The organism is Lacticaseibacillus thailandensis DSM 22698 = JCM 13996 (genome assembly GCF_001312865.1).
Lineage (GTDB): Bacteria > Bacillota > Bacilli > Lactobacillales > Lactobacillaceae > Lacticaseibacillus > Lacticaseibacillus thailandensis.
Window position 1 is genome coordinate 1 of the sequence record NZ_BBER01000007.1, and the last position, 57671, is coordinate 57671.

At 54.6% G+C, this 57671-nt stretch carries 51 protein-coding genes and 12 pseudogenes (1 of these 63 running past the window's edge); 30 read left to right on the forward strand and 33 right to left on the reverse strand.

From position 1 onward, the window contains the following. Both JCM13996_RS08320 and JCM13996_RS08325 read right to left on the reverse strand, forming a co-directional pair. Positions 1 to 2010, reverse strand: a 2010-nt coding sequence (locus JCM13996_RS08320) for a KxYKxGKxW signal peptide domain-containing protein (RefSeq protein WP_173585376.1), incomplete at its 3' end; no start/stop codon positions are given. Positions 2011 to 2430: 420 nt separating this feature from the next. Then, entirely contained in the window at positions 2431 to 2739 is a 309-nt protein-coding gene (locus JCM13996_RS08325) for a hypothetical protein (protein ID WP_054750782.1), read from the reverse strand. A gap of 542 nt (positions 2740 to 3281) precedes the next feature. On the opposite strand from JCM13996_RS08325, the gene JCM13996_RS08330 reads away from it, so the two are divergent. After that, complete coding sequence (locus JCM13996_RS08330; RefSeq protein WP_054750783.1) at positions 3282 to 3959, forward strand: hypothetical protein; 678 nt, start codon at positions 3282 to 3284, stop codon at positions 3957 to 3959. Between the two features lie 407 nt (positions 3960 to 4366). Here JCM13996_RS08330 and JCM13996_RS08335 read toward each other — a convergent pair whose 3' ends face one another. From JCM13996_RS08335 to JCM13996_RS08350, 4 genes are all read right to left on the reverse strand, one after another. Then, complete coding sequence (locus JCM13996_RS08335) at positions 4367 to 4891, reverse strand: class B sortase (RefSeq protein WP_162205206.1); 525 nt, start codon at positions 4889 to 4891, stop codon at positions 4367 to 4369. Further along, entirely contained in the window at positions 4861 to 5160 is a 300-nt protein-coding gene (locus JCM13996_RS08340; RefSeq protein ID WP_054750785.1) for a hypothetical protein, read from the reverse strand. The genes JCM13996_RS08335 and JCM13996_RS08340 overlap by 31 nt, the downstream gene beginning before the upstream one ends. 129 nt (positions 5161 to 5289) lie before the next feature. Further along, entirely contained in the window at positions 5290 to 6207 is a 918-nt protein-coding gene (locus JCM13996_RS08345) for a DMT family transporter (RefSeq protein WP_054750786.1), read from the reverse strand. Between the two features lie 129 nt (positions 6208 to 6336). Further along, complete coding sequence (locus tag JCM13996_RS08350) at positions 6337 to 6597, reverse strand: hypothetical protein (protein ID WP_054750787.1); 261 nt, start codon at positions 6595 to 6597, stop codon at positions 6337 to 6339. 194 nt (positions 6598 to 6791) lie between these two features. Here JCM13996_RS08350 and JCM13996_RS08355 point away from each other — a divergent pair. After that, positions 6792 to 8273 (forward strand): annotated as a pseudogene (locus tag JCM13996_RS08355) (MFS transporter). 361 nt (positions 8274 to 8634) lie between these two features. Then, positions 8635 to 10082, forward strand: a pseudogene (locus tag JCM13996_RS08360) (amino acid permease). Between the two features lie 214 nt (positions 10083 to 10296). Here JCM13996_RS08360 and sufB read toward each other — a convergent pair. The 15 genes and pseudogenes from sufB to JCM13996_RS08435 form a co-directional block, all read right to left on the reverse strand. Then, the gene (sufB, locus tag JCM13996_RS08365; RefSeq protein ID WP_054750788.1) at positions 10297 to 11733 is read right to left on the reverse strand and encodes a Fe-S cluster assembly protein SufB; all 1437 of its coding nucleotides are present in this window, start codon (positions 11731 to 11733) and stop codon (positions 10297 to 10299) included. Beyond that, positions 11705 to 12184 carry a Fe-S cluster assembly sulfur transfer protein SufU gene (gene sufU / locus JCM13996_RS08370; RefSeq protein WP_056969508.1) on the reverse strand — a complete coding sequence of 160 codons (480 nt, stop codon included), beginning with the start codon at positions 12182 to 12184 and terminating at the stop codon, positions 11705 to 11707. Before sufU ends, sufB begins: the two co-directional genes overlap by 29 nt. Next, a complete protein-coding gene (locus JCM13996_RS08375; RefSeq protein ID WP_054750790.1) occupies positions 12171 to 13409 on the reverse strand; it encodes an aminotransferase class V-fold PLP-dependent enzyme in 1239 nt (412 codons plus the stop codon). The genes sufU and JCM13996_RS08375 overlap by 14 nt, the downstream gene beginning before the upstream one ends. Then, complete coding sequence (locus JCM13996_RS08380; RefSeq protein WP_054750791.1) at positions 13402 to 14421, reverse strand: SufD family Fe-S cluster assembly protein; 1020 nt, start codon at positions 14419 to 14421, stop codon at positions 13402 to 13404. Before JCM13996_RS08380 ends, JCM13996_RS08375 begins: the two co-directional genes overlap by 8 nt. Beyond that, a complete protein-coding gene (gene sufC / locus JCM13996_RS08385) occupies positions 14414 to 15178 on the reverse strand; it encodes a Fe-S cluster assembly ATPase SufC (protein ID WP_054750792.1) in 765 nt (254 codons plus the stop codon). The genes JCM13996_RS08380 and sufC overlap by 8 nt, the downstream gene beginning before the upstream one ends. A 150-nt stretch (positions 15179 to 15328) precedes the next feature. Then, positions 15329 to 15610, reverse strand: a complete 282-nt coding sequence (locus tag JCM13996_RS08390) for a metal-sulfur cluster assembly factor (RefSeq protein WP_054750793.1) — start codon at positions 15608 to 15610, stop codon at positions 15329 to 15331. A 13-nt stretch (positions 15611 to 15623) separates the two neighbouring features. Further along, entirely contained in the window at positions 15624 to 16232 is a 609-nt protein-coding gene (gene nrdG / locus JCM13996_RS08395) for an anaerobic ribonucleoside-triphosphate reductase activating protein (RefSeq protein ID WP_054750794.1), read from the reverse strand. Then, a pseudogene (gene nrdD / locus JCM13996_RS08400) lies at positions 16225 to 18375 on the reverse strand (anaerobic ribonucleoside-triphosphate reductase). The gene nrdG and the pseudogene nrdD overlap by 8 nt, the downstream one beginning before the upstream one ends. Positions 18376 to 18656: 281 nt before the next feature. Further along, positions 18657 to 19304: a DNA-3-methyladenine glycosylase family protein gene (locus JCM13996_RS08405; protein WP_054750795.1), complete on the reverse strand. Its 648-nt coding sequence runs from the start codon at positions 19302 to 19304 to the stop codon at positions 18657 to 18659. Positions 19305 to 19379: 75 nt separating this feature from the next. Then, positions 19380 to 20192, reverse strand: a complete 813-nt coding sequence (locus JCM13996_RS08410) for a transporter substrate-binding domain-containing protein (protein WP_054750796.1) — start codon at positions 20190 to 20192, stop codon at positions 19380 to 19382. A gap of 48 nt (positions 20193 to 20240) precedes the next feature. Continuing rightward, positions 20241 to 20986 (reverse strand): annotated as a pseudogene (locus tag JCM13996_RS08415) (amino acid ABC transporter ATP-binding protein). 12 nt (positions 20987 to 20998) lie between these two features. Then, positions 20999 to 21703 carry an amino acid ABC transporter permease gene (locus JCM13996_RS08420; RefSeq protein ID WP_054750797.1) on the reverse strand — a complete coding sequence of 235 codons (705 nt, stop codon included), beginning with the start codon at positions 21701 to 21703 and terminating at the stop codon, positions 20999 to 21001. Positions 21704 to 22146: 443 nt separating this feature from the next. Beyond that, positions 22147 to 22581 (reverse strand): universal stress protein, encoded by a 435-nt coding sequence (locus tag JCM13996_RS08425; protein WP_054750798.1) that lies wholly within the window; start codon positions 22579 to 22581, stop codon positions 22147 to 22149. Further along, positions 22581 to 24184 (reverse strand): annotated as a pseudogene (locus JCM13996_RS08430) (Nramp family divalent metal transporter). Before JCM13996_RS08430 ends, JCM13996_RS08425 begins: the two are co-directional and overlap by 1 nt. A gap of 371 nt (positions 24185 to 24555) precedes the next feature. Beyond that, positions 24556 to 25050 (reverse strand): hypothetical protein, encoded by a 495-nt coding sequence (locus JCM13996_RS08435; RefSeq protein WP_054750799.1) that lies wholly within the window; start codon positions 25048 to 25050, stop codon positions 24556 to 24558. Positions 25051 to 25535: 485 nt separating this feature from the next. On the opposite strand from JCM13996_RS08435, the gene JCM13996_RS08440 reads away from it, so the two are divergent. After that, positions 25536 to 26087 (forward strand): sigma-70 family RNA polymerase sigma factor, encoded by a 552-nt coding sequence (locus JCM13996_RS08440; RefSeq protein WP_054750800.1) that lies wholly within the window; start codon positions 25536 to 25538, stop codon positions 26085 to 26087. Between the two features lie 198 nt (positions 26088 to 26285). Further along, the gene (locus JCM13996_RS08445) at positions 26286 to 27326 is read left to right on the forward strand and encodes a zinc-binding dehydrogenase (protein ID WP_054750801.1); all 1041 of its coding nucleotides are present in this window, start codon (positions 26286 to 26288) and stop codon (positions 27324 to 27326) included. Positions 27327 to 27528: 202 nt separating this feature from the next. On the opposite strand, the pseudogene JCM13996_RS08450 reads toward JCM13996_RS08445, so the two are convergent. From JCM13996_RS08450 to JCM13996_RS12535, 9 genes and pseudogenes are all read right to left on the reverse strand, one after another. Next, positions 27529 to 28564, reverse strand: a pseudogene (locus tag JCM13996_RS08450) (zinc-dependent alcohol dehydrogenase family protein). A 49-nt stretch (positions 28565 to 28613) separates the two neighbouring features. Further along, complete coding sequence (locus tag JCM13996_RS08455) at positions 28614 to 29087, reverse strand: flavodoxin (RefSeq protein WP_054750802.1); 474 nt, start codon at positions 29085 to 29087, stop codon at positions 28614 to 28616. Positions 29088 to 29301: 214 nt separating this feature from the next. Next, on the reverse strand, positions 29302 to 30135 hold the full coding sequence (locus JCM13996_RS08460) for an aldo/keto reductase (RefSeq protein WP_054750803.1): 834 nt from the start codon (positions 30133 to 30135) through the stop codon (positions 29302 to 29304). A 217-nt stretch (positions 30136 to 30352) separates the two neighbouring features. After that, positions 30353 to 30998 (reverse strand): annotated as a pseudogene (locus tag JCM13996_RS08465) (NAD(P)H-binding protein). Positions 30999 to 31337: 339 nt separating this feature from the next. Continuing rightward, complete coding sequence (locus tag JCM13996_RS08470) at positions 31338 to 32396, reverse strand: hypothetical protein (RefSeq protein ID WP_054750804.1); 1059 nt, start codon at positions 32394 to 32396, stop codon at positions 31338 to 31340. A 245-nt stretch (positions 32397 to 32641) separates the two neighbouring features. Next, on the reverse strand, positions 32642 to 34165 hold the full coding sequence (locus tag JCM13996_RS08475; protein ID WP_054750805.1) for an ABC transporter permease/substrate-binding protein: 1524 nt from the start codon (positions 34163 to 34165) through the stop codon (positions 32642 to 32644). Then, positions 34158 to 35681 carry an ATP-binding cassette domain-containing protein gene (locus JCM13996_RS10555; protein ID WP_162205207.1) on the reverse strand — a complete coding sequence of 508 codons (1524 nt, stop codon included), beginning with the start codon at positions 35679 to 35681 and terminating at the stop codon, positions 34158 to 34160. The genes JCM13996_RS08475 and JCM13996_RS10555 overlap by 8 nt, the downstream gene beginning before the upstream one ends. A gap of 261 nt (positions 35682 to 35942) precedes the next feature. After that, on the reverse strand, positions 35943 to 36347 hold the full coding sequence (locus JCM13996_RS12970; RefSeq protein ID WP_369395709.1) for a DMT family transporter: 405 nt from the start codon (positions 36345 to 36347) through the stop codon (positions 35943 to 35945). A gap of 180 nt (positions 36348 to 36527) precedes the next feature. Continuing rightward, positions 36528 to 36889: pseudogene (locus JCM13996_RS12535) on the reverse strand (DMT family transporter); the annotation flags it as partial. A 417-nt stretch (positions 36890 to 37306) separates the two neighbouring features. Between JCM13996_RS12535 and JCM13996_RS13225 the strand changes: the two are divergent. From JCM13996_RS13225 to JCM13996_RS08535, 13 genes and pseudogenes are all read left to right on the forward strand, one after another. After that, entirely contained in the window at positions 37307 to 38212 is a 906-nt protein-coding gene (locus JCM13996_RS13225; RefSeq protein WP_225353559.1) for a thioester domain-containing protein, read from the forward strand. Then, positions 38179 to 39852: an MSCRAMM family protein gene (locus tag JCM13996_RS13230; RefSeq protein WP_225353560.1), complete on the forward strand. Its 1674-nt coding sequence runs from the start codon at positions 38179 to 38181 to the stop codon at positions 39850 to 39852. The genes JCM13996_RS13225 and JCM13996_RS13230 overlap by 34 nt, the downstream gene beginning before the upstream one ends. Positions 39853 to 39930: 78 nt before the next feature. Beyond that, on the forward strand, positions 39931 to 40614 hold the full coding sequence (locus JCM13996_RS13235; protein ID WP_225353551.1) for an MSCRAMM family protein: 684 nt from the start codon (positions 39931 to 39933) through the stop codon (positions 40612 to 40614). Further along, positions 40593 to 41111, forward strand: a complete 519-nt coding sequence (locus JCM13996_RS13240) for an MSCRAMM family protein (protein ID WP_225353552.1) — start codon at positions 40593 to 40595, stop codon at positions 41109 to 41111. Before JCM13996_RS13235 ends, JCM13996_RS13240 begins: the two co-directional genes overlap by 22 nt. A gap of 1 nt (position 41112) precedes the next feature. Continuing rightward, entirely contained in the window at positions 41113 to 41355 is a 243-nt protein-coding gene (locus JCM13996_RS08495) for a hypothetical protein (RefSeq protein WP_019864322.1), read from the forward strand. A 42-nt stretch (positions 41356 to 41397) separates the two neighbouring features. After that, positions 41398 to 41721: a DUF961 family protein gene (locus tag JCM13996_RS08500; RefSeq protein WP_003606404.1), complete on the forward strand. Its 324-nt coding sequence runs from the start codon at positions 41398 to 41400 to the stop codon at positions 41719 to 41721. 18 nt (positions 41722 to 41739) lie between these two features. Then, a pseudogene (locus tag JCM13996_RS08505) lies at positions 41740 to 42109 on the forward strand (YdcP family protein). Positions 42110 to 42186: 77 nt separating this feature from the next. Beyond that, positions 42187 to 42450 (forward strand): hypothetical protein, encoded by a 264-nt coding sequence (locus JCM13996_RS08510; protein ID WP_054750806.1) that lies wholly within the window; start codon positions 42187 to 42189, stop codon positions 42448 to 42450. A gap of 13 nt (positions 42451 to 42463) precedes the next feature. After that, positions 42464 to 42715 (forward strand): hypothetical protein, encoded by a 252-nt coding sequence (locus tag JCM13996_RS08515; RefSeq protein WP_054750823.1) that lies wholly within the window; start codon positions 42464 to 42466, stop codon positions 42713 to 42715. Continuing rightward, positions 42716 to 43045, forward strand: a complete 330-nt coding sequence (locus JCM13996_RS08520) for a hypothetical protein (RefSeq protein WP_054750807.1) — start codon at positions 42716 to 42718, stop codon at positions 43043 to 43045. It begins immediately after the preceding gene. Between the two features lie 12 nt (positions 43046 to 43057). After that, positions 43058 to 43600 (forward strand): hypothetical protein, encoded by a 543-nt coding sequence (locus JCM13996_RS08525; RefSeq protein WP_054750808.1) that lies wholly within the window; start codon positions 43058 to 43060, stop codon positions 43598 to 43600. Next, the gene (locus JCM13996_RS08530) at positions 43593 to 44990 is read left to right on the forward strand and encodes an FtsK/SpoIIIE domain-containing protein (protein ID WP_054750809.1); all 1398 of its coding nucleotides are present in this window, start codon (positions 43593 to 43595) and stop codon (positions 44988 to 44990) included. Before JCM13996_RS08525 ends, JCM13996_RS08530 begins: the two co-directional genes overlap by 8 nt. Beyond that, the gene (locus tag JCM13996_RS08535; protein ID WP_054750810.1) at positions 44980 to 45255 is read left to right on the forward strand and encodes a hypothetical protein; all 276 of its coding nucleotides are present in this window, start codon (positions 44980 to 44982) and stop codon (positions 45253 to 45255) included. The genes JCM13996_RS08530 and JCM13996_RS08535 overlap by 11 nt, the downstream gene beginning before the upstream one ends. A gap of 2 nt (positions 45256 to 45257) precedes the next feature. On the opposite strand, the gene JCM13996_RS08540 is transcribed toward JCM13996_RS08535, so the two are convergent. The 3 genes from JCM13996_RS08540 to JCM13996_RS08545 are packed head-to-tail and all read right to left on the reverse strand — an operon-like array spanning position 45258 to position 46700. Continuing rightward, positions 45258 to 45932, reverse strand: coding sequence for a nucleotidyl transferase AbiEii/AbiGii toxin family protein (locus JCM13996_RS08540; protein ID WP_225353553.1), 675 nt, complete (start codon positions 45930 to 45932; stop codon positions 45258 to 45260). After that, positions 45901 to 46116: a hypothetical protein gene (locus JCM13996_RS11980; protein WP_225353554.1), complete on the reverse strand. Its 216-nt coding sequence runs from the start codon at positions 46114 to 46116 to the stop codon at positions 45901 to 45903. The genes JCM13996_RS08540 and JCM13996_RS11980 overlap by 32 nt, the downstream gene beginning before the upstream one ends. After that, on the reverse strand, positions 46113 to 46700 hold the full coding sequence (locus tag JCM13996_RS08545) for a type IV toxin-antitoxin system AbiEi family antitoxin domain-containing protein (protein ID WP_082383902.1): 588 nt from the start codon (positions 46698 to 46700) through the stop codon (positions 46113 to 46115). The genes JCM13996_RS11980 and JCM13996_RS08545 overlap by 4 nt, the downstream gene beginning before the upstream one ends. 82 nt (positions 46701 to 46782) lie before the next feature. Here JCM13996_RS08545 and JCM13996_RS08550 point away from each other — a divergent pair, with 82 nt between their 5' ends. From JCM13996_RS08550 to JCM13996_RS08605, 12 genes and pseudogenes are all read left to right on the forward strand, one after another. Further along, complete coding sequence (locus tag JCM13996_RS08550) at positions 46783 to 47043, forward strand: hypothetical protein (RefSeq protein ID WP_054750812.1); 261 nt, start codon at positions 46783 to 46785, stop codon at positions 47041 to 47043. Between the two features lie 302 nt (positions 47044 to 47345). Then, positions 47346 to 48536, forward strand: a pseudogene (locus JCM13996_RS12980) (replication initiation factor domain-containing protein). Beyond that, complete coding sequence (locus JCM13996_RS08560) at positions 48526 to 48951, forward strand: hypothetical protein (RefSeq protein WP_225353556.1); 426 nt, start codon at positions 48526 to 48528, stop codon at positions 48949 to 48951. Before JCM13996_RS12980 ends, JCM13996_RS08560 begins: the two are co-directional and overlap by 11 nt. Before the next feature lie 19 nt (positions 48952 to 48970). After that, positions 48971 to 49717, forward strand: coding sequence for a DNA-methyltransferase (locus tag JCM13996_RS08565; protein ID WP_225353557.1), 747 nt, complete (start codon positions 48971 to 48973; stop codon positions 49715 to 49717). Positions 49718 to 49816: 99 nt separating this feature from the next. Beyond that, on the forward strand, positions 49817 to 50038 hold the full coding sequence (locus tag JCM13996_RS08570; protein WP_003606383.1) for a hypothetical protein: 222 nt from the start codon (positions 49817 to 49819) through the stop codon (positions 50036 to 50038). Between the two features lies 1 nt (position 50039). Beyond that, entirely contained in the window at positions 50040 to 50543 is a 504-nt protein-coding gene (locus JCM13996_RS08575) for an antirestriction protein ArdA (protein ID WP_054750814.1), read from the forward strand. 61 nt (positions 50544 to 50604) lie between these two features. Continuing rightward, on the forward strand, positions 50605 to 50997 hold the full coding sequence (locus tag JCM13996_RS08580) for a conjugal transfer protein (protein WP_054750815.1): 393 nt from the start codon (positions 50605 to 50607) through the stop codon (positions 50995 to 50997). Further along, positions 50981 to 53446 carry a conjugal transfer ATPase TcpF gene (gene tcpF / locus JCM13996_RS08585; RefSeq protein ID WP_054750816.1) on the forward strand — a complete coding sequence of 822 codons (2466 nt, stop codon included), beginning with the start codon at positions 50981 to 50983 and terminating at the stop codon, positions 53444 to 53446. The genes JCM13996_RS08580 and tcpF overlap by 17 nt, the downstream gene beginning before the upstream one ends. Continuing rightward, a pseudogene (locus JCM13996_RS08590) lies at positions 53433 to 55525 on the forward strand (CD3337/EF1877 family mobilome membrane protein). Before tcpF ends, JCM13996_RS08590 begins: the two are co-directional and overlap by 14 nt. Positions 55526 to 55570: 45 nt before the next feature. Next, positions 55571 to 56517, forward strand: a pseudogene (locus JCM13996_RS08595) (bifunctional lytic transglycosylase/C40 family peptidase). Between the two features lie 9 nt (positions 56518 to 56526). Beyond that, the gene (locus tag JCM13996_RS08600) at positions 56527 to 57060 is read left to right on the forward strand and encodes a hypothetical protein (RefSeq protein ID WP_054750817.1); all 534 of its coding nucleotides are present in this window, start codon (positions 56527 to 56529) and stop codon (positions 57058 to 57060) included. Then, positions 57057 to 57671 carry the 5' portion of a conjugal transfer protein gene (locus tag JCM13996_RS08605; RefSeq protein ID WP_054750818.1) on the forward strand. Its footprint extends 309 nt past the window's final position, so only the first 615 of its 924 coding nucleotides appear in the window; its start codon is at positions 57057 to 57059; its stop codon lies beyond the right edge, outside the window. Before JCM13996_RS08600 ends, JCM13996_RS08605 begins: the two co-directional genes overlap by 4 nt.

The window sequence follows — 57671 nt, forward strand, 5'->3', positions numbered from 1 at the left end:
CGCGTAATCATAGTAATCATCCGCATCAACACTCACGGCTGGTGGCAACTGTGTCCGCACTTGCGGATCACTGTCCGGCAGTACACCTGCGCGCGTGTAGTCATAGTAGTCTTCCGACTCAACACTCACGGCTGGCGGCACCTGCGTCCGCACTTGCGGGTCGGTGTCCGGCAGTACACCCGCCGGCGTGTAGTCGTAGTAATCGTCCGCATCAACGCTCACAGCTGATGGCACCTGTGTCCGTACTTGCGGGTCAGTATCCGGCAATACACCTTCACGCGTGTAGTCGTAGTAATCATCGGCGTTAACACTCAATGCTGGCGGCACCTGCGTCCGCACTTGCGGGTCGGTGTCCGGCAGTACACCCGGCTGTGTGTAGTCGTAGTAATCATCCGCATCAACACTCACCGCTGGTGGTACCTGTGTCCGTACTTGTGGATCAGTGTCTGGCAGCACACCCGCCCGCGTGTAGTCGTAGTAATCGTCTGCATCAACGCTCACCGCTGGCGGTACCTGCGTCCGTACTTGCGGGTCGGTGTCCGGCAGTACGCCTGCCCGCGTGTAATCGTAGTAATCATCCGCATCAACACTCACCGCTGGCGGTACCTGTGTCCGTACTTGTGGATCAGTGTCTGGCAATACGCCGGTCGGGAACGCTGCCTGGTACGTCTCCTGATCCACCCACAACCCCGGTTGATCTACCTGGGTGCGCACCTGCGGATCAGTGTCTGGCAATACACCTGCGCGCGTGTAGTCATAGTAATCATCAGCATCAACACTCACCGCTGGTGGTACCTGCGTCCGTACTTGCGGGTCAGTGTCTGGCAATACACCTTCACGCGTGTAGTTGTAGTAATCATCAGCATCAACACTCACCGCTGGCGGCACCTGTGTCCTTATTTGCGGGTCGGTGTCTGGCAATACGCCAGTAGGAAAGGCCGCCTGGTACGTCTCCTGGTCCACCCACAACCCCGGTTGATCTACCTGAGTGCGCACCTGCGGGTCACTGTTCGGCAATACACCCGCCCGTGTGTAATCATAGTAATCATTCGCGGTCACACTCACTGCTGGTGGCACCTGCGTCCGTACTTGCGGGTCAGTGTCTGGCAATACGCCCGGCCGTGTGTAGTCGTAGTAGTCCTCTGGCAACACCGCCGTCGCCGGCCCGGTCGCCGTGCGGGTGTGCGTGCCGTAGACTAAATCAAAGCGGCCATACATATCCGTCCACCAACCCTGGTAGCAGTACAAGTAGTTGTCCATATAGCTCAGCAACGTCGCCAAAGTCGCCCCGTCACCGAGTTGGTCAAGCCATACTGATAGTGTGTGGGTTGGCCCATTGCGTGTGAACCGGAGTGTGGACTGGGTGTAGTTCAAAGCCAGTCCAGACACTGTCACTGGTGGGGTCGCGATGCCCTCACCATCGGGTCCGACCGTCGTCCGGTCCGTGTCCATCCACCGTAATGTCCGCCCCTGTTCGTCCTCGTAGGTCGTCATAACCTGGTAATCCTCCGCTTGGCGGTGTTCCGTCGTACTGTCAGTCACCGCCAGCCGTTTTACGGGTGGCGTCACCGTTACGGTCGCCGACGCTTCCGGTGCGGCACTGCTCGCGGGTGCCGGTGCTGACGCGACCGTAGCCGCACTACTGGCTACCGCACTGTTATCCGCGCGCGCCGCGGTGCTGGTAGCCGCAGTGCTGGTAGTCGCGCTGACTGCCGTGCTAGAACTAACCGTGCCGATGGCCCCACTGGAACCAGCCAAAGTCTTGGCGTCACTGCCCACCATCGAGCCTGACGCACTAGAGCTTGGCTCCTCCGTTACCGTTGCGGTCACCGTCGCGGCCGTGGTCGGTGCGGTCGTCGCGGCATTGACGGCGACGTCACTCACCGCTACCCCGCCAACTATCGCCAAAGCCATGGCGCACCACCGACTACCGGCCTTAAATAATTTCACTCGTCGGATCACCCGTTGCCAGGTAGCGCGGACGCCGCGTTGCTGTTGCTGTCGTTTCATGTTCTCCCTCCATGATCGCCACCGTGCTTAGCGGTGGACTAAGGCTAATTACTCGACACCTTCAGCGTACTGGCAACGTTCAATGCCTGCCAACAGCAACCTGTGCGGTCTTGACACCCCCCCTGCTGGCAACCATTAAAAAAACTAATCTTCACACCACCCAATCGCTACACACCACCGATAAGGAGAACCCTCGCCGCAACGTGCAGTGATCGTGGCGGGGCTGGTACTGAGTGTGTTACTCATCACGTGTCCATCAATACATTTATATGTACCCACCGAAACTTTGATAGTGACAAAGTCAACATGTGCAAAAATTCACTGCGCTACCCAAAACGGCGCCGGTAGACAAAAAAAACGAGCCCACCAACAGCTGCACGTGCAGCGCTAGTGGACTCATTATCATTATTCAACTAATTATTAAGCAACCAGTTCGGGCTTGGCGTCCTTGACCGGAATCTCGCGGACTTCGTAAGCTGTTTCCGGTACGCCATCGTGACGGAGTACCGTCATGAACTTGCGGGCGTTAAACGACTTGCCGTCCGGGTCAATCAACATCAAGTGGTCGTGCTTATCGTTCCATTCCCACTCGCCCATGTCCTTCAGGTCGGGGTGGCTCGCTGGATCCAAGTCCACCGGGTCGAAGAATTCGATTCGTACAAACACTGCGTCGGGTTCGTCCGCCGCGTTGGCCAGGAATGCCTTTGCTGCCGTTTCGTCTTTTGCCATATTCATCAACCTCCACTGATTTTTCCAACCGTCCAATACCGTGGTAGGCAAAGCCGGCGCGAGTTGCTCAGTCAAAGCTGGGAGGTATGCTTGGTCGTCACTTCACCGCGGTGAAAGGACTTACAACTTTATGGTAGTCAGCGCCAGCGTGAAAGTCAATTGTGTTTTCAAACTGGGTCGGGCCCGGACATTTGCTCGCAACCACGGAGCTGTGGTCGCTACTTCAAGCGCAATTTTACATAAATGCAAAATCACACCAAGTTTTGGCCCAAAACTTGCTGCAATTTGCCGCGTTTGTTTGCCCAGGGACGATAATAACAGACGTACGGTTGCCCTGGCAAACGGCGTCATTGTGGACCGTGAAGGAGGTGAAACAGTAACAAACAAGTCTAAACATAATCGGGTTGTTCAACGGTAATTAACGCCGTGTATTCTGTCCATGATGGCCCATTATTCTGCGGTATTCATTGTCATTCCAATCTGAGCCCAACCGTGCCGTAATTTGTTAATTTTAAGCATGCGCAATAATGGGGGAATTTATTATGTCTGATAAAATTTTGAAGTCTAAGAAGTTTGTTTACACGTCACTGGCAGCTGTTGCCTTGATGGGTGTTGGTACTGCCGCTGCAGTCAATACGCACGCATTTGGTAATGACGCTGTTGCTACTGTTCACGCCGACGAATATGAAGCCATCGACCAAATTGGTGCTACTTGGAATGAGGGTGATGGTAGCGCACCATATGTCGATGGCATTGAAACTGATGGACCTGTTTATCTAATTCCTAATAAGGTGATTGCTATCAATGTTCCTAAGGCGGATGGATATACAGCAAATGAATCTGTTGTTCACATTAAGGTTAATTCAACCGGCGATGGGTTCGCTCCTGAATCTGACCTGATGAATTTGGTTTACACGAAGAATTTTGCTTCCTCAACTTCAACTTCCAGTTCGGCAGCATCATCTAGTCAGTCTGCTGCAAGTCAGAGTTCTTCAACAACTCCAGCAAAGACAACGAGTAGTTCTTCGGCTGCTTCATCTGCAAGTCAACCAGCTACTAAGGCAAGTTCCAGTTCGCAGGCGGCTTCCGCACCTTCGTCCTCTGCTACCAATAATGATAACGGCGGCACAAAGGCGACTACCGGCACAACCGCTACTGCAACAACACTTGCTACCCAAAAGGCTAACGCCAAGGCCACAATTAATGGGATAGTAAGTTAACGGCCACGGAGAAGGCTAATGCAATCAAGGCAATTGATGCCGCCACTACTCCCGCTGGTGTCGCAGCTGTCGTCAGTGCTGCCAAGCAGGGCACGAACGCCTCGACTGGTGCGGCTACTTCTGGTAGTGCGGCCAAGTCGGGCGATGTTCAAACCGGCGTAACTAACAACGCTTTTGCCGGCATCGCTGGCGGTGTAGCCACATTCCTTGGTACCCTGGGTCTGGCACTGCGCAAGTTAGTAGCTTAACGCTACCGTATTTATCCATGATCCATCTCTACTGGTTAATTTTGGGAGCCTTCCCCATCACGAAGCTTTTTTTGGTGGCAAAATAAAAAGCCTTCCCATTCCAGGAAGACTAACTCAACCGCATTCACTGTTGCTGTGTTGGAGAGGTAACTACCGCGCTTACTTGAGCGCAACACTGACGAAGGTGCGGGACTTTTCGACCGGCACGGTCTGTCCGGCATCGCCCGTAGTACTGTCATTGGCACAAGTCCACAAGGTAGCCATCTTTTTGATCGACTTTAACTTGACGTTAGTTTTGACCTTGCTCCGGGATTTCAGATAGCTCAGGTAGTTTGCAAACTTTTGGGCGCTGCTAAAGCGTAAAGTGTGCGCAATTGAAGGCCCACTGTTAGTTTGGACGGCAAAAACGGTCCCCACGTACCGCTTCTTGGGGGTGTATATGTATACGTGCCGGTGCCGGTTCAGAAATTCTTGCTTCAAAAAGTCGTTGAGCCCGGCGAACATCGAGCCATTGTACATGTTGTGCCCATACAGGAACGTATTCCGCGCCGTAAAGTTAGGTTTATCCCGGTAGTCGATAAAAATTTGCCCCGAGACCGAGGCCTGGTCGCGTTCGTCATGGTGGAGATAGTAGGTATTATTACTACCAGCCATCACCGCGTAGTTGATGCGCGTGCCGGGCACATAAATCCAGGCCTTGATTTTAGGTTAATTTGGTGGAGTTTCCGCCAGTTAACGCTAATATTACCCGCAGCCGGCATGGTGGTTTGGTTAGTGTGACGCTTCTTGGTCACCTGCTTCGTCAATCGTTGCGCAGCCGCACGCTCGTGGGCCACTTCATGTTGCTGGTACAGGTAACGCCCACCGAAAAATAGGCCAATAACAAGCACAACAATCAACGCTAAATCGATGATATGCGCTAGTCGCTGGTTACCCCTTCCCTTTTTCGACACGTCCCCCAACCTCCTTTGGATCAATTATCGCAATACTCGCTGAAGCCCATTGTATCACGCTTGCCCGGCAATTAACGTCAGTACCACAATGCCAAGCACCACACTTTTAACTGGGGTCGTCACAGACTGCTACCGTTCGACCCGGGTAGCGCGCCGGGCCGGTAACGCCTGCAGTACGGTCGTCAACAGGATCAGCAGGCCGCCAATAATCTCCGCGCCCGCGAGCCGGGTGCCCAGCAGCAGGACCGTCGTCACCGTGGCGGTTAGCGGCTCAAAGGCGCTCAGCATCCCCGTCGTGCTGGCGGGAATGTACGCCAAACTGTTCAGATAAAGCAGGTAGGCAAACAACGTCCCGAACAAGATGATGAAGGCAATGGCGGCCAAGCCGGCCATCCCCAAATGTGGCGCTGCGGTCGTACCAAGTACCGGCCAGAGGGGCACGCCGCCCAGTAACATGGCCCAGCCGACCACCTGCGTTTCGTCGTACTTACGCAGGAGCGGCCGCGGTAACAGCGTGTAGCTGGCCTGGCTGACCCCGGCGAGGACGCCCCACACCACGGCGGCCGGCGCCAACGCCAGTGACGTCAACCGGCCCTGCGTCACCAGCAGGTAGGTGCCGACCAACGCGACGACGATGGAAACCACGTCGATACGCCGCGGCCACTGCCGGCTGGCCAGCGCCAGGTAGATAATGATAAACAGTGGGCCGAGGAATTGGAGCACGGTGGCGGTGGCGGCGTTACCGTAACTAACGGCAAGAAAGTACGTCAGTTGGGACGGCATCATGCCCATGATGGCAAAAATAATTAGCAAAACGGCATCGCGCCGGTTGTGCCAGATACGGAACACGTCGCGGCCACCACGCAGGCCGGCAAATAGCAGTAGCAGCACGCCCGCGCCCAGCAACCGCACCGCGACCAGCCAGAGCGGTTGGACGTGTAAAGCCGTAAACAGGTACTGGGCGACGGCGCCCGAGAAGCCCCAAAACATCGTCCCGATAATGACATTAGCAAAGCCTTTGCCGCGCTGTCCTACCGTTTCTGCCATTTTTTTTCTACCCACTTTTCCGACGGCTACAACGTCGTCATGTAATTAGTCTCTAGTATACAAGAAAGTGGGCGCCACTGACGGCGGTTGGCGCGGTAAAATTGCAATTTTGTTGGTCCAATCGCGCCGTCATCCCCTAGATAAAGTCGCCCACAGAATCGACACGTTGCCCTCGTTCAGGTCGACGTGGTCGAGGTACGCCGTCTGGTTGTACACGTCCAGGGCAAAGCCGCCCTGGTAGGCGGTCACGATGGAGGTGGAGAGATTTTTCAATCCCAGCAGGTGCTCATTGCCCGCCAGCTCCTTGATTCCGAGCTGGTTGATCCCGCCGTGACCGAAGATCAGGTGGTGCCAATCTAGAGACAGTGGTGGGACTACAACATCATCCACTATACCCAGATTTACGTTCCACTATGAACACATTACCCAAAATTTGATGCGCGCGGATGGGCAATCAAGACGATTGGGTTTCAGCGCAATAACCAGGACACAAAATCAACAGCCAGAATAATCACGGTTGCTTATGGTGGGATTAGCGGTAACATATACAGGTATGACTTTTTTTCAGAAAGAGGCTAACTATCGTGTCCAAACGCAACGTGCTCATCGTTACCATCGCCCTACTCCTATCCAACGCCATGAGTGGCCTGGATTCTACCATTATTAACACCGCCCTTCCGTCGATCATCGCGGATCTGCACGGGATCGAGCTCATGGGCTGGATCGTCGCCATCTTCTTGTTGGGGACTGCCGTCAGCACGCTCGTTTGGAGTAAGCTCGGTGAACATATCGGCAATAAACGCAGCTACCAGCTGTCCGCGCTCTTCTTTGTGGTCGGCTCGTTTCTGCAAGGACTGTCCCCCAACATCATCTTTCTCATCGTTACCCGCGCCATCGCCGGCCTGGGTAACGGGGGGATGATCTCCCTGCCCTACATCATTTACGCCGAGCTGTACAAACAGCCGCGCAAACGGATGCAGGTCCTCGGCTTTGTGTCAGCCAGTTACAGCATGGCCACCATCGTCGGCCCGCTGGTTGGTGGCTACATCGTCGACGCCTTCAGCTGGCACTGGGTCTTCTACATCAACGTCCCGATTGGCCTGCTGTCGGCACTGCTGGTACAGGTGTTCTACAAATTGCCCAAGCCCAAAGCCAAGCCGCACGTACAGCTGGACTACCTGGGTGGTAGCCTTATGGCCCTGGGCATCATTGCCATGCTCGGAGGCATCGAAATGATCGGCGTCACCAGCTGGTGGCTAGTCGCCGTGGTCTGGGTCATCGCCGTGGCCGCCATTGCCACCCTGGTCCGCGTGGAAAACCGCGCCGCCGACCCGATCATTCCGAACCGCCTGTTCCGCAACCGCGCCCTGGTCACCGACTTTGCCTCTTCACCATCATCTGGGGTGCGTTCATGGCCTTCCTGACCTACAGCCCGATGTGGGCTCAGGGGATCATCGGCACCAGCGCCCTGATTGGGGGTGCCACGCAAATTCCGAGTTCGTTCACCGACTTTTTTTGGCTCCGAGTCCGTCGCACCCCTGCGGCGTTACTTGTCACCCCACCGCGTGATTGGCCTGGGCATCATCACCCTCACGTTGGCGTTTGTGCTGATGGTGCTGATGGGCGTCCACGCCCCGTACTGGCTGATTCTGGTCGCCGGGGCCTTTGAAGGCTTTGGCAACGGGGCTTGCTTCAATGAGCTCCAAGTCAAGGTCCAACAAGACGCTGAGCGCCAGGACGTACCGGCCGCGACCTCGTTTAGCTACCTGATCCGGATGCTCAGCCAAACGTTCACCGCCGCCATCTACGGAATCATTATGAACGCCGCCTTGCGGGCCGGTGTAGTCCACTCTGGCGGCTGCATCACCATGGCGATGCTTAACAAGCTTAGTGACGCTGCCAGCGTCGGCAGCTTGCCCCAGCACCTGTTGCCGGCGATGCGCATCATCCTCCACCACGGGCTGCACAACATCATGATTGTCGCCCTAGTCCTGATGCTGGTATCACTCGTCATTAACGTGTTCGCGGAACACCGCGAACGCCACCAGGCCGCCATCCACATTTAAGCAGCCGCCTTACCGATAATCAGTCAACACAGCAGTTGTTCCGCCGTCACGGCCGACAACTGCTTTTTTTGTACCTTCACGATGTGCACCGGGCCACCACCTACACAACACCACCGTTTATCCCCGCAACACGACAACATAATTCCCACATTTGGCCGGTTGTGTTCAAAGTTGCACAAGTAGTCAAGCCCGCAGCAATGGCTTTTCTATGCAAGAATGAGAATAAACCCATGAATTTTTCACCATATTGAAGTCGCTTTCACGCCGAAATAAGCGGTCGTCCCCGTATACTGAAATTAAAGCAATGTGGCCGCACGCCACCGTACATTATCAGCGTTCGCAGAAAGGATGGGTGATTACCATGGCGGATAAACAAAAGCAATTGCGTTGGTTCAACGTCGCCTCATCGCCTTTGTGGCCGTTTGGGGCTTCGGCAACGTCATTAACAACTACGCCCAGCAAGGATTATCAGTCGTTGTTTCCTGGATCCTCATTATGCTGCTCTACTTTGTCCCGTACGCCCTGATCGTCGGCCAACTCGGGTCGGCCTTCAAGGATGAAAACGGTGGGGTGTCCTCGTGGATCAAACGGACCTCGACCAAACGTCTGGCCTACTACGCCGCCTGGACTTACTGGGTCGTCCACGTCCCGTACTTAGCCCAAAAGCCGCAGGGAATTCTCATCTCCCTCTCCTGGCTCTTCCGGGGGAACGGTTCGTTCGTCAACACCGTCAGTTCCATGACGGTCGCCCTGATTTGCCTGGCCCTCTTCCTGGCCTTTCTATGGCTGTCCGCCCGCGGTTTGACCACGTTGAACCGCATCGGCTCGGTCGCCGGCATGGCGATGTTCATCATGTCGATTTTGTTCATCATTCTGGCGGTATCCGCGCCGTTCATGACCTCCGGGGCGCACATCGCCACCCCACGCATGGACCAGTTGAGCACGTACTTGCCCAAGTTCAACTTTAACTACTTCACTACCATCTCGATGCTGGTGTTCGCGGTCGGCGGGGCCGAAAAGATTTCCCCGTACGTGAACAACACCAAGCACGCCTCACGGGAATTTCCGCTGGGAATGCTGGTACTCGCCGGGATGGTGGCCATCTGTGCCATTCTCGGTTCGTTCGGGATGGGGATGCTGTTCAATTCCAACCACATTCCGCAAGACCTGATGGCTAACGGTGCTTACCAAGCGTTTGCCAAACTGGGTGGGTACTACCACGTTGGTAACATCTTCGTGATTCTCTACGCCCTCGCCCAGGCCATGGCGCAGATCTCCGCGCTGGCCTTCTCCATCGACGCACCGCTAAAGATCATGTTGGGTGATGCCGATCCTGAATTCATCCCCCGCAAGCTGGCAAAACTCAACCAGCGCGGCACCCCGATCAACGGTTACTACTTGACCGGGATTCTCGTTAGTATCATCATCGTGCTGCCCGCCTTCAACATGGGCAACATGAACCAACTGTATAACTGGTTGCTGAACCTGAACTCGGTGGTCATGCCACTGCGGTACCTGTGGGTATTCCTGGCCTTCATCTTTCTGAGCCACCACCTCGAACGGTACCAGTCGGATTACATGTTCATTAAGCATAAGACGACCGGCATGATCGTCGGTGGCTGGTGCTTCTTCTTCACCGCCTTTGCCTGCATCATGGGCATGGTACCGAAGATCAGCATGAGCGCCGACCCCGGCCAGTGGTGGTTCCAGCTGGCCCTGAACATCGCGACCCCACTGGTTCTGCTCGCGTTGGGCCTGATCCTGCCACTGATTGCCCGCCGGCACCAGCACGACCTCACGCAGGGGTAGTCACCATGACGTAACTGCCAATGAACCCAGACGCCCCGCCAACCATCACGGTCAGCGGGGCGTCTTTAGTGGGTCTACGCTTTCTATTGTGGTTTGCTATCAACACAGACAGTGTCAACCCGTTAATCATGCTCAGAGCCGAAGTTAAATAGCATCAAAATAGAGGCACCTGAGCGCAAACTCAGGTCCCTCTTACTTAAACGATCATGTCAGCTTACCCCACCGACCCGGCCATCGACATGCCAATCAGCCGGTTGAGCTCGACGGCGTATTCCATCGGCAACTCCTTGGCGAACGGTTCGACGAAACCCATGATGATCATCTCGGTCGCCTTCTGCTCGGTCAACCCGCGACTCATCAGGTAGTACAGCTGTGCCTCGGAAACCTTGCTGACTTTGGCCTCGTGCTCCATCGTCACGTCACTGGTGTGGATCTCGTTGATGGGGATGGTGTTGCTGCGGCTTTGCTCGTCCATCAAGATAGTGTCGCACTCAACGTGGGCAAAGGCGCCGCGTGCGTGCGGCCCAAAGCGGATGGTCCCGCGGTAATCGGTCGCACCGCCATCCTTGGCAATCGACTTGCTGATGATTGAGCTACTGGTGTTCGGCGCGTTGTGGATCATCCGCGCGCCGGAATCCAGTACCACCCCGTGGCCGGCGACCGCAATCGACAGCATCGTCCCCCGGGCGCCCTCACCGTTCAGATACACGGAGGGGTACTTCATTGTCACTTTGCTACCCAGGTTACCGTCGACCCACTCCATCGTCGCGCCAGCGGCGGCCGACGCGCGCTTAGTCTCCAGACTGTACACGTTGTTGCTCCAATTCTGGATGGTGGTGTAGCGGGCGTACGCGTCGTGCTTGACGAACACCTCGACCACGGCCGCGTGCAGACTATCACTCGAGTACGTGGGCGCGGTGCACCCCTCAACGTAATTCACGTGAGCACCAGGTTCAACGATGATCAACGTCCGCTCAAACTGGCCCATGTTTTCCGCGTTAATGCGGAAGAACGCCTGCAACGGGGTGTCGAGGTAGACCCCCGCCGGCACGTACAGGAAGGTACCCCCAGACCAAACAGCTGCGTTCAGGGCCGCGTACTTGTTGTCGTTCGGCGGCACCAACGTACCAAAGTATTGGTGCACGAGGTCCTCATGCTCGCGCAACGCCTGGTCCATCGAGGTAAACACGATGCCGAGGCGGTCGATCTCGTCTTTGAGGTGACCATAAACCACCTCGGACTCATACTGGGCGCTGGCCCCGGCCAGGTACTTGCGCTCAGCCTGGGGCACGCCCATCTGTTCAAAGGCGTCCTTGATGGCCGCGGGCACGTCCGCCCAGTCGCGTACCGGACGGTCGGTCGATTTCTCGTAGTAACGCATCCGGTCGAGGTCCAACCCCGACAGGTCAGGGCCAAAGCCCGGCTGTGCCATACGTTCATAAATATGGAAGGCGCGTAACCGCTGCGCCAACATCCACGCCGGTTCGTCCTTGGCGCGGGAAATCGCCCGCACAATGTCTTCCGTCAGCCCGCGGCCGGTCGAAAACAGCGGTGGGGTGTCTTCCACCTTAGTGGCCGTGGCGTCCTCATCGAGGAAGTTGACCTGGGCCGCCACCTGCTCGTTATTCTTGGTGTTCTTCGTCCGTGGCATCCTTGTCATCCCCCTTTGCTCCTGGTAATTGCCGTAACGCCGCATCCAGCGTCGTCCACGCTAACAGTGCACACTTGACCCGCGCCGGAAAGTCATGGACGCTCGCCAACGCCGCCGCATCGCCCAGCGACCGTGGTGCCGGTTGCCCGTCAACCACCATCGCTTGAAACGCCGCACTGAGCTGGTGCACCGTAGTCAATGGCGCGTCTGCGACCACCGTGGTCATCATGCTGGCACTAGCCCGGCTGATCGTACACCCGGCGGCCTGGGCGCTGATGCCGGTCACGCGCTGGCCGTCGGTGGTCAGCGCCAACGTGAGCGTGTCGCCGCAAGTCGGATTCTTGGCGGCCACCGTTGCCTGCGGGTGCGCCAATGCCACCGCGTGCCGTGGGTGGGCGGCGGCGTCCAACAGCACCTGCCGGTATAATTGTTGCAACCTACTTAGTCCCATCGAAAAACTCCTTTGCTGCCTGCACGCCGGCAATCAGCGCGGCCACGTCACCGTAACCGTTGTACACCCCAAAACTAGCGCGGGCGGTCCCGGTGATACCCAACGTCGCCATTAACGGCGCGGCGCAGTGGTGGCCAGCCCGCACTGCCACATCCTGTTCGTCCAGGAAGGTCGCCAGGTCGTGCGGGTGCACCCCGTCGAGGTTAAAACTGACGCAACCGTGGTTGGCGCGGTCGCCGTACAGGTGGACCCCATCAATCGCGTTAAGGTGCGTCCACGCCGCATCCCCAAGGGCGTCGACCCAGTCGTGCTTGGCCTCCGCGTCGGTGGTAATAAAGTCCAGCGCCGCGCCCAGACCGATGACGCCGACCGCGTTCTGACTGCCAGCTTCAAAGCGCGTCGGCGGGTCGGCCCACGTTGCCGTAGTCGGGGTGACCGTATCGATCATGCCGCCGCCGAGGTTGACCGGTGCCATCTGGACCAGGTAGTCCGCCCGACCATAGAGAATGCCAATGCCACTAGGGCCGTAAACTTTGTGGCCGGAGCAGGCGTAAAAGTCGCACCCCAACGCCTGCACGTCGACGTCCAGGTGGGCGGCGCCCTGCGCACCGTCCAGCACCAAGACGCCCCCGACCGCGTGAATTGCCGCCGCCAATTCGGCGGTGTCCGTCAGCGCGGCGCCGGTCACGTTGCTCATCTGACTAAGCGCGACGACGCGCGTGCGCGCATCAATATGTGCTAACACCCACGCCTGGTTGATTGCACCGGCCGCAGTCAGCGGGGCTACCTGGACCGTAGCACCAGTACGCTGGGCCAACGCCCGCCACGGCAGCACGTTACTGTGGTGTTCCAGTGCGCTGACGATGATGTTGTCGCCAGCGTGGACGGCGTGCGCCCCCCAACTTTGCGCCACCAGGTTTAAGCCGGCGGTCGCACCACTGGTAAAGACCACCTCGTCCGGCCGGGCCGCGTGCAACCAGCGGGCCACCTGCGCCCGGACGTCCTCAAAGCGGGTCGTCGCCGCGTAGGCCGTGCGGTACAGGCCGCGATGGAGCGGCGCATTTTCTTGCTCCATGTAGGTGGTCATCGCCGTCACCACGCTCTGCGGGTACTGGCTAGTGGCCCCGGCATCCAGGTAGTGGAGCTCCGGGTGTGCCGCGCAAAACGGGAACGCGCCCACCCACGGACTGGCTAACGCCGGTAAACTTGTCTGACTTTCAACCATTTAATTGCACCTCGATCAGTTGCTGAATCTCATCGCGCAGGGCCTTACTCATCGAGTCAGGTAGTAGCGCCAACAAAAAGCCACGAAGCACCAACCGCAGCGCTACCGGTCGGGCAACACCCCGGCTAAGGAAGTACCACAGCTGGTGCTCATCCACCGCCGCGACGGACGCGGCGTGGCCGGCCGTGACGTCATTTTCGTCAATCAGCAACAGCGGGTTAGCTTCCCCCAGTGCGTGGGGTGACAGCATCAGTACCCGGTTCTCTTGCTGGGCGTCACTCCCGCGGGCGCCCAACAGGATGTGCCCGATACCGTTCAAAATCAGTTGCGCGTGGTCGGTGATCACCCGTGCTGGTTGATCAACCTGCGTGTTCGTGGCCGCGTTAGTGACCGCGGTCGTGGCCGTCAGCCGGGCATGACCACCGGCCAACACGGCCATGTTGGCCTGGGCCTGCGCACCATCCCCGACCAGGTCAACAGCGTGGTACAGGATGCCGGCGTGGTGCCCAAAACTGGCCGACCGCCATGTCAGTTGGCTGTTGGCCCCACAGGTAACGCGTCGTTCTATGACCACCGCGGTGTCGCCGTACAAGTCGTACGTCTGGTAGTCCACCTGCGCGTCCGCGGCCAACGTTAGGCTAACCAACAACCGCGTTTGGCCACTCGCCTGCCCGCGCCAGGTTTCGGCGATATGGACCGTAGCGCCGGCGCCCACCTGGAGGTTGATCACCCCGCCTTGGGTTGCCGACCCGGTAATAGTGACCCGGCCATGCACGGTGTGGGCGGGCACGGTCACCGTCAGGCTCGGTCCGGCTTGGATCAGCTGCGCTGCCAAGCGGTCGTGCGGTGTCGGAGCCGTTCCGGCCGCCGCAACCTGGATGCCAGCTGTCACCGTGACGTGCGGCTGACCCGTCGCGGGCGCTGGCGCGGGCCGCAACGCGCGTTCCCAGTTGAACTTAGGCACCGCGGGCCAGAACGCCACCCCACGGGCTTGCCCCTCGCGCCTAGCCATTGTCCGCCTCCGACAACTGCTCGTAGCCGGTGTGTTCCAGGCTCTTGGCTAGCTCCGGGCCACCACTTTCGATAATGCGGCCGTCCTTCATCACGTGCACCACGTCGGGCACGATGTAGTTCAGCAGCCGCTGGTAGTGGGTGATGATCAGGCTGGCAAAGTTGGCGCTACGCATGCTGTTGACGCCGGCGGCCACGATCCGCAGGGCGTCAATGTCGAGCCCGGAATCGATCTCATCCAGGATTGCCAACGCCGGTTTGATCATCAGCAGTTGCAAAATCTCGTTCTTCTTCTTTTCCCCGCCTGAGAACCCGGCGTTGAGGTACCGGTCCGCCATATCCTCCGGCATCTTCAGTTTGGCCAGGTTGGCGTCTAGATCCTGTAAGAACTGGACGACGGGTACCTGGTCGTCATCCCCCCGCCGGCTGTTGACCGCCGCACGGATGAACTCAGCGTTGGTAATACCCGCGATGGCTGGCGGGTACTGCATCGCCAAAAACAGGCCGGCACGCGCCCGCTGGTCCACCGACCAGTCCAGGATGCTGGTGCCATCGAGGGTAATGTCGCCGGACCGCACCTCGTAGTTAGGATTGCCCATAATGGTTTCGGACAGCGTCGACTTCCCGGTCCCGTTTGGCCCCATGATGGCGTGCACCTCACCACTACGGATGGTCAGGTTCACGCCGCGTAAAATCTCTTTGTGCTCATCGTCACTATGTACCGCGACGTGTAGGTCGCGTACTGCCAAAGTTGTCATGTTCTATTTCTCCCCAATTTATGCGTCTGATTAGTGCAAAAAGTGACCCCGCCCACGACGGGGTCACTTGCTCACCGGTCTGCGCCGCTCTCTACACCCCTAGCGTCATCCGGGCCACCCGGCTCATTCGGTCCATTGTCCACGCCGGCGTCAGCCGGAACTGCACCCGCACCTGGCGTCCGGGGCGACCAACGCAATGGCGTGCTGGACCATCTTGTCCAGGTAATCCGTCAGCGGGCAGCCGATCTGTGTCAGCAACATCTGCACTTCGTAGTCACCGTTGTCCGTACGCCGAACGTGGTACACCAACCCGAGGTTAAGCATGTCGACCATCAATTCCGGGTCGACGGCCTGCACCAACGCGTCGGTCAACGCGGCGTCCGTAGTGGCATCAATATTCTCGGTGGTGGCGTGATAATCTGCTAACTGCATGCCCACGCCTCCTTTACCGGACCAGCCGGGACCAGATCACGACTTTGCCCGACTTGAGGGACGCCGGCACGTCAATGATCCGCTGGTTGGCACTCCCGCGAAACTGCAGGGTCAGGTCCATCTGCGCCTGCAGGAAGCGGCCATCAACCAGAATGTCCAGCAGGCGCAACAACTCCAGTTTGTCCTCCGTCTCCTGCATCAGTTCGTCCCACTTGTAGCCAGTCCAACTCCAAATGTCCTTGGTGTGTCCAAACTCCTTGCGGATCCGCCGGCAAATCTTCAGGCAGACCTGCGTATTCAAAAACGGTTCGCCGCCCAGTAGCGTCAGCCCCTGCACGTACGGTTGGGCCAGGTCCTTCATGATCCGGTCTTCCAACTCTTGCGTGTAGGGCTTCCCGTACCGGAAGTTCTGCGCCGCCAGGTTATAACAGCCTGGGCAAGCAAACATGCAACCCGATACATATAGTGAGCACCGCACACCCTCACCGTCGACAAAGTTGAACGGCTTGTAGCTCGCCACGTACTGGTGCGACAAATCTGCGGCGCGCCACTCGCCCGGTTTGGGGTTCTTCGGCAACGTCCGTGTACTTCTTCTTGCTGGATCTCGTTTTGGCTCAGCCATTGGTACCCCCAATCACGTCGAGCCCGAAGCTCATGTGCTTCTTCCGGCTGACGATTTCCTTGTGCCGACCGTGGACCATGGGCCGCTGGTTCGGGTTGCCCAGGTAGCCACAGGTCCGCTTGACCACGTCACAGGTCTGCGGGTCGGTGTTGCCACACTGTGGACATTTAAATCCGCGCGCGGTCGGCTTAAATTCACCTTTGAACCCACACTTAAAGCACTGGTCGATCGGGGTATTCGTCCCCAAGTAACCGATACGATCGTACGCGTAGTCCCAAACCGCCTCGAGGGCCTTTGGGTTTTGCTTCAGGTTCGGGTACTCACAGTAGTGAATAAACCCACCCGAGCAGTACTTCGGGTAATCCTTCTCAAAGTCGATCTTCTCAAACGGCGTCGGCTCTTGCGCACATCGTAATGGAAACTGTTCGTGTAGTATTCCTTATCGGTAATGTCCTTGATCCGGCCAAATTTACGGATGTCCGCCTGACAGAAGGTGTTGGTCAGGCTTTCCGCCGGGGTGGAGTAAACCGAGTAGTGGTAACCCTCGGCGGCCTCCCACTGCTTGCAGTGGTCGTAAAGGGCCTTGACCACGCTGATACTAAAGTTCTTGGCCTCCTGGTTGTGCTCCCATTCGGGGCCATAGAAGACGGTCCCCACTTCGTACAACCCAATGTAGCCCAGGCTGACCGTGGCGCGGCCGTTCTTAAACAGCTCGTCCACGTCGTCGTCTGGCCCTAGCCGCTTACCAAAGGCGCCGTTCATGTACAGCGTCGGGGCGTTCTTCGGCGTCGCCTGCTTGGCCCGCGCAATTTTGAACGCCAGGGCCTCGTGACAGACGTCCAGACGCGATTCCAACAGCGCCCAGAACTGGTCCTTGTTGCCACCAGATTCAAGCGCGATCCGCGGTAGGTTGACGGTCACCACGCCCAGGTTCATGCGCCCGGCGTTGACCTCCTTACCATTCTCGTCGTGCCAGCCTGCAGGAAGCTCCGGCACCCCATTGGCGCCTTGAAGCTCCCGGTCAACTCGACGATCTTGTCGTACATCAGCACGTCGGGGTACATCCGCTTAGTCGCGCACTCCACGGCCAGCTCCTTGATGTCATAGTTCGGGTCGCTAGGCCGCAGGTTAGTACCGCGCCGCAGGGTGAACACCAGCTTCGGGAAGATGGCGGTCCGCCGCTCGGTGCCCAGGCCCTTGATGCGCACCTTCAGGATGGCACGCTGAATTTCGCGCTCGATCCAGCTGGTACCGAGGCCAAAGCCGACGGTCGTAAACGGCGTCTGCCCTTGAGAACTGTACAGCGTGTTGATCTGGTATTCCAAACTCTCCATGGCCTGGTAAATATCCGCTTTGGTCTTACTGCGGGCGAACTCCTCCTGCTTATGCGGATCGTCGATCCACTCCTTGGCTTCAGCCAGGTGCCGCTGGTAGTTCTTCAAGGCGTAAGGTGCCAGCACTTCGTCAGTTCGGTCACTGGAACAGCCACCATACTGACTGGAAGCCACGCTGGCGATGATCTGCGCCATCTGCAGAACAGCGGTCTGGATCGACTGCGGCGTACCCATCTTGGCGTTGCCAATCTGGAACCCGTCGCGCATCATACCAGCAAAGTCGATCAAGCAACAGTTAGTCATCGGGCTGTACGGCTGATAATCGAGGTCGTGCCAGTGGATGTCACCCTTCATGTGGCTACGGCCACCGCTGGGGGCAGCATTTTCAACCCCTGCGCCCGGGCCACGGTCCCTGCCGTCAAATCACGCTGGGTGTTAAAGACCTCACTATCCTTGTTGGCATTCTCGTTGACGACGTTGCGGTCGCGACTTTGCAACCGGTTGAGCGCCGCGTCGAGGTCCTGAGCCTGCTGGCGCCGGGCGAGCTTGGCGCCCCGGTACTGGTGGTAAGCGTCGGCTGCTGCCGGGGCGTGCGTGGTGAGCGTCTCCTCGACGGCGGCCGCGATGGCGTTAGTGTCCGCTAACTGCCGGGCGCGGACCAATAAATCATCGCGTACGTCCTCGGCCAACTCGGTCTTACCGGCCGTCACGGCTGCGTCGACACTCGCTAACAACTTCACGTCACTGAACGGCTCCCGCACGCCGTTATGTTTATTGATCGTCACGGTATCCTGTTTATACGCTAACATGCCTACACCCTCCAAGATTCAAGATTGTTTATGTTCAATAATACACATGCTACGATATCACGTATATTATAGTCGCTTTGAGGCACTATATGTAGTAGTAATCGGGCTCATTTGGGGTAAGATGACACAATATCGTGTATGCTTACAAATACTTAGTTATGAAAACGCACGCCCGGCAAGCATTCAGCTTACTGGGCGTGCGCATTAGATAATTTGGGCATAAGCCGATGAAATTTTGGGCATACATCAGACCTGCAAAAATCCGTGGCGCTGCGATGACGTCACTTGAACAGGTGAAACGGCTTTTTGGTCAACTCCATGTCCACCGCCCGGTACATGTAACGGGCGGCAATGGCACGGTAAGGATGCCATTTACGGCACTTTTTCATCACCGCCTGCCGGTGCCAGTCATTGGTCTTGTAGACCCAACTGTACCCCTGCAAAAAGGCCACGTCCTCAAACGGCAACACGTCCGGCCGATCCAACACGAAGATCAGGTACATCTTCGCCGACCAGTTACCGATTCCGCGTACGCTGGTGAGATCGTGTAATACTTCGGTGTCACTCATGTCGGGGTACTGGTCAAAATCAATGGTATGGTTAACCACCGCGTCCGTCAACGCGCGGATGTAGCGCACCTTGGCCCGGGAGATGCCAATCGACAACAGTTGCGCATCGGTCAACTGGTGGATGGCCCCCGGCGTAACCGGACCCGCGACCAACGCGGCCAGGCGCCGGCTGAACACCGCCGCGACTTTGTTTGACAACATCTGGTTGATGATCTCCCGCACCATAAAGGCATATGGCGACGGGGCCAGCGTGTAGCTGATGGACCCCACCATCTGGATGACCTTAGCCAGGTGCTTATCCTTGGCACACAAGTACCGTACTGCTGGCGTGTCCGCTGTTAATGTATGCACTGCTGGCATGAACGTTCCCCCCTAAACTCGTCATCCCTAAAACACGAATAGCCGACGAGCATGCCCGTCGGCTATTCATTGCCATTATTTAGTGATGTCGTTACCAAAGTACTTCTTGGACAGACGGGTCAACGTCCCGTTCTTCTTCAGCACCTTGATAGCCTTGCTAATGCGGTTGCGCAGCGCGCCGTTGTGCTTACCGACCATGGCAGCAATCTTAGCGGGTGCTACTTCACTCTTCTTCAGCTCGGTGACCTTGAGACCCTTAGTATCGTTAGACTGCTTGTAGGCGTACCATGCGGGCATCGAGTTAATTGTCCCGGCTGCGCGGCCCTGCCTGATCATCTGCAAAGCCGTGGTGAAGTCACCATCATCGATCAACTTGGCACCAGCCTTCTTGGCTACGAGGGCGTTATCCGTCCCCGTACCTTCAACCAGCGTCTTGCCCTTGACCCCTTTGAGGGTGGTGAGCTTACTACCCGACTTGGTGATCAGCGCCGAACGACTATAAATGTACGGCGTACTGAACAGGTAAGCCTTGCGCCGGGCTGGCGTGGGCGTGATGTTGTTCATGACCGTGTCGAACTTACCACTGCCCAAACCGGCAATCAGGGAGTCCCACTTGGTCGGTACAAACTTGGCCTTAACGCCCATCTGCTTCGCCACGGCTTTGCCCAACTCAACTTCAAACCCCGTCAGCTTACCGTTCTGACGGTAGGAGTACGGCTTATACGTGCCTTCGAGCCCAATTGTCAGTTCGCCCTTCTTGAGCAACTGACTCTTGTAGCTGGTGGCCGCGTGGGTCGCCTGCGTGTGGGTGTGGGTAAAGGTTGCCAACGTCAACGCACCCACCATGGCGGTCAGGGCGGCCGCCAACTTCTTCAAGTTCAACTTCATGATCAATATCCCCCTTGTACAGTTTCTACTATATATTTAGTACCCCAGTTATTCCAGCGTGGCAAAGGTCATCGCGGACACAAAGTTGCGAATGCGCTGATTATCCGTGTGGAAGAACGCGTCGCTACTGCCGTCAAACTCAATGTTGCCGTTCTCTAGGAACACGATCTTGTCAGCAACCTTCTGCGCAAACGCCATGTTGTGCGTGACGATGATCATCGACTGCTGTTCGCGGGCAATTTGTAGCAAGACCTTCAGCACGCCCAGTTCCAGCTCCGGGTCCAGGGCACTGGTCGGTTCATCCAAAAAGATGTATTCCGGCCGCATCGCCAGGCTGCGAGCAATCGCCACCCGCTGGGCTTGGCCACCAGACAGCGCGCTCGGGTACGCGTCGGCTTTGTCCGCCAGCCCAACTTTGCCCAACAACTCCTGCGCCCGCTTGGTCGCAGCCGCGGCGTCCTGCTTGAGGACGTGAACCGGACCTCGATGACGTTCTGCAGGACGGTCAGGTGTGGGAACAGGTTGAACTGCTGGAACACCATCTCGGTGCGCCGGCGGACGTCCAGCACGGTCGACTCGCTAATGGGCTGGCTGTAATCGATCTGGGTCTGGTCAAAGGCAAAGTGGCCACTTTCCGGCCGCTCCAGTAAGTCCAAACTGCGTAACAGGGTCGACTTACCCGAACCAGACGGACCGAGGATCACGGTCGTTTGGTGCTCTGGAAACTCCAGCGACACGTCCTTGAGCGCCGCGTGGTCCCCAAACTGCTTGTTTAAGTGTTCGATTTTAATCATATGCGCCCTCCCCTAGTTAGCCTTCGTCACGTAACGCGACGTCCAGCGTTCCAGGTACTTCTGCACCCACGCCAGCACTGTGCAGGCAATGGCGTAGTACACCGCGACCAACGTGTACATCACCAGTGGCTGGTAGTTCTCCGCAGTGATTTGCTGGCTCACCTCGAACATTTCGACGATGGTGATGGATGCGGCCAGCGACGTATCTTTGACCAGACTGATAAAGCTGTTAGCCAACGGTGGCAGAGACACCCGCAGTGCCTGCGGGATGATGATCCGGCGTAGCGCCATACGCCGCGTCATACCGATAGTCGCCGCTGCTTCCCACTGGCCCCGCGGAATCGACTCAATCGCCGCCCGGATAGTTTCGCTACAGTAGGCCCCGGTGTTCAAACTGAACGTCAGGATACCGGCAACCACGGGGTTCATCTGGATTCCGTGCGGCAGGAACCCCTTGATTTTCAGGTATGGCAGGCCAAAGAAGACGATGAATAATTGTACTAGTAGCGGCGTGCTCCGGAAGAGCCAGACGTAGAAGCTACAGATCCACTTCACCACGTTAAACAGCCCGCCACGCTGCGAGATTCGCGCCAACGCGGTGAGTAATGCCAGCACCAGCCCCAAAATGAATGAGACGATGGCAATCGGCAACGTATATTTGAACCCCGCCGCCAACAACTGCGGAGTTGAGCTCGTGATGATGTGCCAAAGATTCATTGTATCCTCCTCTAGGTTGAACCGGCAACCCCCGCCCGTTTTGTGGTCACGCCCTGCCACTACGCCAAAACACTCCGCCCCAGACGCTTGCGCACGAGGCGGAGTGTTGGGCAAACGGTGCGTTGAGTAATTCTGCGCGTACATGGCGATGATTTTTGCCCACGGCCACAAGTATATTATGTTTTTTTTATGGTAGCGTTATGCGACTTACTTGTCAATTGTTAGTGACTTTGGTGTAGCGTGGTTGGCCTAACGGGCCCGCTGGCAAAAGCGCCACACCGAAGCACACCATCAACGTACTGCAGTAGCGCCTGCATCTTTACCTATATATATGCTAGCCACCCACCCCGATTGGCTAGCCGCCCACTACAAAAGCCACCGTCGGTATTTTCCCAACGGTGGCTTTGATTCTCCTCAATTATTTTGTTACGTGTTACGCCAATCTAGTCACGCACGACTAGTACCGATATCGCCGCGTACTTTGCCATGTACGCCGCCTGGCTCCCAAAGTGACGAGCAATACCCCGCTTGGACATGGCCCCAATCACCAGCAAATCCGGCTGCACCTGCGGAATGATCTTTTTAATGATAGTTTCGCCAGCGTCACCTTCACCGATAACGGCCTGAACACTCTTAATACCGGCTTGCTGGGCCAGGCGGACGTAGCGTTCAATATGCTCCTGGAGTTCTACCCGCTCACCATGCACGTAATCCTTAGTGAGGGCCTGATACACGTTCATTTCGCCCGACTCCAACACCGACGCAATAACCAGCTCCGCATGGTCGGCTTTGGCCCGGTGAATGGCATATTGAAACGCCGCCAGGGCATCCTCCGAGTCATCCACACCGACTAGAATCCGTTTGAAATCGTCTTTCATTAGTCTACCTCCCCCGCGAAGTGCGGACTATTAGTAGTATGATCCTGCTGTGCCCGCTCCAAGCGCTTGTTGCCGCGGTACAGTTCAACCGTGCACCATACTAGTAGTACCAACACGGCGACGATGGCGACGTAAGCTAACAGGTGCGCTATTTCGATCTGGCCCGCCGTGGCGTGGGCGCCCAAGAAACCGGCAAAGGAGTCCGGCAACCCAATCAGGTTCAGGTAGGTCAACCCCAGGACGGAAATCCAACCACAAACCTTGACCCAGAGTGAGTTCTTAAACCTTACGCCCATCTCGGCCCGACTATCAGTCATCATCAACAACGGCAACATCGAAAACGGTAATGCAAAGGCGAGAAATACCTGCGAGTTGTTCATCAGGTTATTCAGTGCTTCGTGTTCGTCGACCGCCGGCAAGTTCCGCGTCATCCAAACACAGAACAGCACCGGAATCACGGAAATCAGCCGGGTAACGAGCCGACGCGCCCACAGCGGCATCCGCATGTGGATGAACCTTCCATGATGACTTGCCCAGTCAATGTTCCAGTAATTGTCGAGTTTTGACCAGATGCGAGGAGTGCGACCGCAAACAGCACGGATAGTACCCCCGACTTGGCTACGGCAATCAGCACACCGTTACTCAACATGGATGTATCGGACAAAGCCTTAAACAGGCCAAAGAACGACGGGTCCTTGACGGCACCACTCTTGAAGACCGCAACCCCCATGATCAAAAGCAGGGAGTTCACGATAAACGCAAAGGTCAACTGAATGTTGGAGTCCCACTGGGTAAAGCGAACAGCGGTCGCCACTTCGTCTTCATTGTCGTGGTTGATTTTCCGTGTTTGGGAAATCGCCGAATGTAAGTACAAGTTGTGGGGCATGACCGTGGCGCCGATGATACCTAGCGCCCCGCTCAGTGGATTCATCCCGTTAACGTTCGGGTGGGCCGCCACCGTGCCGGCGGTTGGGATCAATCCTTTAATGACTCCACCCCAATCCGGATCCGACAAAGCCACTTGGTAAACAAAAACCAACAAAATGACCAGAATCAGACACACCACGATGGCTTCAATCTTGCGGAATCCGATCTTAGTCAGTAGTAATAATAGCAACACATCAAAAACGGTGACGAACACCGCAATGACTAACGGAATGTGAAACAATAAGTACAGCGCGATGGCAGCACCAATGACCTCCGCAATATCGGTGGCCATAATGGCAAACTCCGTCATGATCCATAAGATAATCCCCAGCGCTTTACTGGTGCGGGCCCGAATGGCCTGCGCTAAATCCATCTGACTAACGATGCCCAGCTTAGCCGCCATGTTTTGCAGGAGCATGGCGATTAAGCTCGAAATCAAGATGACAGACATCAGTAAATACTGGAAGTTCTGCCCGCCAGTGATACTCGTGGACCAATTACCAGGATCCATGTAACCAACGGCGACCAACGCACCGGGCCCGGAATAGGCGAATAAGGTGCGCCAAAAGCCCTTGTTCTTCGGTACCGGGACGGTCCCGTTAATTTCTTCCAACGACGGCCCGTTTGCATACTCAATCAGCTTATGCTTACGGGGTGTTACTGGTGCATTCTTCATGTTGCTCCCCTTTCTGCCCGGGGAACGGCAAACTCTTGTCGTTCCCGGGCTGCCACATGCGTGTGGCGCCCTCGAACTAGTCGAGTAATTTTGTAACCACCATCAGTATACAGCCGGTAATTTCATTGTAAAGCATTTTTTTGGGTTGACTAGAAATTAAATGTTTCCTATCCATCAATGCCCGTAATTGGGCATTACGAGGCAAAATATAGCCGTGAGTGACTGTTTTTCTTTTTGGGCTACCTAGAAATAATGTGACACAGCACCAATTGACACCATGTTTTCATCAGCGATGTGGACATAAAAATAGCGGTGCTACTTGTTCTTCGCACCGCCATAACTTTGACATTTATGACCACTTGCAACCGCATCTACAGCATGACCAGCTTGCCCCGTAGGCTGTGTCCCTCTTCGGTAATGACGCCAGTAAACACCGCATTTGTCGCCAAAAAGCTAATCGTGGCCCGAGCCAGCAGGAACGGATTATTCAGGTCGACCATCACAAAGGCGCTGGCCTGATCGACCTGGACGCGACTGCTGACCGTCACGTCCCCGAGCATGAGACGCAGCAACCGCTCCGCCTGGCACGAGTTCCGTGCTCGCACCAGAAACACCCCGACGCTGGACTTCAGGACAAAGTAGTACCGCGGCACCAACTGGCGCGCCACCACGCGGTATTGGGCGACGCGGGCATGAGCCAAGTATTGCTTCACGCGCTGACGACTTTGCGTTAACACGTCCGTGTGTACGCCAACGTAGTAATCGATCCCGGTCATCGCGGCGCGCGACCACCCGACAGGCTGAAATGGCACCACGGCGGCTGTGCCAGTCGTCCGCTTAGGGTTAGTATTGCTGCCATCAATCATTATCCGTCACCCTTTCTCCAACGTGCTGTGCAAAGTTGCTCATGCTACCAACGTTTTACCATCATTATACAGATACACCCGCGCAGCTGACTCCTCCATGCTACCCACTTATTAGCTTCATTGTACGGCCGGAGTGGCGCGGGCTCAATGGCTAAACACGACCTTTTGGGCGTAATTTACGCAAAATTTCTGGCGCGTTCCGCAAAAATGTTATTTAATTGTTTGACTACCGCGTGCACCCCCTCCAGGCGCGTGACACCTGCCACGGGCTTGACCGTCACCGTCGTGCCCCGCCCCGGCCAGACGGCACCAATGCCACTTTGGCATTCCGACCATCAGTCCCATTATGTCCACGCAACCCCCCTGCCACTAGAGTTCTTACCATCACGTGCGTTTCGCGCAATTACCTCACGTCCATGGCACCATAATCAACGTAGCGCTACAGAATAAACGCCGGCGGAGCGCGCCCGCTGGTTGGAGGTACCATGACTACTGAAATCGACCCTGCTGCATGGCAAGCGGCCTACGACTTCATGTCGGACCACATGCCGGTGCTATACGCGGCTTTGCACCGCCTGCACATTCTGCCCCAACACGCTGATTATGACGACCTGCTACAAGAAGCACGGCTCGTCTACATCAAATACTATTGCCGTTACCACGACCCCCGCACCACCCCGACGGAGATCACCAAGTTTAACCGCCTGGCCGGCCACTTTGTCTACTTGAACCTGCTGGCTAAGCTGCGGACCCAGTGGCGCCGCGCGGAGATTGCACCGCAGGAACCTTTGATGTACTGGAATGAGGAACGCTTTCCTAGCCAGGTGGATCTACAGGGAGACTACGAGCGGCAGGAGTTTTTCGCCACCCTCCTCACCACACTGCACGCCCAAGAACGCGACGTCGTGCAGTTACGGCGCCACGGACTGAACAACACCGAGGTCGCCAGCCTCCTCGGTCTGTCCCGCTACCAGGTCATCCGCACCATGCGCAAAGTTCGTAAACAGGCGTTACTCCTGCTGCAGGCTGGCTACTAATTGTCAGCACCCCACCACCCGGTTGTGGCCAGACCGGACGGTGGGGTGTTATTTTTGGGCATTATACCTAGAAGGCATACTACCCCGTACAAATAAGTATTATCTTTTTTTTGCTTAGCTTTGTACATAATGGGGGTAAATGGTGCTTACGCATGCGTGGTGCGGACCAAAGTAGCGTCAACCAATGGAGGCAAACCAATGAAAGACACGATTTTTATCAAACCTGGCCAGATGGCCATTGAGGACGTCGACAAGCCGACCATCCAGGCACCCGACGACGTCATTTTGCACATCGTCCGGACCTGCGTTTGTGGTTCCGACCTGTGGAACTACCGCGGAATCGACGCGACGGCACCCCACTCCCAGAACCCGGGGCACGAAGCCATCGCGACCGTAGACGCCGTGGGCAGCGCCATCACGACCCTCATCCCCGGCGACTTTGTGATTGCACCCTTCACCCATGGCTGTGGCCACTGTGCCGCCTGCCGCGCCGGCTTTGAGGGTGGCTGTCTCAACCATGATGATAACTTTTCGATGGGTGCGCAGGCGGAATACATGCGTTACCAGCACGCCGAGTGGTCACTAGTCAAAATCCCAGGCCAGCCGTCCGACTACAGCGAGGACATGCTCAAATCATTGCTGGCCCTGGCCGACGTCATGGCGACCGGCTACCACGCCGCCCGCGTCGCCCGCGTTAAGACCGGGGACACCGTCGTCGTTGTCGGTGACGGCGCCGTGGGGTTAAGCGGCGTTCTGTCCGCCAAGATGCGTGGCGCCAAGCGCATCATCGCCATGAGTCGCCATGAGGACCGCGCGGCCTTGGCCCGGGAATTCGGTGCCACTGATGTAGTGGCCGAACGTGGCGACGCCGGGGTGGCCAAAGTCATGGCGTTGACCAACGGCGAAGGAGCCGACGCCGTGCTGGAATGTGTCGGTAGCGAACAGTCCGTCGACACGGCCGTCCAGTGTGGACGTCCAGGTGCCACCGTGGGCCGTGTGGGCGTGCCGCACAACGCCAAGATGGATTTGCGGCCACTGTTCTTCCGCAACACCCAGATTGCCGGCGGCCCCGCTTCGGTCACGACTTACGACAAGCAGGTCTTGCTTGACGCCGTCCTCAGGGGTGAGATCAACCCCGGCAAGGTGTTCACCAAGTCCTTCAAACTGGACGACATCGACGCCGCCTACCAGGCCATGGACAAGCGTGAAGCCATCAAGTCCTACGTGATTGTGGATTAACGTTGACACTAACACCATCAAAAAGCCCGCCAGCACTTGCTGGCGGGCTTTGGTGAATCTTCGGCCTCTTCCGCTCGTCGCGACCATAACCCCCGCGACCAGTGCGTACACGCCATCGACGCACAACAATGCCCGTAACGGCTACACCGCTACGGGCATTGTTGTGTCTAGCGTTGGTAAAGTGACAAATACTGCGCCGCCACTACTGGCTGATCACCAGCAACGACTTAATGGCTTTGCGTTGGTCCATCGCCTCGTACGCCTCCTGCACATGGTCCAGATCAAAGCGCTGGGTGAAGACACGGCCGGGGTGAATCTCACCTTTGAGCACCGCATCCAGCAAGACGTCACGGTCGTACGTCGTCACGGACGCAATGCCACCGCGCAGACCCACGTTCGTCCGGAATGGAATGGCGTTGGCATCCGTCGTTTCCTGAGGAATACCTATACGCCCAACGACAGCGCCGGGGCGGGCCACCTTGATGGCGGTATCGACGGACAGCGACGTCCCGACACACTCCAACACGGCATCAGCGCCACCGTTGGTCATTGCGCGCACCTTCGCTACGGCCGCGTCGCCACGCTCAGCCACCACGTCGGTCGCACCGAACTCCCGCGCCAAGGCCGCGCGTCCTCGTGATGGCTCATCGCATGATCCGTTTAGCACCGCGAAGCTTGGCGGCAATCACGCCACACAGACCCACGGCGCCGTCGCCCATGACGACCACGGTGTCGCCCGGCTTGACCTCAGCACTAGCGGCGGCGTGGTAGCCGGTCGCCATAACGTCGGACAGCGCCAACAGGTCGTTGAGCTGGGCGTCCGTGTAGTCATCCGGCTGGCCCGGAACCTTGACTAGCGACCAGTCGGCCAGCGTGTAGCGTACGTACTCGCCCTGGAAACCGCTACTCCCGTGTTCCTTGGAGTTAAAACAGTTGGCCTCAAAACCGGCTTTGCAGGCGGCACAGTGGCCACACCCGTGGGTAAACGGCATGATCACAAAGTCGCCGGGCGCCACGTGCGTGACCTCCGCGCCAACACTCTCGACCACGCCAATCGCTTCGTGGCCCACCACGGTGTTGTGCTTACGCTCGTCCAGGCCGCGGAACCACCAGAGGTCCGAGCCGCACACACAGGCACGGATAATTTTAATAACCGCATCGGTCGGTTCCTGAATCTTTGGATGTTCAAAGTCGCGGGCCTCAACCTTACCGGGTTCAACAAAGACAGCAGTTCTCATGTATAATCATCCTTTCTGCATACCAACAACAACGACAAAAACTACCGCACTATACGCGCGCCAACCACGCCTGAATTTGGGCGTCGTCGGCAGCAACGTGGTCGCCCGGCAGGCCGAATCCGGCCGCCACCGCTAGCGGTGCCGCCGCGGCTTTGAACTCATCCTCGTACTGCGCGGGAGTGCCCGCGTGCGTATAGAACGGCGCAAAGACCGCGCTGGCCCCCTGCGCCGCCTGCAGAAACGCGCGCACAGGGGTCGACGGCACACCCGACCAGACCGGGCCACCCACGAGCACCACGTCATATTGCGCCAAGTCCGGCAGCGGGTAGGCGAGCACCGGTAACTTCCCGGACGCCAGCTGGGCCTTGGCCTCCTCGGACGTCTCGTACATGTCTTGTGAGAACGTCCCCGGCGCCACGGTAATCTCAAACAGATCCGCCTGCGTCGCCGCCTGGAGCTGGTGCGCCAGTTTGGCGGTATGACCTGACCATGAGTAATACGCAATTAAAATTTTTGTTGCCATTATGCTGCCTCCCCAAGTATTAACAACTTACGCTTAGTTTACAACCTTCGAGTGGGTGTAAGGCAAGCAATTTTCTGCACAAATATATTGACAATAAAAAAAGGAAACCGACGGGCAATTCAACCCGTCATTTTCCTGTCAATCTTTGTTGGTACAACGCAACACTCCACGGCTGGGTGTCCGCTGTCCGTGTCTGCGTTTATGCCGCTAGTCGTTAATTAAAGTGCCATGCCGCCGCGGTGTCCCGAAGCTGGTTCAACGTCACCATATCTGCATCGCTGATGGTAAAATCGAGGTGAGTGTTCGCCTCAATGTGCGCCCGTGACGTCGCCTTTGGCAGCGGCACCACCCCGTTCTGGACGCAGAACTGAATGGCAAGCTGGGCGAGACTGACGTCATACCGCTGCGCAATGGCCTGCAACGACTGGTTCCGTAGTAGCGCCCCCGTGGCTAGCGGCGAGTACGCCTCCACCAGGAGGTCATGCTGCTGGGCAAAGCTGGTAATGTCCGGTTCCGTGTAACCAACGTAATACTGGATCTGGTCCACCATCGGCGCTACCCCATCCATTGTTAGCAAGTTTTGTAGATCATGCACGTTGAAGTTTGACACCCCAATGGCTTTGACCCGCCCGGAAGCATAAATTTTCTGCATGGCGCGCCAAACATCCTGGTTCTCGTTGTCGTAGTCGGCACCCACGCTACTCCACGGCCGCGGCGCGTGGATCAGGTACAGGTCGAGGTAATCCAGCCCGAGATTGTTCATGGTCTGGTCAAAGTCACGGAGGGTACCGTCGTACGTTTTGGTCTCAGCGGGGAGCTTGGACGTCACAAAGATGTCCGCCCGTGCCACGTCGGACGCCGCAATGCCGGCGCCCACCTGGCGCTCATTACCGTAGACCAAAGCGGTATCAATGAGCCGGTAACCAAGATTCAAGGCGTTGGTCACGGCCTGCTGGGCGTCATCCTGGGCAATCTGCCAGGTACCAAAGCCAACTTTGGGTATTTGTACGCCGTTGGCCAGCGTGTATACATCATTCAATTTAGTCATTGTCCCACTCCTTTGCTAACTAATGCTGCACGATTGCTTCAATTGGGCGATAAGTTGTGGCCGGGCGCAGTATGGCCAGACACGGATTTGTCCACGTGCATCCTGGCACACGCGCACGGCGACCACTCCCGCTAAATATTTGTAAGCAACATAGTTAGCATAGCCCTTGTAGTTAAGTTTAAGTCAAGTGCAGCACCATAAATAATTGCGGCGCGCGCTACATCCAGGCAGGTTTGTCGCCTTCCGTGCCCGGTTGGTCGATCCCCACGCTGGTGCGGTGGTATTGGTCGGGGTTCTTGATCAAACGTACGACAAAGTCAGCCACGCTGGCCCGCGAAACGGCGGTACCCTTAAACGGTTCGTCCGCGCCGGTCAGTTCGTAATCAATTTGGGGGTCATTGGTCAACCAGGCTGGCCGTAGTTGCGTGGTGTCGATTGCCGTCGTCCCTTTGAGCAAGCGGTCTGACTCCCGGAAACCCGGCAAAAACGCACCAATGGCCTGTTCGTTCCACTCGCCAAACTTACCGGGTACCTCGTGTAGGGCACCCAAGGCACTGTAAAAAAATCAGCCGGGTGCGCTTAGCGGCGGTCATAGCCGCAATAATGGCCTTAGTCGATTTGGCCAAGTCGGTCCCACCAACGTTTGAGTACACAATGTCAACACCCGTCATCGCGTCGGTCAGTGCCGCCTGATCCTGAACATCCCCGTCAATCAGCGTCACGCGGGCGTTTTGACCTAAATTGGCCAAGCGCACCGCGTTACGTAAGAACAAGACTAGTTCATCATCCGTTTCGTCAAGTAGGCGCTGCGCCACCAATTGAGCCGTCGCGCCGTGTGCACCTAAAATCAATACTTTTGTCATTATTTGCTCCTTTAGCTGACCCTACTGGGTGCGTGTGACAACCATCCGTTGTGTCCATCACTACAATTACTAGCATAGGGCCCCAAAAGCTATTCGTCTAATGCCTAGTTTGGATAGGCGTATAGTCTGCAGGCATGGGTGCCCTCGGGAACCAGCCAGCACGCTACACCACCCCGCGGAAGTAGAAAAATCTGCCCCTAGGAACAGTGACGGGCCAACCGTCAATAATTGCCAGTGTGGCCAACCGGGATTAATAAACGAGCGAGGCCACTCAATCCTGCAACCGGATTGGGTGGCCTCATTACGGTGAATAAGCTTTGGAAGCAAGATAGATAAAGTTTAGTAAGTCTTACTCCAATCCATGGTGGTACGCAGATAAGTACCAGCAACTGGATCTGAATAATATGTGCCGCTCGGGGTAACGATGTACTCGGGTTCATCAGAATCTGAAGCCGTAATCGATGGGTGCTGTAATCCGTTACCACTAGGTGTACTTTGTTGCGGTGCACTGGCTGTGGCTTGCCCACTGGATTGGGCTGGCGCACTTCCCTGCGTGTGACTGCTAGTGTAACCATTACTGCTAGTTTGCCCGCCACTGTTGGCAGCACCATTACCACTACTCTGCGTATTGCCCCCTGAATAGGAATTAGTGGCTACCTGATTATTGGTGGCGGGCTGCGTATTATTAGTGGCCTGCGTCCCACTACTCTGCGCTGCCCGAGTGGTCGTACTGCTTTGGCTGCTTGCTTGGGCCGCTGCCACCTTGGCAGCCGCAGCGGCTTGAGCGGCCGCAGCCGCCTTGGCCCGAGCCCGTGCCGCCGCTTGCGCCTTTGCCGCTGCGGCCAGCTTAGCTTTTTGTTGAGCCGCCGTCAGCGGGTGCGTACTCTGCCGCACCACCGCCACCGTTTTGTGGGTGGTGCTGGCAACTAGCTTCAACAGTTGTGGTTCGTACGCCACCCGTACGTGCCCAGCGATATTCCGGTCGTGACGCAACGCGACTGCCGTCCGCATTGTTTGCAGATTATCAATGGTCGGATCCTTCACCACGCCCAAAATAGCGGTCAACGCCATGCGAATGTCGGCAATGTCCTTACCTTGACCCTTGATTCGGCCAACTTTAGCCGTTGCTCCCCGCAAATCATGACTGATCAACGTCTTACTCTTGCCTTGCGCACCATCACGCACGGTTTGTTTGACCGCTTGGTCCGCCGCTTGAATTACCTGGCGCTGGCTCGCGGTCAGGTGCGCATACGGATTCTGTTTAGGATGGAATACCTTGCTGGCATGCGTCGACACCGGCGCTTGCCGATTAAGGATGACCACACCCGCGCCAACTGCCGCGACCAACACCACCGCGAGGCCTATTAGCCACCGGCGCCATTTACCCAGTTTTTGCATCGTTCTCCTCCATAATAAGCCCAAACAACCCCCAACCCTATCGTCGCTGTAATTTTACCACGTAGCCTGTGTAAGCGCTAACCATTGTTGCCAGTATCACCTTGCTACCATCCCCATAGCTTCGCGCCAAGGCACAAATTTGCGTTCGACGTACACTTCCGCGCCGTCCTAGCAGCATGAATGACAAAAAAACATGTTGCGCACGACCGTAGTCGCGAGCAACATGCTCATCATCAATAGTAATTTTACTGCAACAGGTGGTGGGCCTGCAGGTACTGCTTCGCCACAACTGCAGCTTTGCGGTGCTTGACGGTCACCTGGTAGTTCATCTCCTGCATTTCCTTGGTCGAGATCTTGCCGGCAATCCGATTCAGGCTCTTCACAATGCCTGGGTGCGCCTTGGCAAAGCTGCTCCGCATTACCGGCGCACCCTGATACGGTGGGAAGAACGACTTGCTGTCACGCAACACGACCAGGTGGTACTTCCGAATCTGCGGGTCGGTGGTGTAAGCATCAGTCACGTCCAGGTTGCCGTTGGCCAAAGCTTCATATCGCAGCGACGGCTCCATCGTTTTGACGTTGGTGAAGTGCAGGCCATACGCCTGCTTCAAACCAGGATAACCGTCCTGTTGCTGGTAAAAGTCCGGGTCAAAGCCGGCACGCAACTGCGGGTACTTGGCTAGATCAGCGATGGTCTTCAGGTGGTACTGCCGCGCCGTCGCCTGGGTCACGGTCAACCCGTAACCGTTCTGGTAAGCCATCGGGCGCAGGTAGGTCAGGTGGTACTGCTGAGCCAGGGCAGTCTTAGCGTCATGGTACGCCGTTTGCGGATCGTGGCTGACCGCCTTGTTGGTTTTGACCAGCGACTGCATGACCGTCCCCGTAAATTCGGGGTAAATGTCGATTTGCTGCGACCGCAAGGCTTTGAACAGGAAGCTCGTGCCCCCAAAGTTGCGCTTGAGGACAACGTGCACGTGCGGATTATCCTGCTCGATCAACTGCTTGTACATGTTGATCAAAATCTCCGGTTCCCCACCCATCTTACCGGCAATGGTGATCGTAGTGGTCTTGGGGGTGACTACTTTGTGCACTCCGTACGCACCACCAATACCGACAGCTAGCACGACCACACCAATGGCCAGACGCTTAAAGGAGACGTGGGACAGGAGCTTAATCAGCGCACTGGCCACAATCGCCAACACCGCAGAAAGGATGGCCCCCACGAAGAGCGCGGAGTTGTTATTACTTTGAATCCCCAGCAGGATGTAGGTCCCCAAACCGCCGCCACCAATCAGGGCCGCCAGGGTCGCGGTCCCGATGATCATGACGACCCCGATGCGAATCCCCGATAAGATCATCGGCATGGCGAGGGGAATCTGCACGCGCATCAGCTTGTACCGCCGGGAGACGCCCATCGCGTCGGCCGCCTCAATCAGCAACGGGTCAATGTTAGTCAGCCCCGCGTACGTGTTTTGGAACACGGGCATGATGGCGTACAGAACCAGCGCGATGATAGCCGGCACCGTGCCGATCCCCACAAAGGGAATCAGTAACCCCAAAATCGCCAAGCTGGGAATTGTCTGGACGACGCTGGCAATTTGGAGGACAAACTCACCGGCTTTACGGTGGTTCATTAGGACGATTGCCAACGGAATTGCGATGATAATCGTGATAATCGTGGCAATCAGTGAGACTTCAATGTGCTGGCCCAGCGCGACCAGAATTTCGTGCGCGTTGGTTTGAGCGTAGTGAATAATTTCTTTAATCAATGGTACGGTCCTCCGTTCGTAGGCTAGCTAGGTACTTGAGCAGGTCCGCCCCCGTTAGCCGCCGGTCACCCGCAACAATGGCGGTTGCCGGCGCATCCTGGATCATCCCCGCCCAGGTAAAAATACTGGTCGTCAACGGCAAAACGGTCGCGTCATCGTTGGTAACAGGCTGGCCAAAGCCGGCGGCAACCACCTCGGCCAACGTCTGGTGCGTGCTAACGATGCCACGGAAGAAATCCTTGACGAAGGCATTGGCTGGCTGCCGCAAAATAGTGGCGGGCTCCCCCACCTGCTGTAAGACCCCGTTATGAATCACGGCCAAACGGTCGGCTAACCGCACCGCCTCGCGCATATCGTGGGTCACAAAGATGATCGTCGTCTCAACTTCGCGGTGCAGACGCAAAATCAGGTCCTGCAACTGCTCTTTGGACACGGGGTCCAGGGCCGAGAACGGCTCGTCCATTAACATTAGCTTGGGGTTACCAGCCAGGGCGCGCACGATGCCGACCCGCTGCGCTTCACCACCAGATAGTTCGTCCGGCTTCCGGCCGGTGTAGGTGGCTGGATCCAAGTCCACCACCTGGAGTAAGTAGTTAATGCGGTCGCGGATCTTATCCTTCGCCCACCCCAATGCTTCCAACTGCACAGCCGCGTTTTGCATCACGGTCATGTTCGGGAACAGGGCGCTCGACTGGAGGACGTAGCCGATGTGCTGCCGGAGGGTCTGCACGTTGCTAGTAGCCACGTCCTCCCCGTCAATCAGCACCTGGCCGGTTGTGGGTACAACTAGGCGGTTAACCATCTTCAGCAGCGTGGTTTTACCGCTACCCGATGGGCCCACCAACACGAACAGCTCCCGTGATTCGACCCGTAGATCCACGTTATCGAGGGCCACCGAGTCGGGGTACCGCTTGGTGATTGCTTTGAATTCTATCAACGATTCGTCCTCCTTCACACTGGTGCCGTGCCGTATCTTACTACGTTCACCGTCCAGTTGTTGCCTAGCGCTACCGCTTGCTGCGGAAGCGCTCATTGCAATACATAGTGTTATTATATCTTTTTTTGCCGATTGCAACGCATCAAATGTTCGCGTCATCTGCTTGGAAAATAACCGCGTCAAGCGAGTCAACTCCGCCATCTCGGCGGGTGACAACGCCGCCATGGCGTCAATTTCCGCCTGCGCCGCGGGAGCAATGACTTGCTGCGCGTAGGCCCGCCCTTTGGCTGTTAACCGCACCAATTTTCGGCGCCGGTCATGGGAATCCTCCGCCATTTCGGCGTAACCCTGCTGCCACAGCTTCTTGGTGATCGAACTGATGGTCTGCTTGGTTGCGGACAACCGGGCGCAGATATCGGCCTGCCGTTGACCAACCGGTGATTCCCACAGCATGTATAACACAAATTCCTCTTTGGTAGTCAACCCAAAGCTACGCGCATGCCGGTCAAAGAGTGCGAACTGTGTGTCGCGTAGATGCCGATACTCCTGTAAATACTGCAAAACTACTTGCTGATCCATATGTGCTCCTCGTATAATGTAAGACTGTCTGATGTCGGACTTAATGGTACAGTAATCGCCTAGCATTGTCAAACGCGCCATTATTAAAAACGACAGGACCCACAATAATAGTGGCGCCATGTCGTTTAAAACAACGTATAAATTTTTCATTGCTTGCTTCTCTGCCAGCTGTGCGCACAGCCCAACGTTGCGGAGTAACTCAACACTTACGTTGCCCGACAACGTTGCTTTCTCAATGTCACCATTGACCAAGCTTCTTAATTACACCAGCCGAATCAACGCTACCCCGGCAATCATGACGACCAACCCGGCCACTTGCACCCAGCCGACCAGATTACGCCGCGAACCAAGCCAACCAAACTCGTCAACCAGTAAGCTCCCGGTCATCAACCCGACCAGCACGATGACGACGGCGAGGCCGGTCCCAATCGTTGGCGCCAGGTAGGCATTGCCCAGCACGTACAGTGCCCCGATGAAACCGCCGAGCCACATCCACCAACGATGGACTGGCTTAGTCGCAGCGTATGTCAGGTGGGGGTGCAGCACTAGGACAATCACGGCGAGAATGAGTGTCCCCATGCTAAAGTTGACGAACGCCGATTTAATTGCGGAGCCCAATAGCACGCCGAGATGACCGTTGATGGCGGTTTGGCTGGCACTCAGCATCCCCGCAAACACGCCCCACAGCCGCCAAAGCCACAGCACCTTTTCATTCTGCTGACCATGGGTGGCACCGCCAAAGCTATTCGTGCGCCGCGCCACGAAGCCAGGTAACGCTACGGTTATCAACACACCGCCAACAACCAACAACGCCCCCAGGCCGCGCGTCAAGGTCAGCGCCTGCACGTTTGCGTGGAACCAACCAAAGTTATCAATCATTAACCCCATGATGATCTGCCCCAAAACGGGAAAAATCACGGTCTGTACACTACCAATCTTGGGAAACAGCAGAATGTTCGAGGTTAGATAGACCACCCCAAACAGGCCGCCAAGCCACAACCACCAGGCTCGTTGGCGATAAAACTGGGGTGAATACCTAACGTCGCGCCGCTAGCCAACGTGATCACAGCCAAAAAGAGCGTGCCCATGAGGAAGGACAAGAATGACGATAAAAATGGTGAGCCCACGGCTTCGCGCAACCGCGAGTTAATGCTAGTCTGCAGTGGCACACCGACGCCGATAGCCAGCCCAATAATAATGGGAATCATGGTTACCTCCTATTTGTTTGTCTCACTAATATTTTAGCTTACCACACAAAAAGCACCCCCAGGTGGGAGTGCTTTGCGTTTGCCAATTGTTGATCCGTAAATTAACGCTTGGAAAACTGACTAGCCTTACGGGCCTTCTTCAGACCTGGCTTTACGTTCCTCGATTTTATACGGTTTCACCGAGTTTCAAAGTCCCTTTATATCAACGTTTCTATTCACTCACTTTTATGGAATTTCACCGAGTTTTGAGCGTGACGCCCTAATTTGGTACAAAATGGGCATTTCGTAAAGCTACGATTAACGCAAAGCAAACGCACAAATGAACGTAAAGCAGGTTGTACCCAGACCTGCTTTTTTTTGTCCTCAAAATTCGTTTTAGTCAAGAACAAATCACTAAATATGGAGGAAATTACATTGATGAAAGCAGCCCGGCGAACTTCGATTTTCGCCGCATTAATTATGCTATTCATCCAACTCTTTGTCCCCGCCTCAATCGCCCTCGCCGCCAGTATGACCAACACCAAGGTCGCTGACTGGCGCAATACTTGGCATTTGCATTTGTTCAATGGCCTACATTGGACAGATGAAGGCATGTGGAAGAAGAAAGTGGATGGTAAGGTCGCCTTCTGCGTGGAGCACGGGGTCAACCTCGATATGAGCGGTTCCGGATACAACCCCAGCACTTACTCCGACGCTAAGAAGGATCAACTAGCCAAGATTGCTTACTATGGTTACTACCAGAACCCAACCAACCGCAACTACGCCGTAACCCAGATGATTATTTGGGAAACGCTCGGCGATTCGCTGCTCACCACACCAAACAAGACCTATCAGTCTGAAAAGAAAGCGATTCTCGATAAGGTCGCCGCGCATGATCGTAAGCCGTCCTTCAACGGTAAGCAGGTCACGCTAGCAGTTGGCGATTCAATCACCTTGACTGATACTAACGGACGGCTTGCAGCTTTCGCCCAGCAAACGGCGAACACCGCAAACCTCAAGATTACGAAGTCTGGCAACAAGCTCACGCTGACGGCCACTGCCCAGTCGAAGGAATCCGGCAAGGTGGCTTACGCGATTGCCAAAGCTGCTGACGTTGGTACCTCTTTCGTCTACACGAAAGGCTCACAACAAAAGCTCGTCAACTTCAAGCTGTCCAACAACGGCGAGTTCTCTCTACCTATTAAAGTTAATCTCAACGGTAACGTGAAAGCCAAGAAGGTTGACGCCGACACCAACAAGGCGCTACCGGTGCTAAGCTCAAGTTTGAATACAATGGCACCGCCAAGGAAATCACGACTGGCACTGACGGCTACGCTGCCTTGAACGGAATCAAAGCTGGCACCAAGATCAAGATCAGCGAAGTCACTGCTCCGAACGGCTACGTCAATAAAGGTGAACTCAAAGAAGTCACCATCGAACCCGGAAAGACCGTTGAAGTCGTTCTTGGCAACAAGGAGCAACTCGGTAATGTGACCCTCGCCAAGATTGGGCGTGAGTTCGGTAGCGACATGTTCAATGCCTACTACTCGCTTAATGGTGCCGTCTACGGCATTTACACCAGCACCGGCACACGGGTTGGCGCGATCACCACTGACGGCAATGGCAAAGGCACCTTGCAGAACCTCAAGCTCGGTAGCTACTACGCACTGGAAGAAAAAGCCCCTGCTGGCTATGTTCTGAACACGACCAAGCTGCCGTTTGAATTGAAGTATGCTGGTCAAACTGTCGCGGTCACTACTGCTCACGTCGATACGACTGATCAAGAACAACGCGGCACCGCCACCATCGAAAAAGTTAACGCTGTTACCGGTAAGCAGCCACAAGGTGCTGCCAGCCTTAACGGTGCTGTCTACGAACTCCACCGTGCAGCTGATGACAAGCTCGTGAAGTCGGTGACGATCGCCAACAACACAGCATCCGTTTCTGGCTTGGAGCTGGACGATTACTACTGGCAAGAGGTCAAGGCGCCGACTGGCTACGTGCTTGATCCGCAAAAGCACGCCTTCAAGTTGGCTTACGCTGGTCAGAACGTCACCACTGCAACTGCTACTACGACGGTCAAGGAACAAGTCATCACTGGTGATCTCGACTTGCTCAAGTACGGTAACTACGACTGGTCAACCCAAGGCAAAGGCACTAAGCCGGTCATGCTCAAGGACACCCAGTTCACCGTCACCAGCAAGACTACCGGTAAGGTTGTTCGTACCGGCCTCACCGATGCCCAAGGCTACGTGAAGTTCACGGATTTGCCTTACGACATCTACACCGTTACTGAAACCAAGACACCAACAGGCTACAACGGGATCAAGCCGTTCACTGTCACGGTTGACGGCACCCAAAAGTCCCAGCATTACAGCATCGAAAACAAGGTAATCGAAGAAAAACTGCGGGTGGTCAAGGTCGATACCGAAACTGGTAAGACCGTGCTGCGCGCTGGCGCAATCTTCCGTGTTAAGAACCTGCAAACCAACAAGTACGAAGTTCAGCCAACTGCTGATAAGACCGGTACGACTGATAAGTTTGTAACCGATAACTCCGGCGAGCTGATCACCGCCGAAGCGCTTGGCTACGGCAAGTACCAGCTCGAAGAAGTCCAAGCCCCAGAAAGCTATGTACTGGCTAAGGAACCAGCCAAGTTCACCATCGACGGTAGCCATAAGGACGGCATCGTGGTCATCAAGTTCGCTGACCTCTCCCAAAAGGGTGTCGCCACCTTGACCAAGACCGGGGCTACCCCAGTCGCCGTCGAAAAGGTTGAAACTGAATACGGCGATCAGTACAAGTTTAAGTACGATTACACCGCCCTCGCTGGTGCGAAGTTCGAGTTCAAAGCAGCCGAAGATATTACGACTGCTGACGGCACCGTTCGTGCCCACAAGGGTGACGTGGTTGCTACTGGCACCACTGACGCTCAAGGCCAAATCCAGACCCAGAGCTGTACCTCGCAAGTACACTGCCACTGAATTGTCTGCGCCAAATGGTTTCATCATGAACCTGATCCGATCGCTTTTGAACTCAAGTATGCCGGGCAAGAAGTGACGGTGACCTCCACCTCACTTGAAGCCAAGAACGACTTTCAACAACTCGACATCACGCTCAACAAGCAAGAAGAAAGCATCGCCGGTTGGAAAGACAACCTCCCAGTTATCAGGAACGTCGCAGCCAACGGCCAGATCTTCGGCTTGTTCACGCAAGGCGAAACCACAATCGGCGATACTGTGATCCCATCTGAATCACTCGTCGCCACCACGACGGTCAAAGACGGTAAGGCTGAATTTGGCTCGATTCAGTTGCCAGAAGGCTACTACTACGTCAAGGAACTTGTTGCTGGTGAGAAGCACGACTTGAACACGACTATGTATGGCTTTCATTTCCACACCACCGACAACGAGAAGATCAAGCACATTGACCTCAATGACGGCAAGGTGATCGACAACAAGCTCCACGAAAACGAACTGTCATTCAAGAAGACCAATGAGGTTTCGACATTAGTTTCTGGTAAGAGCTACACCTACGCCATGACCGGTAATGCTGCTGGCGCGGTTTTTGAACTGCTCGACGCTGACAAAAAGGTGATTCAGACTATCACCGTCGGCAAAGATTCCACTGGTTCCATCAAGCATCTGCCCGTAGGCACGTTCTACTTGCGCGAAACCAAGCCTTCTGCACCAACCTTGTCTTATCGAAGGAAACCCTCAAGCTCGTGTCTACTAAGGACGGCGTGACGGTTTTCGATAGCAAGGAAAAGCAGATTGGGGAGACCAAGGCTGACGCCAAGGAAACCGCGATTGCCTTTGAACTGACCAACGACTTGATCAAGGGCACGGGCGAACTGACCAAGACCGACGTTTCTAACGGCAAGCGGCTACCCAACACCGGCATCCGCATTCTGGACGAAAACGGCAAGACGGTTGTGTCTGGCCGCACCGACAAGAACGGGGTCTTCTCCTTTGGCAATCTGCCTGCTGGCAAGTACAGCTTCCAAGAATACGATGCACCCAAGGGCTACGAAATTAGTGAAGCCCTCGTGCCATTCGAGATCACTAAGGATGGCGAAATCGTGAAGGCCGTCATGACCGACAAGCAGACACCTAAGCCTGGCCTCCCACAAACCGGTAACGCGACGTCCGGCTGGCTCATCGTCATCGGTGTAGTGCTGCTGCTCGGCGTCCTCGCTGCAATGGTTGTGATCGGTGGTGCCAAGAAGAAAGACGGCAAGTAACATGCGCATTTCTTCTATCAATATGTACCCTGATCCCGGTGGCGACGTACTGCTCCATGGCGACATCGTACTGGATCATGTGCTCATCTTGAAAAACGTGAAGCTCATCGAAGGTCAGTATCGCTGGTATATCCAGTTTCCACGATACGCTGATGGTCGCACGGTTCACCCAATTTCCAAGTCGTTTTACGACTACCTACTTCAACAACTAACCGAATACTATCACCAAGCCACAGCCGAGTAGCCCCACTACCCGGCTTTTTGAATACGAAAGGAAGGCTACAACATGGAACTTAAATTTGTTGCACCAAATATTGAAAAGACGTTCGGCCACCTGTACTTCGGTTCGCTCAAGCGCGAACTGTCAGAAGGTGATCGCGACAATCGCAAGGTTGTCTCCCGCACTTACGAATTGTTCTCCGACTTGCAGCGTACCGACAACATCGAGATCACCATTCCAGCGAAGAAAGGTGACAAGGCCGAAAGCATTGAAGTTGATGCACCAGTCACCATCATCAAGCCGCGCATTGCGACCGTCGGCTACCGGATCGGTGAACAAGCCTTTGTGCGCTACATCTGCAATGCCGATGATATTGTCCCAGTCAAATAAAAGAAAAGAGGAACTCACATGCGATTAGCAGAAGGCATCGTTATTGACTTAGAAGAAACCTTTGGCGTCTTGAAATTCTCCGGCCAGCGCCGTGAACGCTTTGTACAAGACGAAGACGGCAACCGCACCGACGACGTAAAGGAACGCACCTATGACTTAAAGTCCATGAAACAAGATGATGATCCAAGTTTCAATTCCGGCAGAGGCTGGGGTCAAGGACTTTAAGTACAACCAGATTGTTACTTTGGTCGACCCAGTGATTGATACTGTGGCAAACGCGAACTTCAACCGAGTTGAAACTTCGTGGTACATGAAAGCCAAGGATCTCGTGATTGCCACCGCACCGGTCAAGCCGCAGGAGAAGCCAAACACCAATGACAAGAAATAGCTGCTCATTGCTCCACTCCTCGCGCGCGCCGCCCACTGCGGCGGTTGCTTACCACTAACGAAAGGAGTTGATCACAGATGATGACTTCCACATTGACCGTAGTTGGTCGTGAAGTGTTCATCGACGACTATAACGAAGAAATCGACAACGACTACCGCCTTGACCCAGACGAGATCCTGCAAGACATGGTGGAGCTCATGGAAGAAAGCCCTGAATCCTACCAGCACTTGCATATCGACAGCGAACAGACCAACGACGGCATGAATAAGCTGTTCTCGTTCACTTCATACGAATGTGAAGATGGCTTGCGGCTCTCGTATCTGGGCGTCAGCGATGAATGAAAGGACTGATGACATGGCACAAGCACTAAGCATTGACGGCTTTTTGGAGGACTATCCCGCACTAGTTGACCCTGACTTTCACGATCCTAGCCCAGACGCTTTGATCGATATGGTACTGATGGCTGCCGAACAGGCAACTGCCGGCGAACCGTTTTCCATTTGGGTAGACGGCGAATGTACCCGCAATCATGAATCCAAAGAGTTCAGCTTCAACATCGACACCGAAGATCGACAACCCGCTATCAAATATTTAGGAGTGAAATAGATGAAAGACCCCGATTACGAGCTTTTACGCGACATTCGCTTAGTCAACATGAAGCAGTATTACAAGGACTACTTCGGGCTGCTAGCCTTACCCGAGCACGAGGAAACTCTCGGCAGTTTGCTTGAGCCAGTTATTGAAGGTGCCGCGGAAGCATTAGAACATGATTTTGACACTTACAACGTTGGAGTGGGCTTCAATATTGATATGTATGGTGTGCAAACGCCACCTCACTGTTTTAACTTTGAAATCTATGCTGACAATGCACACAACCTAACTATCGTTTATGCCGGTTGCCAAACTGAATTTCCTGACGGATCAGATAACGAATGAAAGGAGAGCACGATGCAGCAATTAGAGATTATTGGTCTTTATGAATTTCTGAACCAATACTACGGAACGTCCACCCGTTACTCCCCACCCGCAGACTATCTCATTACGGGGCTTTTCTGTCGCGCCAAACGTGCACGACGTACAGGACAGCCATTTATCAAACAAACTCGCGATGCAGAGTTCACAATTCACGGTAACGATGAACTTTTTGTATTTTCGCTGCATGAAAATCGTCATCGGATAACCGTCAAATACGAACCGTGGATTACGCCAAGGCGTCCGCTGCAAGGGATTCGCTTTGAAAATGTGGACGTCTTCTTGAATGCTTATAACTCTGTTATTCTCCCAAAAGCTTGCACTAGACTTACAAAGGGCGGGCCATTGGGGGAACTGCTACATGAAATTGCTGAGTGTCAGCTATACCGTGAAAATGGATTCGTTCTCACAATGCCTGTCGAAGATGTCCGTCATCACCGAGATGACGCCCGCTTTTACTTTTCACTTGAGCCGATAATCAACGGTGTAGCTTTTCAGTTTGTAAATGTCTATGTTTAAGAACATTTGGACCTATCGCGGTACACGGGTCTATCCGCGTCAACGCAACCTGCTCTACAACACGGCGATGACGGTTGTGGTTTGCTTGTGGGTAATTGGAGCTGCGATTGCCTATTGGCCGCTATTAAGACAAATCAACTGGAAACTCTTTAGTTGGCCGGACGTGGTGGCCTTGCCTTGGTCATGGCTGCCGCTGATTATTAACAGTTTATGCACAGCACTACTCTTTGGCGTTGGTCTGTGGGCTTATCGGACTTGGTTTGCGGATTCCTACAAGCAGATGGAACACCGCCAAAAGCTCGCCCGCATGATCATGGAGAACAAATGGTACCAAACTGACCAGTCCAACAGCGAGAGTTTCTTCAAGGACTTAGGCTCAACGCGAACCAAAGAGAAAATCTCGCACTTTCCCAAAATCTACTATCGGCTCAAAGACGGGCTGATCCACGTTTCCGTTGAGATCGTCATGTCTTCCTATCAAGACCAGCTCCTGCACTTGGAAAAGAAGTTAGAGGCTGGTCTGTACTGTGAACTTGTTGACAAGATCCTGCACGATTCTTACGTCGAGTACACCTTGCTTTACGACACAATCGGCAAGCGTATCACCATTGCTGACGTGACCTGTGAACATGGCTCCATGCAGCTCATGGAAACGGTGGCTTGGCACTATGATGCGCTGCCCCACATGCTGATTGCTGGCGGGACCGGTGGTGGTAAGACCTACTTCATTTTGACGCTGATTGAAGCACTACTGAAAGACGGTGCCCAGCTCACCATTCTTGACCCGAAAAACGCTGACCTAGCCGATCTGGCTGATGTGATGCCAGGGGTCTACTCGAAGAAGGAGGCTATGCTGGGTGCACTTGAAACCTTCTATCAGGACATGATGGCGCGTAACGACAAAATGAAGCAAATGGACGGATACAAGACCGGCGAGAACTACGCCTATCTTGGACTACCCGCCCACTTCCTAATTTTTGACGAATATGTTGCCTTCATGGATATGCTTGGCCGTGATGCCATGCAAGTCATGTCCAAGCTCAAACAGATTGTCATGCTTGGCCGTCAAGCCGGCTTCTTCCTAGTGTTGGCTTGCCAACGGCCTGACGCAAAATATTTAGGCGACGGGATAAGAGATCAGTTCATGTTCCGCGTTGCGCTTGGGCGCATGAGTGAGCTGGGCTATTCCATGATGTTCGGCGAAACCAACAAGGACTTTTTCCAGAAACCAATTAAGGGACGTGGCTATGTCGATACCGGCGGCAGCGTGATCTCTGAATTTTACACGCCACTAGTACCGCGCGGTTATGACTTCCTCACCGAAATCGGCGCCGCAGCCAATACCGTTCCTGCAATCCAAATAGAACAGGAGGTGCCAAATGAGCACTGATGTCAAAATCGAAAACCGCTCGCAATTCCTCAACGACTTTCACGAAAACGTGCCTTTCCAGTCTGATGAAGACGCGGAAGACCAACTCGAATGGATGGCAATGCACGCCCGCGAATACCCGGATTCACGAATCTGGATGGGCGCTCCCGGCGGCCTGACCGCTGACCGTTTTCCGAAGCGCTTTTGGTTCAACGTCACCACTGCCGACGACGGTGGCTTGATCATGACTTACACCAACGTCGCAGATGAAGGTGACGAGGAGTAGGTCTATGGTAATCCGATCTCGTTCACCAGATCTAATGCAGCATCGCAGGTGGCTTCATAAGTGACGTTTTCACTGTATACGTAGGCCACTCGGTACTTTTCCCAGCGCTGTTTCAATAGCACAGACCCTCGCAATGTTGTAATGATTTCTGCGTATCGCGGCAACAGTGCTTCTGAACCACGAAGCTCGGCCGTCGCGTGCAATGCATCCTTTAAGACTTTGAAATCAATATTCTGCCGTTGCACCTTATCGAACAGATACAAGTCGTAGAAGTCTTTCATACGCGAATTAAGTTCTTGCCGCACAACCATAGATTCAAGTTTCTCGGCAAGAATGGTCTCCATATTATAGGCCATAACCAGAATATCTTGATCATTAAAAATTGTACGATGATGCCATGAAATTTCGCGGGGCGTGATCGTGTCCCCCGTTGAAACATCGATCTTCGTATCTACGACGCTGTTGTAGATTTTTGCTTCAATATGAATGCGGAACCCAGCGTATTCTGCGGCGACACGAATATCGTCAATCTTAGCAATTCTGATTGTTACGTCGCTATCTGGCTCGTTCATATCAGCGATGTTCGTAAACACTTTGAGGATTTCCTCTTTTGTTACCGGCAAGCCTTTGACCGAGGTATCAACGTCACGAGTTGCCCGGGTATCGACACCTAGCATTGACGCAATTAAAAAAACCGCCTTTGAGAATCAAGTTATCCCGGTAAGGCGAACGAGAAATACGATCTACAATCTCGTCTAACGCCACCTCTTGCATCAATATTTGGGGATCAATCTGCTTTTCTTTGGCAAGATTACGCACTTTGGCCTTGAACTGTTGTCCATTTGAAAAACCTAGTTTCACAGTAGTACCTCCATGTAGTTGTTGATTTTTTTTCTAACTTTAAACAAATCTGCATAACGTACCAGCCGTCCAATATCTTTTTGCTTTAGCTGCGAATAGCTAATCATTGCTTGACGAATAGTTTCCGAATCTGATGAATCACGCGCTCGTAAAATATCACAGAGGGTTCGCTCAATATTGTAGACCCGTACCTTGTGCTGCCCCGGAGACAGCACTTCCTCAATTCCTAGCTCGTGCCATTCTGACTTTTGATGATACATCCGAACTGGGAATTCACCGATTGAGCTTGGGTAGTAGCCGCGCGGAAAATTCATTTGGTAGCGATCCGGTGTCCTATCAATCATGTGATGCAAAAAGAGTGCAGTGTCTTTGTAATAGATACCTTTGCTAAACCGATATTGAAGGATATACATGTCGTCCTCAAATATCGCTGGGTCAATGTACACTCCGCGCCCCACTCGTTCCAACTTGCCACGGTTTGCAAGATCAATGAGCAGATGCGGATTAACCCCAAGCCTTTTAGCGTCTGCGGTTGTCACTTGACCATTATTTTGTTTCATAAATGCTTCGATTAAATCTGACATTAAGCTCACCTCACGTTTCAAACGTCATTATAGCATAAGATGACGTTTGAAACGTGAATCCGCAAATACGAAAGGAGAATCTATGAGAATTCCGGTAATCAATAATCAAAGCCGCTTTCAGGAAGACTATGCTGACACGATTATAGCTGGAACGCCCGAGGACGCCGAAGACGCCTTGCTGGAAATGTGCGATTACATTGAGCCTTATGAAGACGGAGATCACTGGCTCGAACTAGTCGGTGATCGCACCATCTCGGGCAAGCCCGTCTACTTCTGGTTCACAGCCACCATGACACAAACTGGCATGCAGCTCACCTATCATAGCTGGGCGCATCATTACTAATCAGCTACACGCCGTCGTCAAGACAAAACCTTTGAAAGGAGCAAGTCAATGACTACCCATTCTGTTCAGCAAGGCTGCACCCTGCCGCCACGCGCGGCGTGCAGCGCGAAAGCCGCAAGCGTGAGTGGCAGCGGTCGGCGCCAGCCGACCGCTTACCCCCAGTACTCTAACAGGGGGGTATTAAATACAACGTCTGTGCCTGAACACGGGGTAGAAAGGCTGATATGACGGCGTTTCAATAGAAAAAGGCAAAATGATGGATGGCAACCCCAATCCATCATTTTTTTGAAAGGAGCATTGCCATGTGCTCATGGCATGAAAAAAACTAAAACCAAACGCAAGCAACTCAAGCTGACCCAAGCTCAAGTCGCTCGACGCTTAGGTGTCACGCGGATGCATTACGTCCAAGTGGAGAACGGCAAGACTAACCCTAGCTCATCGCTGCAAATGGAAATCGACCGGCTACTCAAGAACTGGAACGATGAACCAGAACTAACGCTGATGTTTGACTACATGCGCGTGCGGTTCCCGACCCATGACGCCAAGGCCGTGATCACAAAGATTCTCGGTTTGACCCCAGAACACCTGATATTTGAGGAACACGGCTTCTACGGCTATTCGGCCATGTATATCTTCTCTAACATTCAGGTCATGGTGGCACCGGTTGGCTCCAACCTCGGCACATTGGTTGAGATGAAAGGTCAAGGCTGCCGTGAGTTTGAGGGTATTCTGCTTAGTCACGGTGAGACTGGTACGACTACTTCCTGCGGGTCGATGAAGCTGGTGGCACCTTCAAACGGGTCGATATTGCGATTAACGACATGGTTGGCCTGCTGAATATCCCCGAACTGGTCGATAAGTGTCTGAACAACGAGTGTATCTCCGTCATGCGGTCATTCCAAGGACTGCAATCAGGCAAACTCGTGGATCTCGACGAAGCTGGTCGCGGCAATACGCTTTACGTCGGCACGATGAAAAGCGACGTGTATTTCTGCATCTACGAAAAGGCTGCCGAACAAGCGGCAAAACGTGGCATCTCGATTGCCGACACCCCAATCATCAACCGATTTGAAATTCGCTTGAAAAACGAGCGGGCAATCAAGGCGATTGAGAACATGCTGATTACCCGTGACGCCGAAAAGGTCGCGTTTGGCATCATCACCCGCTACATGCGCTTCGTGGATGAAGTCCCAGATAAAAGCCGTTTGAAGTGGCCGCTCAACGATCGTTGGGCATACTTCCTTGGCAAGGGACGGCAACCGATTCGCTTGACTACTGATCCCCAGCCCTTTGACCTGAACAAGACCAAGGCGTGGCTCCAAAAACAAGTCATGCCCACGCTCAAGGTCATCAAGGAAATTGACAACTACTTCGGCACGACTGACTTGCAGCTCATGATTAAAGACGCCGAACTGACCGACAAGCATCTTAAGCTGATTGAGCAACAGACGGTCGGCAGCGAGGAACTAGGAGGTGACATGTTTGGTCAATGACGTGATGGCTTCCCACCCGCTACGAGGCAAAGCATTCAAAGACTGTGTACTGAACGTGTACGTCTACAACGCCGCGCTAGTCGGTGTCGTCGAGCATAAGAAGTACCGCCGTATCTGCGACATGAATAGTTTTGGCTTCACGGCACAAGACTACATCGCTTGGCGGCACCAGCAACAAGAACACCCGGCGGCTCTGATTGGCCGGGATGGGCGTGCCTTGAACTACGGGGAGCTGCGCCGACTGCTTTATCAAACTGCCGAAGAATCGGGTTGGCCGGTCTTCACGTCACCGGTGGAAGACCTTTTTTTTCGATTAACCGACTTGGTCGCGATTGACCGCGCCAAAACAATCGCAATTCAAAAAGGAGTGATGGTCACAAATTCAACTAAAGGAGTATCAATGCAATCGAAATAGACGTCATCTACAATCGCGAGTGTCTGAAAGGCATGGCGGACTTACCGACAGCTCTATCGACATGATCCTGTGCGACTTGCCGTATGGCACCACAGCCAACGCTTGGGACAAGGTGATTCCGTTTGAACACCTCTGGGGTCAATACGAACGGCTCATCAAGCCTCAAGGCGCCATCGTGCTCACCGCAACTGAACGGTTCTCTGCGGACTTAGTACAATCAAACCCAGCCTTGTATCGCTACAAGTGGGTCTGGATCAAAAATACTGTCACCAACTTCATCAACGCTAAGAACCGTCCGCTATCCCGGTTCGAGGAGATTCTCGTCTTCTCTAAATCGGGCACGGCCAACTTTGGTAACTACCCTGATACCAAAGGCATGAATTATTTTCCCCAAGGACTGCTCCCCTATAACAAAACCGTCAACTCGCGTAAGTATGAGAGCTCAAACCAGTTGCACCCGTGGAACGCCCCTGATAGCTACACGCAAGAGTGGACGAACTACCCGTCTGACGTGCTCAACTACAAGTCCGATCGCACCGGCTGGCACCCGACACAAAAGCCCGTCGATCTTTTTGCCTACCTCATCAAGACTTACACCCAGCCCGGCGAAATCGTGCTGGATAACTGTATGGGGTCTGGCACCACCGCAATCGCGGCAATGGACACTGACCGCCATTTCATCGGCTATGAAATCAGCGAGGAATACTGGCGGCGTGCCCTTGATCGCATCAAGCACCACCACACAACTCAAACCGAGCTTTTCTGATTCGTTACCCGGTGATCCGGTCGCTGCTGACCGCGCCAAAACAGCGGCAATTTTGAAAGGAGCCCTGGTCACAAAACTAAAAATTAAAGGATGATTATTATGAATTTCGGACAAAACTTGTTTAACTGGTTCACTTCAAACGCCCAGAGTCTGGTGTTGATGGCGATTGCCATTATCGGGGTCTACCTCGGCTTCAAGAGAGAGTTCTCTAAGCTCATCGGTTTTCTCGTCATCGCAATCATTGCCGTCGGGTTGGTGTTCAACACCGCCGGGGTCAAAGACGTACTGCTGAACTTGTTCAACCGCGTCATGGGGGCTTAATATGGCTGCTGAATTTCGCGTTTGGATTGCCAATCTTGGTAAGTACAACGAAGGCGAATCTGTCGGTGCATGGTTCGAGCCACCGATAAACTGGGACGACATGGCCGAACAAATCGGCCTGAACGAACAGTACGAAGAATACGCGATTCACGATTACGAAGCGCCATTCCCAGTTTCCGAATATGACAGTATCGACCATATCAATGCGATGGGTGCCGCTTTAGAGCAGCTCAACAATTCCGAACTCGGTGATGTTATAGAGGAACTGCTAGACGCACGCTTTGATGACGTGATCGAGCTAGCCGCGCATATTGACGATTTTGTGCACTACCAAGTCGATTCTATGCAGGATCTGGCAATCATGCTGGTACAAGACGGCGATTACTGCGGCGAAGTGCCAGAGGCAATCCAGTCGTATGTCGATTACCAACGACTGGCCGATGACCTCGAAGCTGACGGTCAGTACATTACTACTAAGAACGGCATCTACGAATATCTGAACTAGTCACTGGGGCTGGCGCTGCAAAAGGCGCCAGCCTTTTTATCTCACTACGAAAGGAGATCACATGAAGAAAGTCAGATCCTACACCAGCATCTGGTCAGTGGAAAAGGTGCTGTACGCCATCAATGACCTGCAACTACCGTTTCCGATCACGTTTACGCAAATGACGTGGTTCATCGTCAGTCTGTTTGCGGTCATGCTGCTGGGCGACTTGCCGCCTCTGTCATTCATTGACGGCGCGTTTCTCAAGTACGTCGGCATTCCGGCTGGGCTAACGTGGTTCATGAGCCAGAAGACCTTCGACAACAAGAAGCCAATGGGATTCTTGCGGTCGGTGATCAACTACGCCATTACCCCGAAGCTCACCTATGCTGGCAAAGCCGTGAAGTCGCAAAAAGAGAAACAAACCGCTGCTGTGACCTACGTTTGGAGGTACCACAATGAAATTTCCAATTAAGTATATCGAAGACAATCTCGTCTGGAACACTGACGGCGAGTGCTTCGCCTATTTTGAATTGATTCCATACAACTACTCGTTTCTAAGCCCCGAACAGAAGCAACAAGTCCATGAGAACTTTCGGCAGTTGATCTCCCAAAACCGTGACGGCAAGCTCCATTTATTGCAGCTCGCCACCGAGGCCAGTGTTCGAGACACTCTCGACCGCTCGAAGAAGTTGGTCAAGGGAACGCTTAAAGACATCGCCTTCCAGCACATCGACGGCCAAGCCGAAGCATTGACCGAAAACGTCGGTGACAACCAAGTGGACTACCGCTTCTTCATCGGCTTTAAGCTGCTGCTGAACAACGCAGAGGTTACCGCCAAGTCTATCTTCAAGGATATGTCCTTGGGCATTCGGGACTTCTTCGCCGAGTTCAACACAACGTTTGCTGGTGACTTCTTCACCATGAACAACGCAGAGGTGGAACGCTACGCCAAGTCCGCAAAGTTTCTCGCCGAGAAGATCGGTCGGCGCTTCAAAGTTCGTCCACTGGACAAGAACGACTTTGGCTACCTCCTCGAACATCTCTACGGTATGACTGGGCAAGATTACGATGATTATGAGTATCACTTGCCCCGCAAAAAGTCTAAGCGCGACACAATCATCAAGCGCTACGACTTGATCAAGCCAACCCGCTCACTGATTGAGCAGCACCAACGCTCAATCAAGATCACCCACGGGCTGGATAGCAGTTACGTAACGTACCTGACACTTTCCGACATCGTGGGTGAACTCGAATTTCCCGGCAGTGAAATCTTTTATTTCCAACAAAGCCAGTTCGATTTTCCAATCGACACCAGCTTGAACGTAGAGATTGTGACAAACAAGAAGGCTCTGACCAAGGTACGCAACAAGAAGAAGGAACTCAAGGACTTGGACGAACACGCCTATCAGTCCGGCAACGAAACCACACGCGGCGTCAGCGACGCCTTGGATTCAGTTGATGAGCTAGAAAGCAATCTTGATCAGACCAAGGACGCGATGTATAAAATCAGCTACGTCATTCGCGTCGCTGGGCGATCCGAAGACGAAATGAAGCGCCGCGCCGATCAGCTACTCGACTTCTATGACAGCCTCAACATCAAGCCCGTGCGACCGTTTGGCGATATGCTGGGGCTTCACAGTGAGTTTATCCCTGCCTCAAAGCGCTACATCAACGACTATATCCAATACGTGACTAGCGACTTCATTGCCTCACTAGGCTTTGGTGCGACGCAATCCCTCGGCGAAAAGGAAGGTATCTACATCGGGTATAACGTGGACACTGGACGCAACGTCTACTTGCAACCAGATATTGCCGCGCAAGGTATTAAGGGCACCGTTACCAATGCCTTATCCGCCGCCTTCCTCGGCTCGTTGGGTGGTGGGAAGTCATTCTCCAATAACTTGCTCGTCTACTATGCCGTGCTCTACGGGGCACAGGCACTGATTCTTGATCCAAAGTCGGAACGTACCGGCTGGGCAGAGAACCTCGACTTTATGGAAAACGAAATCAATATCGTCAACCTGACCAGTGAGGAACAAAACCGTGGGTTGCTTGATCCTTATATCATCTTGTCCAACTTGAAAGATTCGGAATCGTTGGCCGTTGATACCCTGACTTTCCTCACTGGCATCTCAAGCCGGGATGCCGCCCGCTTTCCAACATTGCGAAAGGCGATTCGTGCGGTAACACAAGCGCCCGAACCGGGACTTTTGAAAGTCATTGATGAACTCCGCCGTGAAGACACGCCGATTGCACGCAACATTGCCGATCACATCGAATCCTTTACGGACTATGACTTTGCGGCATTGTTGTTCTCTGACGGAACGGCGCGGCGGACAATCGCGCTTGACCGGAAGATCAACATCGTGCAAATCGCAGACTTAGTACTGCCAGACGCCGACAAGACGCAGGAAGAATACATCACTGCGGAAATGTTATCCGTCGCCATGCTCATGATAATCAGCACGTTCGCGATTGACTTCATTCACCAAGACCGCGCCCAGTTCAAAATTGTGGACTTGGACGAAGCCTGGGCTTTCTTGAACGTGGCACAGGGTAAGGCATTGTCCATGAAACTGATTCGTGAAGGTCGTTCGATGAATGCCGGGGTCTACCTCGTCACTCAAAATGCAGACGACTTGCTCGACGAAAAGATGAAGAACAATATCGCGCAGAAGTTCGCCTTCCGCAGCACGGACATCACGGAAATCAAGAACACCTTGAACTTCTTTGGCCTCGACGCCGAAGACGAAGGCAATCAGAACCGGCTCCGCTCGCTAGATAATGGGGAGTGTCTGTTCCAAGACATCTGGGGACACGTCGGCGTGCTGCACTTTGACTATATCTTTGAACACCTGCATCACGCATTCGACACTCGGCCACCGAAACCCGTGGAGGTGATCGCAGATGACGAAAGCTAACCGTCGGCGGCTTCTGCTGTTCCTCGGTGTTGTCGCAGCATTCATGTTGGTGCTGGTGCTTACTGGCGGTCAGCCGGTACACGCTGCCGGATTGGTAGACGATCAGTCTGGCGGCTCTAACGAGTATTCCAAGTATCCGTTGTCACACTATCAACTCGACTATTTCGTTGATACAAGTTGGGACTGGCTACCGTGGAACTGGGGAGACGGCATTGGCAAGTCTGTAAGCTATGGTCTGTATGCCATCACCAACTTCTTGTGGACACTTTCTGTCTACCTGTCAAATGCTGCGGGCTATCTGATTCAGCAAGCCTACTCGCTGGACTTCATCAAAGATACGTCTGACGCGATTGGGAAGAACATGCAGCTCTTGGCGGGGGTATCAAAAGACGGCTTCACCACAGATGGTTCTATCCGGGACTGCTCCTGATGATTACGCTGGTTGTCGGCATCTATGTCGCCTATACCGGCATCATCAAGCGCGAAACCTCGAAAGCTATTTCAGCGATTGTCAACTTCGTGGTGATTTTCATCACGTCAGCCAGCTTTATCGCCTACGCACCAGATTACGTCAGCAAGATCAACGAGTTCAGTAGCGACATCAGTACGAGTGCGCTCAACACCGGCTCCAAGATGATCATGGGGACTGACACGGCCACCGATAAGTCAGGCGTCGATGCGATCCGTGACACGCTCTTTGAAATTCAGGTGAAGCAGCCGTGGACACTTTTGCAGTTTGGCGACAGCGACGATGATAACGTTGGCAAAGACCGTGTGAACACGTTGATGAAGACCGATCCGTTTGGCGACAAGGGTAAAACCCGTACCGACGTAGTGAAAGCTGAAATTGAAGACAATGACAACGAGAACCTCTCGCCAACCATGACGATCAATCGCCTTGGCACCACGACCTTTGTTGTCTTGTTCAACGTAGCGATCACCTTGTTTGTCTTCTTCCTGACCGCGATGATGCTGTTCAGCCAGATACTCTTTATCATCTACGCGACGTTCCTGCCAGTGTCATTCTTACTTGCAATGCTACCGTCCTTTAACGGATTGATGAAGCAAAACATTATGAAGCTGTTCAACACGATCATGACGCGAGTTGGCGTGACGCTGGTGATCACGATGGCGTTCTCGCTATCGGTAATGGTCTACGGATTATCGGCCACCTCACCGTTCTTCCTCGTGGCCTTCCTGCAAGTCACCATCTTTGCCGGAATCTGGATGAAGCTCGGCGACTTGATGGGCATGATGCAGCTACACAGCTCTGACGCCCAGCAAGGCACACAACGCTTCTCGCGTCGTGGGAACCGCATGCTACGACAGTTCGTCGGTAGTGCCATGGGTGGCGCAATGGCCGGACGCTTCTTGTCGCGGGGCTATGGCAAGGGGCGTGGAACACCACAGCTCCCGACAGGAACGCAACGCGAACAGACTGCGGACGCTACCAAACCGCAACAACCCAAGAAGCCACGCAGCCAACGACTGGGTGAGAAACTTGCCGATGTATCTGATGTCGGCAACAAGCTCAAGGACAAGACTAAACGTGGCCTTGATCAGGTGAAGGACGCACCAACCAACGTTTTATATGGTCTGCATCGTGGTAAGCAACTGACTAAGGAGGCCGCCGAAACTGCGAAGGACAGCTTCAAGGGGCGGCGTGAGGCCAATCAGCAGGAACGCGACAAACAGCTTGAGCAGCGGCGTAAGCAAATGCAAGAACGCAAGCTCGCAATCAAGCCTAAAGCTGATCCTGAAAAACCAAAACCAACGGCTACCAAGCCGCCGGTTGAACCAACTCGTAAGCCAACGACTGCCACACCTACCAAGCCCAAGCCCGAACAAACTGATACCAGTGGGCAACCTAAGCGTGCTGCCACGAAGCCAACATCAACTCGGCCTCCACGTCCAGTCACGAAGCCGCAAGCAGAACCCACAATCACACCGCACCAAGAACCCACTCCGCCAACGGTTAAAACCAAGAAACCACTGACCCTCGTTTCCGAAAAGCCAGCTAAGCCACGCAACCCAAAGCCACAGCGGATCAAAAAGGCTAAGGGGCATAAGAAGCGATGAAACTCTGGCGCTGGTTAGCTCTCGCCGCACTCCCAATACTGTTGATTGGCGGTCTGTTTTTTTGCGGTCATTGCCTCTGATGATGACGAAGACCAGCCTGCCTCTGCGATCACAGCCGACGCAATGAACTTATCCGCTGAAGTCTACAAGCATAAGCTGACGGTCGAAAAGTATTGCAAAGAGTTTGGCATTTCAGACCAAGTGATGGTGATACTCGCCATCATGCAGGTTGAATCTGGCGGTAAGGGCGGCGACGTGATGCAAGCCAGTGAATCGCTGGGACTACCGGTCAATACGCTAGATACCGAAGCGTCAATCAAGCAAGGCGTGAAGTATTTCGCGTCGCTGCTGAAAAGCATGAAGGCGGCGGGGGTGGATCTCAATACCGCCATTCAAAGCTACAACTATGGTGGCGGCTTTATTGACTACGTTGCTAAGCACGGCAAAAAGTACACGCTGGCGCTAGCGACGGCGTTTGCCAAAGAGAAGTCTGGTGGCAAGAAAGTCACCTATACCAACGCGGTTGCTAAGGATGGTTGGCGCTATGCCTATGGGAACATGTATTACGTGTCGGTCATCTCGCAATACCTTGTCACTGGTGGTGCGAAATTCGACGACAAAACGGTACAAGCCATCATGGACGAAGCACTCAAGTATCAAGGCACCCGGTATGTCTTCGGTGGCTCAACGCCAACAACGGGATTCGACTGTTCCGGGCTGACCAGTTGGTGCTACGGCAAAGCCGGGATCAAACTTCCCCGTACCGCCCAAGCACAATACGACGCCACGGCACACCTGAACATCAAGGATACCAAGCCCGGCGACCTCGTGTTCTTTCATTCGACCTACGATACTGCCGACTATGTGACCCACGTTGCATCTATGTCGGTGGCATGAAAATGTACAACGCTGGCGATCCACTTGGCTACGCTGACTTGAATTCAAGTTACTGGCAAGCCCACCTGATCGGCGCTGGGCGTGTAAAGAAGTAGGTGAAGACGATGGATCAAAACGGTATCGGCTACTTTGACTGGATGGATCTCATCACCAACACCTATGACGATGCGCTGCAAAAGGCGCACGTCGATCTCAAATTTGGTGACAACCGCGCACCACGCAACAAGGAACTCGACTTTGCGTCAGGTGAGTGGGAACGCATCAAGTTCTTCAAACAACGCTTGCCCAATACTGACGACCTGTGCCACGTTCTCGACCGCTTCGTTGACCGAATGCCGGAGATGGAATACGGGCACCGACGCGAGTATCGCCTCGCCGTTGCGCATGAAGTGGCCGTTGATCGATGGCTCAAGGGCAAGGTCTTCGCCCCGGAAGACCGCAAGTATATCCTCGACCGCGAGCGCTACTTGGCCGAAGAATATTTCAACAACGACCGTGAACTCGGTCAGTATATCGAAACCGACTATGAGGGCTACAAGCGAATCTCGCTGCAACGCCTATTCGTGCGTTTTCTCGATATTTACGATGATTTTTACCGCTGCTACGAAATTAGAAAGGACAAGGTGAACGAACCTTGAGTAAAGACAAAACCCAAAAGAACGGCTGGTTCAAGAAGAAGCCAGCCGCCCCAAAGCCGCCTAAAATCAAGCACCGTGGCTTGCGCCGTCCAGTCACACTACTTTGCTGGTCGGTGTTGATCGGCAGCACCAGCTTCGGTGTCTACAAGAACATGACCGCTATCGAAACCCATACGGTGCACGAAGTTCAAGTGATCAAGAACAAGGTGATCGATACACACGCCTTGGCGACCTTCACCACCGACTTCGCTAAGCTCTACTACTCGTGGCAGCCAAGCCATGAAGCCCTCGATCAACGGCAGAAAGCCTTGCAGCCGTATCTTGTGGAGCAACTGCAATCGCTGAACGCAGATACGGTGCGTAGTGACATTCCCACCACGGCCACAGTGAGTGAGGTCAAGATCTGGGACGTGAGCAAGGCGGCCAAGGACACGTTCCACGTACTATTTACGGTGAAGCAAGACCTCACCAAGGGCAAAGACAAGAAAACCGTGATTAGCACTTACACCATTAACGTCATGCAAAATGACAACGGCGATATGGTGGTCACCAAGAACCCAACCATCGCTGCGGAGCCAGCAACAGCTCGGATCAAGCTGCCGGACACCCAG

Bases quoted from the DNA above. Each gene is read 5' to 3' on its own strand.
- JCM13996_RS08470 (WP_054750804.1), bottom strand. From the start codon at position 32,396: ATGCAAAAACTGGGTAAATGGCGCCGGTGGCTAATAGGCCTCGCGGTG.
- JCM13996_RS12970 (WP_369395709.1), bottom strand. From the start codon at position 36,347: ATGCTGAGTGCCAGCCAAACCGCCATCAACGGTCATCTCGGCGTGCTA.
- JCM13996_RS10555 (WP_162205207.1), bottom strand. From the start codon at position 35,681: ATGGATCAGCAAGTAGTTTTGCAGTATTTACAGGAGTATCGGCATCTA.
- JCM13996_RS08420 (WP_054750797.1), bottom strand. From the start codon at position 21,703: ATGAATCTTTGGCACATCATCACGAGCTCAACTCCGCAGTTGTTGGCG.
- JCM13996_RS08545 (WP_082383902.1), bottom strand. From the start codon at position 46,700: ATGTCAGATTTAATCGAAGCATTTATGAAACAAAATAATGGTCAAGTG.
- JCM13996_RS08460 (WP_054750803.1), bottom strand. From the start codon at position 30,135: ATGACTAAATTGAATGATGTATACACGCTGGCCAACGGCGTACAAATA.
- nrdG (WP_054750794.1), bottom strand. From the start codon at position 16,232: ATGGCTGAGCCAAAACGAGATCCAGCAAGAAGAAGTACACGGACGTTG.
- JCM13996_RS13225 (WP_225353559.1), top strand. From the start codon at position 37,307: ATGAAAGCAGCCCGGCGAACTTCGATTTTCGCCGCATTAATTATGCTA.
- JCM13996_RS08425 (WP_054750798.1), bottom strand. From the start codon at position 22,581: ATGAAAGACGATTTCAAACGGATTCTAGTCGGTGTGGATGACTCGGAG.
- JCM13996_RS08440 (WP_054750800.1), top strand. From the start codon at position 25,536: ATGACTACTGAAATCGACCCTGCTGCATGGCAAGCGGCCTACGACTTC.
- JCM13996_RS08580 (WP_054750815.1), top strand. From the start codon at position 50,605: ATGAAGAAAGTCAGATCCTACACCAGCATCTGGTCAGTGGAAAAGGTG.
- sufC (WP_054750792.1), bottom strand. From the start codon at position 15,178: ATGACAACTTTGGCAGTACGCGACCTACACGTCGCGGTACATAGTGAC.
- JCM13996_RS08445 (WP_054750801.1), top strand. From the start codon at position 26,286: ATGAAAGACACGATTTTTATCAAACCTGGCCAGATGGCCATTGAGGAC.
- JCM13996_RS08540 (WP_225353553.1), bottom strand. From the start codon at position 45,932: ATGCTAGGTGTCGATACCCGGGCAACTCGTGACGTTGATACCTCGGTC.
- JCM13996_RS08325 (WP_054750782.1), bottom strand. From the start codon at position 2,739: ATGGCAAAAGACGAAACGGCAGCAAAGGCATTCCTGGCCAACGCGGCG.
- JCM13996_RS08435 (WP_054750799.1), bottom strand. From the start codon at position 25,050: ATGATTGATGGCAGCAATACTAACCCTAAGCGGACGACTGGCACAGCC.
- JCM13996_RS08520 (WP_054750807.1), top strand. From the start codon at position 42,716: ATGAAAGACCCCGATTACGAGCTTTTACGCGACATTCGCTTAGTCAAC.
- JCM13996_RS08515 (WP_054750823.1), top strand. From the start codon at position 42,464: ATGGCACAAGCACTAAGCATTGACGGCTTTTTGGAGGACTATCCCGCA.
- JCM13996_RS08510 (WP_054750806.1), top strand. From the start codon at position 42,187: ATGATGACTTCCACATTGACCGTAGTTGGTCGTGAAGTGTTCATCGAC.
- JCM13996_RS08530 (WP_054750809.1), top strand. From the start codon at position 43,593: ATGTTTAAGAACATTTGGACCTATCGCGGTACACGGGTCTATCCGCGT.
- JCM13996_RS08380 (WP_054750791.1), bottom strand. From the start codon at position 14,421: ATGGCTAGGCGCGAGGGGCAAGCCCGTGGGGTGGCGTTCTGGCCCGCG.
- JCM13996_RS08330 (WP_054750783.1), top strand. From the start codon at position 3,282: ATGTCTGATAAAATTTTGAAGTCTAAGAAGTTTGTTTACACGTCACTG.
- JCM13996_RS08550 (WP_054750812.1), top strand. From the start codon at position 46,783: ATGAGAATTCCGGTAATCAATAATCAAAGCCGCTTTCAGGAAGACTAT.
- JCM13996_RS08390 (WP_054750793.1), bottom strand. From the start codon at position 15,610: ATGCAGTTAGCAGATTATCACGCCACCACCGAGAATATTGATGCCACT.
- JCM13996_RS08535 (WP_054750810.1), top strand. From the start codon at position 44,980: ATGAGCACTGATGTCAAAATCGAAAACCGCTCGCAATTCCTCAACGAC.
- JCM13996_RS08410 (WP_054750796.1), bottom strand. From the start codon at position 20,192: ATGAAGTTGAACTTGAAGAAGTTGGCGGCCGCCCTGACCGCCATGGTG.
- JCM13996_RS08575 (WP_054750814.1), top strand. From the start codon at position 50,040: ATGGCTGCTGAATTTCGCGTTTGGATTGCCAATCTTGGTAAGTACAAC.
- JCM13996_RS08345 (WP_054750786.1), bottom strand. From the start codon at position 6,207: ATGGCAGAAACGGTAGGACAGCGCGGCAAAGGCTTTGCTAATGTCATT.
- sufB (WP_054750788.1), bottom strand. From the start codon at position 11,733: ATGCCACGGACGAAGAACACCAAGAATAACGAGCAGGTGGCGGCCCAG.
- JCM13996_RS08525 (WP_054750808.1), top strand. From the start codon at position 43,058: ATGCAGCAATTAGAGATTATTGGTCTTTATGAATTTCTGAACCAATAC.
- JCM13996_RS08495 (WP_019864322.1), top strand. From the start codon at position 41,113: ATGCGCATTTCTTCTATCAATATGTACCCTGATCCCGGTGGCGACGTA.
- JCM13996_RS08600 (WP_054750817.1), top strand. From the start codon at position 56,527: ATGGATCAAAACGGTATCGGCTACTTTGACTGGATGGATCTCATCACC.
- JCM13996_RS08455 (WP_054750802.1), bottom strand. From the start codon at position 29,087: ATGGCAACAAAAATTTTAATTGCGTATTACTCATGGTCAGGTCATACC.
- tcpF (WP_054750816.1), top strand. From the start codon at position 50,981: ATGAAATTTCCAATTAAGTATATCGAAGACAATCTCGTCTGGAACACT.
- JCM13996_RS08375 (WP_054750790.1), bottom strand. From the start codon at position 13,409: ATGGTTGAAAGTCAGACAAGTTTACCGGCGTTAGCCAGTCCGTGGGTG.
- sufU (WP_056969508.1), bottom strand. From the start codon at position 12,184: ATGGGACTAAGTAGGTTGCAACAATTATACCGGCAGGTGCTGTTGGAC.
- JCM13996_RS08570 (WP_003606383.1), top strand. From the start codon at position 49,817: ATGAATTTCGGACAAAACTTGTTTAACTGGTTCACTTCAAACGCCCAG.
- JCM13996_RS08405 (WP_054750795.1), bottom strand. From the start codon at position 19,304: ATGCCAGCAGTGCATACATTAACAGCGGACACGCCAGCAGTACGGTAC.
- JCM13996_RS08500 (WP_003606404.1), top strand. From the start codon at position 41,398: ATGGAACTTAAATTTGTTGCACCAAATATTGAAAAGACGTTCGGCCAC.